44 protein-coding genes, 3 tRNA genes and 3 pseudogenes are annotated in these 54548 nt (G+C 58.2%); 23 read left to right on the top strand and 27 right to left on the bottom strand.

Features of this window, described 5'->3' with window-relative positions:
- The 10 genes from GOQ25_RS08445 to GOQ25_RS08400 all read right to left on the bottom strand — a co-directional run.
- The coding region (locus GOQ25_RS08445; protein WP_033456734.1) for a GTP-binding protein at positions 1-103 on the bottom strand (103 nt) is incomplete at its 3' end.
- Between the two features lie 55 nt (positions 104-158).
- Positions 159-233: transfer RNA gene (locus GOQ25_RS08440), tRNA-Thr, on the bottom strand.
- 5 nt (positions 234-238) lie between these two features.
- Positions 239-312, bottom strand: a tRNA-Gly gene (locus GOQ25_RS08435).
- A gap of 119 nt (positions 313-431) precedes the next feature.
- Positions 432-518, bottom strand: a tRNA-Tyr gene (locus tag GOQ25_RS08430).
- A gap of 138 nt (positions 519-656) precedes the next feature.
- Complete coding sequence (locus tag GOQ25_RS08425; protein WP_160350022.1) at positions 657-1658, bottom strand: asparaginase; 1002 nt, start codon at positions 1656-1658, stop codon at positions 657-659.
- Positions 1651-2574 (bottom strand): ParB/RepB/Spo0J family partition protein, encoded by a 924-nt coding sequence (locus GOQ25_RS08420; protein WP_160350021.1) that lies wholly within the window; start codon positions 2572-2574, stop codon positions 1651-1653. Before GOQ25_RS08420 ends, GOQ25_RS08425 begins: the two co-directional genes overlap by 8 nt.
- Positions 2575-2737: 163 nt before the next feature.
- Positions 2738-3538, bottom strand: a complete 801-nt coding sequence (locus GOQ25_RS08415; RefSeq protein ID WP_160350020.1) for a ParA family protein — start codon at positions 3536-3538, stop codon at positions 2738-2740.
- The gene (gene rsmG, locus GOQ25_RS08410; RefSeq protein WP_160350019.1) at positions 3535-4212 is read right to left on the bottom strand and encodes a 16S rRNA (guanine(527)-N(7))-methyltransferase RsmG; all 678 of its coding nucleotides are present in this window, start codon (positions 4210-4212) and stop codon (positions 3535-3537) included. Before rsmG ends, GOQ25_RS08415 begins: the two co-directional genes overlap by 4 nt.
- The gene (mnmG, locus tag GOQ25_RS08405) at positions 4209-6128 is read right to left on the bottom strand and encodes a tRNA uridine-5-carboxymethylaminomethyl(34) synthesis enzyme MnmG (protein WP_160350018.1); all 1920 of its coding nucleotides are present in this window, start codon (positions 6126-6128) and stop codon (positions 4209-4211) included. Before mnmG ends, rsmG begins: the two co-directional genes overlap by 4 nt.
- Before the next feature lie 2788 nt (positions 6129-8916).
- On the bottom strand, positions 8917-9123 hold the full coding sequence (locus tag GOQ25_RS08400; RefSeq protein ID WP_160350017.1) for a cold-shock protein: 207 nt from the start codon (positions 9121-9123) through the stop codon (positions 8917-8919).
- Between the two features lie 272 nt (positions 9124-9395).
- Here GOQ25_RS08400 and GOQ25_RS08395 point away from each other — a divergent pair, with 272 nt between their 5' ends.
- Positions 9396-10562 (top strand): pyridoxal phosphate-dependent aminotransferase, encoded by a 1167-nt coding sequence (locus tag GOQ25_RS08395; RefSeq protein ID WP_160350016.1) that lies wholly within the window; start codon positions 9396-9398, stop codon positions 10560-10562.
- A 136-nt stretch (positions 10563-10698) separates the two neighbouring features.
- Here the strand turns inward: GOQ25_RS08395 and GOQ25_RS08390 are convergent, their stop codons facing one another.
- From GOQ25_RS08390 to GOQ25_RS08370, 5 genes are all read right to left on the bottom strand, one after another.
- Positions 10699-12225 (bottom strand): tripartite tricarboxylate transporter permease, encoded by a 1527-nt coding sequence (locus GOQ25_RS08390; protein ID WP_160350015.1) that lies wholly within the window; start codon positions 12223-12225, stop codon positions 10699-10701.
- Positions 12222-12659: a tripartite tricarboxylate transporter TctB family protein gene (locus GOQ25_RS08385; RefSeq protein ID WP_160350014.1), complete on the bottom strand. Its 438-nt coding sequence runs from the start codon at positions 12657-12659 to the stop codon at positions 12222-12224. The genes GOQ25_RS08390 and GOQ25_RS08385 overlap by 4 nt, the downstream gene beginning before the upstream one ends.
- 119 nt (positions 12660-12778) lie before the next feature.
- Positions 12779-13780 (bottom strand): tripartite tricarboxylate transporter substrate binding protein, encoded by a 1002-nt coding sequence (locus tag GOQ25_RS08380; RefSeq protein ID WP_160350013.1) that lies wholly within the window; start codon positions 13778-13780, stop codon positions 12779-12781.
- A gap of 116 nt (positions 13781-13896) precedes the next feature.
- Positions 13897-15345: a sensor histidine kinase gene (locus GOQ25_RS08375; RefSeq protein ID WP_160350012.1), complete on the bottom strand. Its 1449-nt coding sequence runs from the start codon at positions 15343-15345 to the stop codon at positions 13897-13899.
- A complete protein-coding gene (locus tag GOQ25_RS08370; protein ID WP_160350011.1) occupies positions 15338-16015 on the bottom strand; it encodes a response regulator in 678 nt (225 codons plus the stop codon). Before GOQ25_RS08370 ends, GOQ25_RS08375 begins: the two co-directional genes overlap by 8 nt.
- Before the next feature lie 438 nt (positions 16016-16453).
- On the opposite strand from GOQ25_RS08370, the gene ada reads away from it, so the two are divergent.
- The 3 genes and pseudogenes from ada to GOQ25_RS08355 all read left to right on the top strand — a co-directional run.
- Positions 16454-17563 (top strand): bifunctional DNA-binding transcriptional regulator/O6-methylguanine-DNA methyltransferase Ada, encoded by a 1110-nt coding sequence (ada, locus tag GOQ25_RS08365; RefSeq protein ID WP_160350010.1) that lies wholly within the window; start codon positions 16454-16456, stop codon positions 17561-17563.
- A 73-nt stretch (positions 17564-17636) separates the two neighbouring features.
- Positions 17637-19508: an ATP-binding protein gene (locus tag GOQ25_RS08360; protein ID WP_160350009.1), complete on the top strand. Its 1872-nt coding sequence runs from the start codon at positions 17637-17639 to the stop codon at positions 19506-19508.
- Positions 19509-19526: 18 nt separating this feature from the next.
- Positions 19527-19886 (top strand): annotated as a pseudogene (locus GOQ25_RS08355) (response regulator transcription factor); the annotation flags it as partial.
- Positions 19887-19972: 86 nt separating this feature from the next.
- Here GOQ25_RS08355 and mnmE read toward each other — a convergent pair.
- Positions 19973-21331, bottom strand: coding sequence for a tRNA uridine-5-carboxymethylaminomethyl(34) synthesis GTPase MnmE (mnmE, locus tag GOQ25_RS08350; protein WP_160350008.1), 1359 nt, complete (start codon positions 21329-21331; stop codon positions 19973-19975).
- Between the two features lie 111 nt (positions 21332-21442).
- Here mnmE and GOQ25_RS08345 point away from each other — a divergent pair, with 111 nt between their 5' ends.
- From GOQ25_RS08345 to GOQ25_RS08305, 9 genes are all read left to right on the top strand, one after another.
- Complete coding sequence (locus tag GOQ25_RS08345) at positions 21443-23029, top strand: ABC transporter substrate-binding protein (protein ID WP_160350007.1); 1587 nt, start codon at positions 21443-21445, stop codon at positions 23027-23029.
- A gap of 18 nt (positions 23030-23047) precedes the next feature.
- Positions 23048-24022 carry an ABC transporter permease gene (locus tag GOQ25_RS08340; protein WP_160350006.1) on the top strand — a complete coding sequence of 325 codons (975 nt, stop codon included), beginning with the start codon at positions 23048-23050 and terminating at the stop codon, positions 24020-24022.
- Positions 24019-24942, top strand: coding sequence for an ABC transporter permease (locus GOQ25_RS08335; protein WP_160350005.1), 924 nt, complete (start codon positions 24019-24021; stop codon positions 24940-24942). The genes GOQ25_RS08340 and GOQ25_RS08335 overlap by 4 nt, the downstream gene beginning before the upstream one ends.
- Before the next feature lie 10 nt (positions 24943-24952).
- The gene (locus tag GOQ25_RS08330) at positions 24953-26056 is read left to right on the top strand and encodes an ABC transporter ATP-binding protein (protein ID WP_160350004.1); all 1104 of its coding nucleotides are present in this window, start codon (positions 24953-24955) and stop codon (positions 26054-26056) included.
- Positions 26043-27146, top strand: coding sequence for an ABC transporter ATP-binding protein (locus tag GOQ25_RS08325; RefSeq protein ID WP_160350003.1), 1104 nt, complete (start codon positions 26043-26045; stop codon positions 27144-27146). Before GOQ25_RS08330 ends, GOQ25_RS08325 begins: the two co-directional genes overlap by 14 nt.
- A 63-nt stretch (positions 27147-27209) precedes the next feature.
- Positions 27210-28409, top strand: coding sequence for a M20 aminoacylase family protein (locus GOQ25_RS08320; protein WP_160350002.1), 1200 nt, complete (start codon positions 27210-27212; stop codon positions 28407-28409).
- Positions 28410-28538: 129 nt separating this feature from the next.
- Positions 28539-28712 carry a hypothetical protein gene (locus GOQ25_RS08315; protein WP_160350001.1) on the top strand — a complete coding sequence of 58 codons (174 nt, stop codon included), beginning with the start codon at positions 28539-28541 and terminating at the stop codon, positions 28710-28712.
- Between the two features lie 245 nt (positions 28713-28957).
- On the top strand, positions 28958-30040 hold the full coding sequence (locus tag GOQ25_RS08310; RefSeq protein WP_160350000.1) for a calcium:proton antiporter: 1083 nt from the start codon (positions 28958-28960) through the stop codon (positions 30038-30040).
- Between the two features lie 43 nt (positions 30041-30083).
- Complete coding sequence (locus GOQ25_RS08305; RefSeq protein WP_236844527.1) at positions 30084-30677, top strand: low affinity iron permease family protein; 594 nt, start codon at positions 30084-30086, stop codon at positions 30675-30677.
- Positions 30678-30707: 30 nt separating this feature from the next.
- Here the strand turns inward: GOQ25_RS08305 and GOQ25_RS08300 are convergent, their stop codons facing one another.
- The 5 genes from GOQ25_RS08300 to rpmH form a co-directional block, all read right to left on the bottom strand.
- On the bottom strand, positions 30708-32165 hold the full coding sequence (locus tag GOQ25_RS08300; RefSeq protein ID WP_160349999.1) for a catalase: 1458 nt from the start codon (positions 32163-32165) through the stop codon (positions 30708-30710).
- 186 nt (positions 32166-32351) lie between these two features.
- Positions 32352-34034 carry a membrane protein insertase YidC gene (gene yidC / locus GOQ25_RS08295; protein ID WP_160349998.1) on the bottom strand — a complete coding sequence of 561 codons (1683 nt, stop codon included), beginning with the start codon at positions 34032-34034 and terminating at the stop codon, positions 32352-32354.
- Positions 34035-34095: 61 nt separating this feature from the next.
- On the bottom strand, positions 34096-34368 hold the full coding sequence (yidD, locus tag GOQ25_RS08290) for a membrane protein insertion efficiency factor YidD (RefSeq protein WP_160349997.1): 273 nt from the start codon (positions 34366-34368) through the stop codon (positions 34096-34098).
- The gene (locus GOQ25_RS08285; protein ID WP_160349996.1) at positions 34365-34754 is read right to left on the bottom strand and encodes a ribonuclease P protein component; all 390 of its coding nucleotides are present in this window, start codon (positions 34752-34754) and stop codon (positions 34365-34367) included. Before GOQ25_RS08285 ends, yidD begins: the two co-directional genes overlap by 4 nt.
- Positions 34755-34802: 48 nt before the next feature.
- A complete protein-coding gene (rpmH, locus tag GOQ25_RS08280) occupies positions 34803-34937 on the bottom strand; it encodes a 50S ribosomal protein L34 (RefSeq protein WP_003800771.1) in 135 nt (44 codons plus the stop codon).
- 273 nt (positions 34938-35210) lie between these two features.
- On the opposite strand from rpmH, the gene dnaA reads away from it, so the two are divergent.
- The 4 genes and pseudogenes from dnaA to GOQ25_RS19530 form a co-directional block, all read left to right on the top strand.
- Positions 35211-36677, top strand: coding sequence for a chromosomal replication initiator protein DnaA (dnaA, locus tag GOQ25_RS08275; protein ID WP_160349995.1), 1467 nt, complete (start codon positions 35211-35213; stop codon positions 36675-36677).
- 2 nt (positions 36678-36679) lie between these two features.
- Positions 36680-37789 carry a DNA polymerase III subunit beta gene (gene dnaN, locus GOQ25_RS08270; protein WP_160349994.1) on the top strand — a complete coding sequence of 370 codons (1110 nt, stop codon included), beginning with the start codon at positions 36680-36682 and terminating at the stop codon, positions 37787-37789.
- A gap of 98 nt (positions 37790-37887) precedes the next feature.
- A complete protein-coding gene (gene gyrB, locus GOQ25_RS08265) occupies positions 37888-40341 on the top strand; it encodes a DNA topoisomerase (ATP-hydrolyzing) subunit B (protein WP_160349993.1) in 2454 nt (817 codons plus the stop codon).
- 137 nt (positions 40342-40478) lie between these two features.
- Positions 40479-40808 (top strand): annotated as a pseudogene (locus GOQ25_RS19530) (transposase); the annotation flags it as partial.
- A gap of 549 nt (positions 40809-41357) precedes the next feature.
- Here GOQ25_RS19530 and GOQ25_RS08260 read toward each other — a convergent pair.
- The 4 genes from GOQ25_RS08260 to GOQ25_RS08245 all read right to left on the bottom strand — a co-directional run bounded on the left by GOQ25_RS08260 (position 41358) and on the right by GOQ25_RS08245 (position 45097).
- Positions 41358-41969 carry a hypothetical protein gene (locus GOQ25_RS08260; RefSeq protein ID WP_202109375.1) on the bottom strand — a complete coding sequence of 204 codons (612 nt, stop codon included), beginning with the start codon at positions 41967-41969 and terminating at the stop codon, positions 41358-41360.
- A 554-nt stretch (positions 41970-42523) separates the two neighbouring features.
- Complete coding sequence (locus GOQ25_RS08255; protein WP_160349992.1) at positions 42524-43393, bottom strand: alpha/beta fold hydrolase; 870 nt, start codon at positions 43391-43393, stop codon at positions 42524-42526.
- A gap of 24 nt (positions 43394-43417) precedes the next feature.
- Positions 43418-44020, bottom strand: a complete 603-nt coding sequence (locus GOQ25_RS08250; RefSeq protein WP_160349991.1) for an amino acid synthesis family protein — start codon at positions 44018-44020, stop codon at positions 43418-43420.
- A gap of 42 nt (positions 44021-44062) precedes the next feature.
- Positions 44063-45097, bottom strand: coding sequence for a glycosyl hydrolase (locus tag GOQ25_RS08245; protein ID WP_160349990.1), 1035 nt, complete (start codon positions 45095-45097; stop codon positions 44063-44065).
- Between the two features lie 195 nt (positions 45098-45292).
- On the opposite strand from GOQ25_RS08245, the gene gstA reads away from it, so the two are divergent.
- Positions 45293-45925 carry a glutathione transferase GstA gene (gstA, locus tag GOQ25_RS08240; protein WP_160349989.1) on the top strand — a complete coding sequence of 211 codons (633 nt, stop codon included), beginning with the start codon at positions 45293-45295 and terminating at the stop codon, positions 45923-45925.
- Between the two features lie 57 nt (positions 45926-45982).
- Positions 45983-46951: a tripartite tricarboxylate transporter substrate binding protein gene (locus GOQ25_RS08235; protein WP_160349988.1), complete on the top strand. Its 969-nt coding sequence runs from the start codon at positions 45983-45985 to the stop codon at positions 46949-46951.
- A 55-nt stretch (positions 46952-47006) separates the two neighbouring features.
- Here GOQ25_RS08235 and GOQ25_RS08230 read toward each other — a convergent pair whose 3' ends face one another.
- Together GOQ25_RS08230 and GOQ25_RS08225 are read right to left on the bottom strand one after the other, a co-directional pair.
- Entirely contained in the window at positions 47007-47993 is a 987-nt protein-coding gene (locus GOQ25_RS08230; protein WP_160349987.1) for a tripartite tricarboxylate transporter substrate binding protein, read from the bottom strand.
- Between the two features lie 118 nt (positions 47994-48111).
- A complete protein-coding gene (locus tag GOQ25_RS08225) occupies positions 48112-48810 on the bottom strand; it encodes a GntR family transcriptional regulator (RefSeq protein WP_160349986.1) in 699 nt (232 codons plus the stop codon).
- A gap of 61 nt (positions 48811-48871) precedes the next feature.
- Here GOQ25_RS08225 and GOQ25_RS19525 point away from each other — a divergent pair.
- The 4 genes and pseudogenes from GOQ25_RS19525 to GOQ25_RS08210 form a co-directional block, all read left to right on the top strand.
- Positions 48872-49101, top strand: a pseudogene (locus tag GOQ25_RS19525) (thiolase domain-containing protein); the annotation flags it as partial.
- A gap of 678 nt (positions 49102-49779) precedes the next feature.
- Positions 49780-50445 (top strand): HAD-IA family hydrolase, encoded by a 666-nt coding sequence (locus tag GOQ25_RS08220; RefSeq protein ID WP_202109374.1) that lies wholly within the window; start codon positions 49780-49782, stop codon positions 50443-50445.
- Between the two features lie 1766 nt (positions 50446-52211).
- Positions 52212-52991 (top strand): hypothetical protein, encoded by a 780-nt coding sequence (locus GOQ25_RS08215; RefSeq protein ID WP_160349985.1) that lies wholly within the window; start codon positions 52212-52214, stop codon positions 52989-52991.
- The gene (locus GOQ25_RS08210; RefSeq protein WP_160349984.1) at positions 52988-54481 is read left to right on the top strand and encodes a DDE-type integrase/transposase/recombinase; all 1494 of its coding nucleotides are present in this window, start codon (positions 52988-52990) and stop codon (positions 54479-54481) included. Before GOQ25_RS08215 ends, GOQ25_RS08210 begins: the two co-directional genes overlap by 4 nt.
- Positions 54482-54548 lie beyond the last annotated feature (67 nt).

Genomic DNA, 54548 nt, shown 5'->3' with positions numbered 1-54548 from the left:
CCGTCGTGATGGCTGCCGTCAACGTGGTTTTGCCGTGGTCAACGTGACCAATCGTACCCACGTTCACGTGCGGCTTGGTACGTTCAAACTTGCCTTTTGCCATGGCTGACTCCTGACCTGGATTGAAGCTTCTGACTTAGAAGAGAACAAAAATTCTGTGGTGCCCATGACGCGGATCGAACGCGTGACCTCTCCCTTACCAAGGGAGTGCTCTACCACTGAGCCACATGGGCAACTTTGGAGCGGGTGAAGGGAATCGAACCCTCGTCGTAAGCTTGGAAGGCTTCTGCTCTACCATTGAGCTACACCCGCGAGTTTCCTTTCACCACTGGTCCCACATCTGCTACACCAGGTCTGCGACAGCTTGCGCTGACAACCGGGCCTAACATCAAGAATCCAGGCACGAGGCCTGGATCCAAAATATGGGTCTCTGGTGGAGAGGGTTGGATTCGAACCAACGTAGGCGCAAGGCCAACAGATTTACAGTCTGCCCCCTTTAACCACTCGGGCACCCCTCCAGCGGAGAACTTGAGATTATGAACACTTCGAAATCGAAAGTCAAACGTATGTGGGGGTTTTTCGCAAAAATATTTGAAAAATCGACATGACGGCCGCGCGCGGCGTCTGTTTCACGCCAATTTCCCCCCCGACACGACCTAATATTCGTCAAATAGGGTCTGCAATTCGACAGGGTCGGAAGTTTTCATCAGCCCTAGCATCAACAAAATGCGCGCTTTCTGGGGCGAAAGGTCGCCGACCGCGATGAACCCCATGGCTTCGTCGTCGACTTCGACGTTACGGGCCACGTGGCCGCTGCCGCAGCGGCTGGCACGGGCCACGATTACGCCACGTTGCACAGCTCGATGGAGAGCCTGTAGCACCGCCTGACTACCATTGCCGTCGCCCACGCCCGACAACACGATGGCGCGCGCCCGCGCCGACAGGTAATCCACAACGTCATGATTCAGATCGACGGTGGCAAACAGGATATCCACACGCGGCCATGCCCGGTCCAGCAAATCTACGGAAAATGCGCTATTGACGGTATGACGCGGTTCGTTGCGTGAATAAAACACGGCGCGCTCGCCGCGCATCACCCCTGCCCTGCCCCGGTTCGGCGACGCAAAGGCATCGATGCCATTGCAGGCCACTTTTTGGACTTCCCGGGCATAGTGGATGTCTTCGTTCATCACGACCAGGGGCCCGCGTGCGCGCGCCGAGTCGCTGGCTGCCAGCGCCACGGCATACAACACATTGGCCGGACCGTCCGCGCCCAGCGCCGTCGCGGGACGCATGGCGCCTGTCAGGACGACAGGCTTGTCGTGCCGGATGACCAAACTGAGAAAGTACGCCGTCTCTTCGACGGTATCGGTGCCATGCGTAATGACGATGCCATCAATGTCAGGATCCTGACACAGCGCGTCTACGCGCCGGGCCAGCGCGGCCCAGATGGCGAAACTCATATCCTGGCTACCCACATTGGCCAGTTGTTCTGCCTGGATATGCGCAAGCCGGTCCAGGCCGGGCACGGCGGCAAGCAGATGCTCGACGGATAACGCACCCGCACGGTATGCGTGCGCGTCGTCCTGCACCCGCACGCCTGCAATCGTGCCGCCGGTCGCCAAGACCGCGATGGACGGCCGCTTGCCCTCAGGCATCGAGCACTCCGGATAAGCCTTGCCGCTCGAGCAAGGCGTTCAGATGTTCCCAGCCATGGAAATCGATGACGATTTGCCCTTTCTCGCGCGCGCCGAGCTTGAGCGCCACGCGCGTGCCTAATTGGTCGGACAAGGCCTCCTCAAGACGGGCAACGTCTCGCGAGGGACCGCTGCTGGCTTTACGCGCTGGGGCATCGGCCTCTTTGGCGGCCTTGCTGACCAGTTTCTCTGCTTCGCGCACCGACAGGCGTTTGGCAATGATGAGGTTGGCGAGCTGAATCTGCATCGCCGCATCGACCGCCAGCAGCGCGCGCGCGTGGCCCATATCGATGTCTCCGGCGAGCAACATGGTTTGCACCGGAGCGGCAAGATTCAATAAGCGCAGCAGATTGCTGGTGGCCGAACGCGAACGGCCAATCGCCGTGGCCGCCTGTTCGTGCGTCAAACCGAATTCTTCCAGCAGACGACGCACGCCATGCGCTTCTTCGAGCGGGTTCAGGTCTTCGCGCTGAATGTTTTCGATCAGCGCCATAACGGCGGCATTTTCGTCGGCCACCTCGCGCACCAGAACGGGCACCTCTTTCAGACCCGCCAGCTGGGCGGCACGGAAACGGCGTTCGCCCGCGATGATTTCGTATTCGCCCGGACGATCATTAAGCGCACGCACCAGAATCGGCTGCATGATGCCCTGGGCACGGATCGACTCCGCCAGCTCGTTCAGCGCGCCTTCATCCATGCGAGTGCGGGGCTGATATTTGCCAGCGCGCATCTTGCTCACCGGCAACGTCGAGGGCAGGCGCTCGCCAGCGGGCGCCTGCTCGGCCGGCTTCGGGATGAGGGTATCGATCGCGGGGCCGTCCGCTCCTAGCAGAGCGTCGAGTCCGCGACCGAGACCTTTAGGTTTTTTGGTGGCCATGTCGAAAAATCCTTAGTTACTACTCGCTTAGCTTGCTGGGGAGTTCTCGTTCGCCGAACAATGGGCATCCATCGAACCGTCGTGGACGCCAGACGGCAACAATACCGTTACTCGGGGAAGCGATACAGGGTGGATAACCCCAGCGGCATGAGTCGCGAGTTCATCATTCCATGGTTTCGACGCGCTTGACCATCTCGGCGCCGAAAGAGAGATAAGCTTGGGCGCCGCGCGAGGCCTTGTCATACACCACGCCGGGCAACCCATAGCTGGGGGCCTCGGCCAAGCGAACATTGCGCGGGATCACCGTGGTGAACACCTTATCGCCAAAGTGCGATTCCAGCTGTGCGGACACCTGCTGCTGCAGCGTCATCCGCGGATCGAACATGACGCGCAACAGGCCGATGAATCGGAGCTCGTCGTTGATATTGCGATGCACGCGCTTGATGGTGTTGACCAAATCCGACAGACCTTCGAGCGCGAAGTACTCGCATTGCATGGGGATAACCACGCCATGCGCCGAGGCCAATCCGTTCAACGTCAGCAGAGACAGCGTGGGCGGACAATCGATCAGCACGAACTCGTATTGCGTCGCCACCTCGCTGATCGCCGTCTTGAGCTGGCGTTCGCGCGCCTCCATATTGATCAGGTCGATCTCGGCGCCGGCCAGTTCGCGGTTGGCCGGCAAGACGTCATAGCCGCCCGCCTCGGAACGCACACGGGCCGTTTCGATGGTGGCATCGCCAATCAGTACGTCATACAGCGTCGATTGCAGCGAGCCTTTGTCGATGCCGCTGCCCATCGTGGCGTTGCCCTGCGGGTCCAGATCGATCAACAGCACGCGCTTACCATGCGAAGCCAGGCTAGCCGCGAGGTTAATGGCGGTAGTGGTCTTGCCCACGCCTCCTTTCTGGTTCGCAATGCAAAACACACGCGCTCGGCGCGTGCTGGACGAATTGGTGTTCATAGATTTCCTTGACTGCGGCGCATCCAGATCAGGCAACGCTGTGCTTCAAGTTGCGGGACTTTCAGCATCTGGATGTCTTCAACGTGCCATTCGCCTTGCTGATGCAGGGCGTGTATTTCTTCTTCGGGGACCTTCCCTTTCATCGCGACGAGGGTACCACTGTCGCCCACATGGCGGCCAGCCAGCGTCGCAAAATCGATCAAGGAAGCGAAGGCTCGCGACGTGACGATATCGCACTGCGCCGGTGTGATGGCCTCCACTCGCGCGTGCAGCGCCGCGAGGTTCGGCAAAGCAAGGACGCCGGACATCTGGCGCACGAACGCCATTTTCTTCTCGACGGCATCCACACACGTCACCTGCCATGCAGGCCGCGTGACGGCGATCACAACACCCGGTAACCCCGCGCCCGAGCCGATGTCATACACCTTGGCGTTGTCTGCGGGATTAGCGGTGCGAGACAAGGGGTTCACCACGCTCAGGCTGTCAAACAGATGCTGGATCAGCATCTGCTCGGGATTGCGGATCGCGGTGAGGTTGTAGGTGCGATTCCAGCGCTGCATTTGCGCCAGATACTGCAATAGCTGTTCGGTTTGGGCGGGCGTAAGCGGCAGCTCCAGCATGTCGCAGGCATGCTGGAGCTGTTGCGCGAGCCGGACCTCGGTCGCGGCGCTCATGCGGCTTGCTTGCGCGAGCCGTAATGCAGGCGCTTCAGGTGAATGAGGAGTAACGATATTGCCGCGGGCGTCACGCCGGAAATGCGGGCCGCCTGGCCGATGGTTTCGGGCCGATGTGCCTTGAGTTTCTGGCGGACTTCGAACGACAGACTGCTGACGGCGTCGTAGTCCAGATCAGCTGGAATCCGTTGCTGCTCGTGCGCAAGATGTTTTTGCACCTCGTCTTGCTGGCGCGCGATATAGCCGGCGTACTTAACCTGAATCTCGACTTGCTCGGCCAACACGTCGTCCTCGCTCACGCCGGGACCCGCCAGCAGGCTGCCATCGACAAGCGTCGCACTCATCAGCGTCTCGTAAGTCACCGACGGCCGCTTCAACAGATCCGCTAGTGAGTACTCACGTTCAATTGCCTTGCCCAATAGCTTTTCCGCATCTTCCGCAGGGAAGCTGCGGGGATTAACCCAAGTCGACTTCAAGCGTTCGATTTCGGCCGCGACAGCGTCGCGTTTACGGCTAAAGGCATCCCAGCGCGCATCATCCACCAGACCCAACTTGCGACCGATCTCCGTCAGACGCAAATCGGCATTGTCCTCGCGCAGGCTGAGGCGATACTCGGCACGCGAAGTGAACATCCGGTATGGCTCGGTCACGCCGCGAGTGACCAAATCATCGACTAGCACGCCCAGATACGCTTCATCCCGACGTGGCGTCCATTGCTCTCGATCCAATGCTTGCAACGCCGCGTTGGCGCCCGCGAGCAGACCCTGCGCGGCCGCCTCTTCATAGCCGGTCGTACCGTTGATCTGGCCAGCGAAATACAGGCCGGATATCGCCTTGGTCTCGAGTGTCGACTTCATTCCACGTGGATCGAAGTAGTCGTACTCAATGGCGTAACCCGGGCGCAGGATGTGTGCGTTTTCCAGCCCCGGGAGTGAATGGATCAAGTCCCACTGCACGTCGAAAGGCAAGCTGGTCGACACGCCGTTCGGATACACCTCGTGGGTGTCCAAGCCCTCCGGCTCCAGAAATACCTGATGCGATTCTTTATCGGCGAAGCGATGAATCTTGTCCTCGATAGAAGGACAATACCGCGGACCTACCCCTTCGATAACGCCGCTATACATCGGCGAACGGTCTAGCCCCCCGCGAATGATGTCATGCGCGCGCGCATTAGTATGCGTGATCCAGCAAGGCAACTGGCGCGGGTGCATAGACGCATTGCCCAGGAACGAAAAGACGGGCACCGGATCCAGATCACCGGGCTGCTCCTCAAGCACGCTGTAATTAATCGTGCGTCCATCAATGCGAGGAGGTGTGCCGGTCTTCAGACGGCCTTGCGGGAGCTTCAGCTCTTTCAGACGTTGACCCAGCGAGATCGCGGGTGGATCCCCTGCCCTACCGCCCGAGTAATTTTGCAGCCCAACGTGAATCAGGCCATTCAAGAACGTACCGGCGGTAAGTACCACCGTTCGCGCGCGAAACTGCAGACCTATCTGAACCACAGCGCCAACCACGCGATCACCTTCCACCATGAGGTCTTCCACCGCTTGTTGGAAGATCCACAAATTGGGCTGGTTCTCCAGGCGCGAGCGGATCGCTTTGCGATATAGCACACGGTCCGCTTGAGCACGCGTCGCTCGCACCGCCGGCCCTTTCGAACCGTTAAGGATGCGGAACTGAATACCGGATTCGTCGGTGGCCAGAGCCATTGCGCCACCCAGGGCGTCCACCTCTTTAACCAGATGCCCCTTGCCGATCCCGCCAATCGACGGGTTGCAGGACATCTGACCGAGAGTTTCGATGTTGTGGGTAAGGAGCAGGGTATTGGCGCCAATGCGCGCCGCCGCCAATGCCGCTTCGGTACCGGCATGGCCGCCGCCGACGACTATAACGTCAAATTCGCGCGGGTAATTCATGATGAGGGCTGATGAAAGAGCTTGATAAACCACATTATAGTGGCGGGAGCGAAGTTGTTTCACGTGGAACAGTGAACGAAGTTGTATCTGGGCAGCTACTGCAGCTTCGGGTCCGTATTACTGCGGCGGCGGGCCGTCCGCTTTACCTAAAACTCCGCACCGGACGGCTAATGCCGCCTGGACCCCACGTGCCCGTACACGGTAAGGCGATTAACGCCAGGACGGCAGAGTCTGCCGATGTTTCACGTGGAACATCGGCCATCTTGCATTGGGCTAATCCGCAGCCAAGCGCGCGCCAACAACCATTCGATCGCCTGCTCTTTCATCAGCGAAGGCGCGAGCCCCAAACCCGAGGCCAGGGCGAGTCCACTAACCATGTCAATTCTCAGGCCACGGATTCAGCCTTATGTGGCGCATACATCCCGCGCCCAGAACAAGATCGCCGCGTCGCTACGTTATAAAACACATTAGACGGAACGGCGACACACGTGCCTAGGCGTTACACAGGAAGGATGGCCTTTGCGAGAGGGACATGCCCACCTCCCATGGCTCGTTGCCGGCCCTTCGATACAGCACAGCGGTAAACCTAGCTCATCAAAAACAGGGATGGGGCGTTTCGGCACGTATCACCAGCCGGGTGCCAACTGACGTAGATCCACCGATCGATAGCCAGCGCGCGAGTGGTCTTAAATAAAGTATGAGGCCAGCAGAGCTAGCCATACGGCGACACGATGCTGCGCACCACCACCAATAACCAGTTCTGTGTGCATGCCAAGCGTTGGATTCACTAAAGGTGGTATACACCTCAGTGAGACAATCGGCGCCGCAGAAGCTCTGCATGTTAGGCATAGTCATTCAGAGGGCGCTTCCAGAAACACTCCTCGAGCCGCGCCCATGGTCGAAGCCCGGAATTCGGAGAGTGTCCCGCGCCGCATAAGTCGTCAATGCCTGACCGCTCATGCTTTCCATGCAGTGTTCCACGTGGAACATACGCCGCGAACAATGCGCTCACGAGGCCAAATTTCCTCCCATGAGCGTCACCACAGGCATATAGACTCGCGAGTTGGCCTGTGTCCTCCCGCGGCTGCTTCGGTGGGCCGCAAAATTACAGAGTCATCGCCGCTGTAAGCACTGCGCTTTAGGAGGACTCATGGCCTCCAGCGGTGCGCAGAATAGAAGTCCGACACACCCTTCCCCAGCACGTCTGACAGCCGTCGCCAGCCGCCAACGCAGTCCCGGTCGTTGGCCTGAGGGGTGCGCCGGCCCGTTGAGCGGCGGGGAGTCGCCGAAGGCGACCGAGGCCCTTGCTCATGGGCCGAGCCGCTGCGATAGGGCCGGCGCACCCCTCAGGCCAACGGCCGGGACGTCAATAGCACAATGTCCCAGGCATGTTGAGGCTCTACCCCGCCCCGACGTGTCAGGGCACATTGAAAAGAATGAAGCCATAACCCCCGCCGGCAGCACACGCAGGCCACACCTCCTCTGCTTTGCCGCAGGGTCTGCATAAACTTGTCCACTATAGAGGTGAACACGTATCTTCCCGCCCGATGGATTCTGCACAACAGGCCCGCTCTGCGAAAAGTCTGGGAGCAAGGTGCGACTCAAATCGGTACGTCGCTAAATGGTGCGAGGCCCAACGGCGATCACACGAGGTACCTACGCTCTACCCGCACCAATCGCTGCCAGCGGGCGCTCTCCTCATGTGTTTCACGTGAAACAAGAACAGACTGCCGTCGCCGTCCCGACCTGATTCAAAGAATTCCGTCGACTCCCCATCGAAAGGACTCGCAATCCTAAAACGCTTCTGTCGCGATGTACCAGCATTGCGACCCGCTCATATAGAAAACCCGACAACGCGGACTTTCAACAGGATGATGACCCCCACAGCCGACACAGCAGTTCAGAACACTAGTATGCAGAATGCCTAAGTTGCTGCGCCATGTGCGTCCGTTTACGGCCTCTACCTATCCGAAAGAGATATCCACACGTCCGGAGAGGATAGGAACCGCCTTCGTAAATTGTCAGAGCGAGCCGACGAATAAGGACCATGCTCTACACCGGGAATAAGATCAAAGCCCTATCTACAACTACCAAACCTAGCCCCTGCCCCATCCAACGTTGCACCGTTTCACGTGAAAAGGACCCTCATCAATTATTCACAGCCACCGGCGGATAAACATCGAGCCACACACTTATCCCCAGCATCCGAACCACCGAGCGCATAGCCCCGTCCACCAAAACCCTGTCGATTTAGCACAAGTACATGAAGGCATAAAAAAACCGCTTCGAAGCGGCCGATATCCACAAAATTCGAAGAGCCGTTTTAGCTTCAACCACCCCCCAACAATCATAGAAAAGCGATGGGGATAATTTTGTGAACAAGTGAGCCGCCCGGACTCAAATATCCGCCTTGCGCATGCACCACTGTGCCGCATCTAGCGATCCTGATTCAGCAGACCATGCCGCCAAACCTTCGCTTAAGCCTTGAAATTCAAAGGAAAAACGGCCACACCTGCGAAAGAACGCGCCAATGACCCCAAATGCCGCGTCTTCATACCGCTCACAATCGACGTACCCATATTTTTGTGCAGAACTCCGCAATTCAAACCGAAAACGCTGCCAGCGGCGAAACCGTTCGGACGTTAAAAGGGGTGCCCAAACCGAAAGTTATACCCAAAGTTATCCACAGGCTGAATGACCGCCCACAAATGAAAACGCCCCAAGGCGTAAGCCTAGGGGCGTCGTAGCCAGGTCGAACCCGGCCTGCGGGGAAAGCGGGATTCCCCGATTAGAGCGGACGGATCTCCGCCGCTTGAGGTCCTTTCGGACCATCCTTAACTTCAAATTCCACTTCTTGGCCTTCGTTCAGGCTGCGATAGCCGCGGCCTTGGATGGCGGAGAAGTGTGCGAATACGTCGGTGCCACCAGCGTCCGGAGTGATGAAGCCAAAGCCCTTATCGGCGTTGAACCACTTAACCTTGCCCTTCTGAATCATTATTCAAGCGTCCCTGAAAGAAAAAATTGAATTGCTAGTGAATCAAGGACGCCGACTAGTCAGGTCAGAGGCCTGTGCAACGCTTGAATCAACCGCGGGAATCAGCATACTCACGCATCTTTGACTTAACAAATAGTTGTTTTCCCCTATGTCGTATTTTTAAAAAATGGGCCATGTGAAATATCGACGTCACCTCATGCCAGTAGGCCACTCGGCACGCGTTAGTGGGATACTTGCGTCACACAATTTCCTCATCAGTCGCGTACCCAACCATGATCCGCTCCAAGCTGCCCGACGTAGGGACCACCATCTTTACCGTGATGAGCCGATTGGCCATCGAGCATCAAGCCATCAACCTGGGGCAAGGCTTCCCCGACTTCGACCCCGACCCGCGCCTGTGCGAATTAGTTACTAAAGCCATGGCCGCTGGCCACAACCAGTATCCCTACATGCCCGGCGTCGCCGCCCTGCGCGAAGCCATTGCCGAGAAGATCCGCGGACTTTACGGCCACGCCTACGATCCCGAAACAGAGATCACCGTGACCAGTGGCGCGACCGAGGCGCTGATGGCCACGGTGCTCGCGGCCGTCAATAGCGGCGACGAAGTGGTGGTCATCGAGCCGTGCTACGACTCTTACCTGCCGGCCATCCGGTTGGCCGGCGGCACCGCGGTGCCTGTGCCTTTGCGCGCCCCGACCGCGCAAGACCCCTACTACCGCATCGACTGGCAGCGTGTTCGTGACGCGATCACCTCGCGCACGCGCCTGCTCATGCTGAATTTCCCCCATAACCCCACCGGCGCGGTGCTGGAAGAAAGCGATCTGGACGCGCTGGAAAGCATTGTGCGCGACACCGGCGTGCTGCTCTTGTCGGACGAGGTGTATGAACACATCGTATTCGACGGTAAACCGCACGCCAGCCTGTCACGGCGTCCTTTGTTGGCCGAGCACGCCTTCGTCATTTCTTCCTTCGGAAAGACCTATCACGCGACCGGATGGAAAATGGGCTACTGCTGCGCGCCCCGCCAGCTGAGCGCCGAATTGCGCAAGGTGCATCAGTTCATGGTGTTCACCGTATCCACGCCGATGCAGGTGGCCCTGGCTGAATACATGCGCGATCCCAAGCCGTACATGGAATTGCCCGCGTTTTACCAGGCCAAACGCGAACGGCTGGCCGAAGGCCTGCGGCAAACGCGGTTCAAGCCTTTGCCCAGCCCAGGAACCTTCTTCATGCTGGCGGACTACAGCGCGATTTCAAGCCAATCCGAGGCCGAGTTCGCGAAGTGGCTCACCATGGAACACGGGGTGACCGTCATTCCGGTGTCGGCGTTCTATCAACGGCCCGACGAGGAGGCCTCTAATCACGGCCTGGTGCGTTTTTGCTTCGCGAAGAAGGATGGCACACTGGATCAGGCAATCGAGCGCCTGAGGGGCGTTTAAAGCGGTCTGCGGGGGCGGCTTATGTCGTCGCCGGCATGTAAGCCGCCACCCGACGACGCGGCCTTCACCCGCCCCAACGACAAAAGGACGGAAAACCTGAAGTTTTCCGTCCTTTTCTTTATTGCCTTTTTACCGTTCAGGCAGCCGGATTCGCGGCTTTGCGACGCTGACGCAGCTTACGCAACGATTGCGGCACGATCACCACCGCCAGGGCGGCAATCCACAGACCGATCGACACATTGCTCTGGAACAGCACGGACACGTTGCCATCGGTGATCGACAGCGCGCGGCGCAAGTTCTGCTCCATCATGTCTCCCAGTACCACGCCAAGCACCAGCGGCGCCATGGGTACACCGAACTTGCGCAGGAAGTAGCCGATCGTACCGATGCCCACGACCAACAACAGGTCGAATGTCCCCGCGTTGATCGCATACACGCCGATGAAGCTGATGCTGAGAATGCCAGGGACCATCAGCCAACCCGGCACCGACAACACTTTCGAGAACACGCGCACCATCGGCACGTTCATGATGAACAACAGCACGTTGGCGATAAAGAGCGAGGCAATCAGACCCCACACCAGTTCCGGCTTGGTGTCGAACAGCACAGGACCCGGCGTGATGTTGTAGAGCGTCAGCGCGCCCATCATCACCGCGGTCGTGCCCGATCCCGGTACACCCAGCGTCAGCATCGGCACGAACGAACCGATGGCCGAGGCGGTGGCGGCCGATTCCGGCGCAACCAGACCACGCATATCGCCCTTGCCGAACTTGGCGTCGGGGTCTTTGTTTTCGATGATGCGCTTTTCTTGCGAATAAGCGACGGCGGCCGCCACACTGGCGCCGGCACCCGGTAAAACACCCACGCCGAAACCGACCAGCGAGCTGCGCACGATGCTCCACCAGGTGAAGGCCAGCTCTTTCAGATTGAAAATCTTACGACCGCTGGATTGCACTTCGACGCTTTGACCGCCCGTGACTTTTTCCAGCATCTCCAGCATTTCGGCGACCGCGAACAGCGCAATCACCACGACCACGAAGTCGATACCGTCGGACAGGTGAACCGAATCGAAGGTATAGCGATACACGCCAGAGTTGGAGTCCACGCCAATGGTTGCGATGCCCAAACCGATCATTGCAGCGAGCACGCCCTTGATCGGCTGCTTGCCAAGCAAGCTGGTCAGGCAGCAGAACGCAAACACCATCAGGACGAAGTATTCCGCCGGACCGAAAGCCAGCGCCCATTTCGCCAGCATGGGGGCGAGCAGAATAATGCCGGTAACCGAGACAATCGCACCGACGAAGGCCGACGCCGCCGACAGCGACAGCGCCACGTTAGCCATGCCTTGACGCGCCAACGGATAGCCGTCCAGCGTGGTCATGATGGCGCTGGCCTCGCCCGGCACGTTCAGCAGAATCGAGGTGATACGACCGCCATATTCGGCACCCACATACACGGCGGCCAGCAGGATCAGTGCCGTTTCCGGCGGCAGGTTCATCGCGAACGCGATGGGGATCAGCATCGCCACGCCATTGATCGGCCCCAGACCGGGCAACACCCCGACCATCGTACCGATGAACGAACCGATCGCCGCCACCAGCAGGTTGGTCAGCGAAAAGGCAACGCCAAAGCCTATGGACAAATGATCGACAATGCCGCTCATAGCAGATCTCCCAACAAGCCGGCGGGTAGCACCACGTCCAACGCTTTATCAAACAACAAGAAGAAGAAAACACCCATGATCACGCCGCCCAGGGCACTCTTGCCCCAGCCACCGCCGAACAAGCGTCCGACGTATACGGTCATCAAGGCCGTTGCGATGACAAAGCCCAGCCACTGAAACAGAAACGCATAGGCCGCGGCACCCAGCACCATCAGGGCGATGCGCGGGTTCGCGCCGGGAGGATTGCCTTCGACGGGGTTACCACCCTTGATCGCCAGACGCAGGCCGCAAAGCCCGATAATCAGCGCGATCAATAGCGGAAATGCGCGCGGCCCAACGGGTTCGTAGGCGAAAGGCGCCTCGATATCCCAGCCTGCCCAGGTCATCAGGGCGGCCAGAACCAGGGCACAAATGCCCAGTGTCCGATCAGTCATGATCTTTTCTTCCTGAAATTCGGCGCGCCGTGGGTTGATAGTGCGAGCGGATGCTCATGACGGCACGCGGGACGGGTGCGCCGGATAACGGCGCACCCCAGACGGCAATGCGCCTTCTGTTACTTCTTGATCAGGCCAAAGCTATCGGCCAGTGCATGGTATCTCTTGACTTGCTCTTTGACGTAGGCGTCCAGCTCGGGACCCGTCTTGGCAAACGGGAAGAGACCTTGCTGATCACGCAGCTTGGCGTATTCCGGGGCAGCCATGGTTTTGTTGAAAGCATCGACCCAGAACTGATAGGCCTCGTCCGACACTTTCGGGCCAACGTAGAAACCACGGATGATGGGCCAGTTGATGTCGTAACCCTGATCTTTCGCCGTCGGGATGCTGTTCAGCTTGCCCGGCAGACGTTCGTCGTTGAAGACAGCCAGCACACGAATGGGGGCGCCACCTTCGAGCATGGTGAACGCTTCCGCCGCATCACCCATGTAGGCCTGAATATGGCCACCACGCAAAGCGGTCACCGCCTCGCCGCCGCCTTCAAAGGCCACGAAACGCATCTTGCGATAGTCCACACCTGCCGCCTTGGCGGTCAGAGCGGCTTTCATCCAGTCCTGGCTACCCACGGTGCCACCAGCGCCCAACACGATCTTGGAAGGATCTTGCTTGAAGGCTTCCATCAGGCTCTTGAGGTCCTTGTACGGGGAGTCGTCGCGCACGACAGCCACACCGTAGTCGGTACCGATACCCGCCAGCCAGCGCACGTCATCGACGTTGTATTTGCCGAACTTGCCTTGGGCCAGGTTCAGCAAGGAACCACCCGAGAACGCCACGATGGTGCCAGGCTCATCGGGATGCTGAGCCACGATGTTGTTGTAGGCAACCGCACCAATGCCACCAGGCATGTAGACGATGCGCATAGGCTTTTGCAGCGCGCCGCTCTGCTTGAGGCCTTCGACAGCCAGACGACAGGTCAGGTCAAAGCCACCGCCAGGCTGGGCGGGCGCAATACATTCCGGCCGACGCGGTTCGTCGGCGGCTTGAGCGCCGGCAGTCATGCCGAGAGTCATGGCGCAAGCGCCCATTACCGCGGCGAGGCGGGCTTTCGAGAAGAGTTGCATTGTGCGGTCTCCGTGAATCGCTTTTTAGATGTCATCGTGAGCGGATCAAGTCTGCAAAAACACAGACAGTGATCGACGGAACCGAACCGTACCTAATCCAGCCTTTCCGGAACCTTTCAATTTTCAAGAATTTCGTGCGGCGTCGCAGCAATCCGGCTAGAAATAAGGGTAAACCCTAGTGCCACGCGCAATCCGGGCAATGGTTTCCGGTTCTCTAAAACCATCCATCCGCCATGTAGTTTTACGATGGTGCCAACGATTGCAAGGCCCAGGCCGGCGCCGGGTCGGTTCTTCCCGGCCGCGCCTCGGCGAAAGCGCACGCTAGCCTGCGCGATGTCCTCGGGCGACATTCCCGGGCCGCTATCCTCCACGGTGACACGAGCGAATTTTTCGTCCGCATAGACGCGTACCGTGACCTGCGAGCCGAATGGGGCATAGCGGATCGCGTTGTCCACCAGATTGCTCAAGGCCTCGCGCAGCAGCCAATCTATGCCGGGAATACAAACGGGGAATTGCCCGCCTTCCAGGCCCAGATCAATGCGCCGGGCCCGCGCGGCGGGCAGCAGCGTCCGAATGACGCTGTGGGCGATCTCGCCCAGATCGACGTTATCGGGCACCAGACCCGCTTCGCCCAGCGAGGCGTTCTTGGCCCGGGCCAGGGCCAGCATCTGATTCGTGGTGCGTACCGCGCGGTCCAGTCCTTCCTGCATGGCCACCAGGGCTGTGCGTATCTCCTCGGGATCGGTTTCACGCAGTGCATAAGCGATCTGGGTACGCAAAACCGACAAAGGTGTGCGCAATTGATGCGAGGCGTCGTCCAAGAACTGCCTTTGTAGCCTCGCCTGGGCCGCAAAACGGCTCATGTGGAGGTTTACAGCATCAACCAAGGGGGCGACCTCACCTGGAATGTCTGGCGCCTCTACGGGGCTTAAATCGTCTGCCGAACGCTTTTCCACATCTTGCCGCAATCGCTCTAACGGACGAACCGCGCGAAAAACGCTCCAGACGACCACCAGCACCACGATGAGGATCACCACGAAATCGCGTTCGAGCGCGCGTAGCAGTGACTGATTCAAGAAGTTTTGGCGCGAATCCAGCGTTTCAGCGACTTGAACCACCACTCTGCCGCCCTGGTTGTTGTAGAGCGGGGGGTCCATCGGCCGCGCGAGCGCGGCCACGCGTAGCGAAAGGCCCTGATATTCGGCGTCGTAGAACTGTGGTTGGCCCGAAATCAGCGGTTTGTTCGGCAGTGGCAGGAATTGGTTGCCGATTTCGGCAAGGCCGTCTTCAGTAGCAATGCGGAAATACACATTGCCATCGGCCGTCAGCTCAAAAAACTCCAGCATCAGATATGGCTGCTCGAAGCTTAATCCCCCGCTGGCTGTGGATATGTTGTGATCGATAGATCTGAGCGCGCCCGCCAGGGCGCGATCGTAGGCCTGATCCACCTGCGATCGCAGTTGATAATTCGACAGCCACAAAGCTATCAACATGATCAGCACCAAGGCGGGAATCAGCCACCAAAGCAACAACGATTTCAGCGTCTGAGGACGCGGGTTAAGCATCGGGTACGGTCTCCAGGGAGTAGCCCATCCCTCGTAATGTCACGATTTGCACACCGGTATCCGCCAATTTTTTGCGTAGTCGGTGAACCAATACCTCGATCGCCTCGAGATTGATGTCCGAATCGTCGGTTTGTATGCGATCGAGGATTTGTTGTTTGTTGATAGGTTCTCCACTGCGTTGAATCAGTACACGCAGTACAGCATGTTCGCGTGGGGATAACCCCAAAGGTTGACCTTTTACCGTAAAGCGCTGTGCAGAAGTATCCAGCGTCAAATCGCCCAGAGATAGCCGCGGATGTTCACGTCCGCGGCTGCGCCGAATCAGCGCAATCAGTCGCGCCTCGAGTTCTTCGAGCACAAACGGTTTTGGCAAGAAATCGTCGGCGCCCTCATGGAGGGTGCCGACTCGTTCAGCAAGTGAATCGCGCGCAGTAAGAACAAGTACCGGTGTTCGGTCATCACGAGCGCGAATTTTTGCCAACAGGGTATGACCGTCCATGCCAGGCAGACCTAAGTCCAAAACGACGGCATCGAACTCTTCCACAGCCAGACGCCTTTCGGCGACCAGGCCGTCGTCAGCCCATTCCACGACAAAGCCAGCATGGCGGGCCAGGCTGCGGGATAACCAGCGAGCTAGTTCTGATTCGTCTTCGATGAGGAGGATACGCATAGTTGAATTGTGCACTGGCGGCTGGTGGGAACGAATATATGTTTTTCCCTTTTCTTTTTCTTTATATAAAGACTAATGATTAATAGAGCCTGTGGATAACTGCATCAACTCGAAAAATCCATTTTATTTCAAACGCTTGTGGACAATTTTGCTTGTGCAGCAGTTCTGTTTGAAGCTGAGGACCCACTTGAACAACTTTCGGCCGATGGAAAGAAACCCATCCTTGTCCAACTTAGGTCCACACGCTGTGCACAGCGGGCGTTCTTAGAGGTTATCCACAGACCACTTATGCCCAACCTGAACTGAATATGCATGAGTGTGAATACTTACTCACAGGTGGTTGTGGGCAACTGATTTGGGCGCAAGAACCAGATTGCTGGCCCCGCCACCGGGGACTATCGTGAGGGCGTCAAGAGGGATAGAATCAAGGAGCGCACCATGCTGACTGCGTATGACGACGCGAACGCCACGCAAACTGGCGCGTATGCCACGGACGATGAGCGCTGGCAGGCGGTACAGCGGCGCGATGCGGCCGCGGATGCGTACTTCGTGTATGCAGTGCGCACGACGGGCGTTTACTGCCGACCCAGTAGCGCGAACCGCCTGCCTCGGCGGGAAAACGTGCTGTTTTTTAAATCGGCGCAGGCGGCGCAAGAGGCTGGATTTCGTCCTAGTCGACGGCGTAGCGCCGATAAGACCAGCGCTGCTACCCGGCGAGCGGAGCTGGTGGCGCAGGCGTGCCGCTGGATAGAACGTGCAGATCCCGCGCCAACGCTCGCGACGTTGGCTGAACGGTTCGGGGTGAGCCTCTACCACTTTCAACGTGTGTTTAAAGCAGAAACCGGGCTTAGTCCGAAAGCCTACGCGCAGGCATTCCGCGCAAATCGTCTACGTGACCAATTGCCGGGCTCCCCTACCGTGTTTAGCGCGATGTATGAGGCGGGCTTTAATTCGGCAAGCCGGTTCTACGCGGAGTCCGAGCGGATTCTTGGCATGCGTCCGCGTGACTATCGAACCGGGGGCGCGAATGTGGATATCCGCTTTGCGGTTGGGGAATGCTCGCTGGGGGCGATTCTGGTGGCCCGTAGTCAGCGAGGTCTTTGCGCGATTTGGCTGGGCGACGATCCCGAGCGGCTGGTGAAAGACCTGCAAGACCGGTTTCCTCAGGCCACCCTATGTGGCGACGATGAAGAATTCGCGTCTTGGGTTGCCCAGGTCATAGGCTGCGTGGAGTCGCCTGGGTTGGGGATAAATTTGCCCTTGGATGTGCGTGGGACCGTATTTCAGCAACGAGTATGGCGTGCGCTGCAGGAATTGCCGCCGGGGACGACGGCTACCTATGCCGATATCGCGGCGCGCATCGGGGAGCCCAAGGCCGTGCGCGCGGTGGCGCAAGCGTGCGGGGCGAATCAGCTGGCGGTGGCGATTCCCTGCCACCGCGTGGTCCGCCGGGATGGCGATATCTCGGGGTACCGCTGGGGCGTGGAAAGAAAGCGCGAACTATTGCATCGAGAAAGCGCAGTGAAATCAATTGTTTCTTGCGATTGACACTAAAAATTTCAGTTGTTGTCAGCTGTGGGAAAACCTATACACTGCCCCACTTACACGCTGCCAGCACGCCATGACGCCTTCAGAATTCTTCGTGGGTTTAGACGGGTTGCCCACATTACGAGATCGCCTACCCACCCGCGTGATCGGGGGGTTGGTGTGCACGTTGATCGTGGTGCTGATGTTGTTGGCATGGACCCTGTCGCTTTCGCGTGGGTTGGAACGCGCGGTGGGGACGACGAAAGAACTCAGCAGCGTGCGCTTGATGGCGAATCAGATCGCGATCGAGCTTCTGCGGCCCGACGGTGCCCAGCCGGACGCACTACAACAAGCCTTGCAGGTGCAGGATCAGGCGCTAGCCGTATTGGCGGGGCATAGCCTGACCAAACCCACGCACCTGCCCGCAGTGCCACACATACGGCACCAATTGCGGCTGGTCGAGGAAGTCTGGCTGCACAAACTTAAACCGGCTGCTGTGCAAGCCCAAAAGAGCGGCGAAGCGCAAGGCTATCTGGATGGCGTGCGAGTGTTTCTCTCGGAATCCGACCGGCTTGCTGGGATGATCGATCTGGATATCGACAAGAAACGCACGCTGCTGCGATTCTTGCAGGGGGCGATTGCGGTGATCGGCAGCGTGGGCACGGCACTGACGATTTATCTGCTGTACGTGTGGATTATTCAGCCGATGTTGAATCTACGCGATGGTTTGTATCGGTTGACCGAAGGCGAATTTCACACGCGTCTGCCGGTAAAGACGCGAGACGAGTTTGGAGTGCTTGCACATGGGTTCAACCAGATGGCCGATAAGCTCGAACAGTTGTATCGCGAGCTGGACCTGGGCGTGCGTACCAAGACCGCAGAACTGGAAAAGCAGAATCGCGAGACCGCTTTTCTCTACGCGATAACCGCGTTTTTAACGCTGCCCAACGATAGCGAATCGATATGCCGCCTCTTTCTGCAGCGCGTGATCAGCGAGTTCGGCGCAGCGGGTGGCGCCGTGCGTGTGACGGATACGGATGACGGGCCCGAGCGTGTGATGACCGAAGGCGAGGTTACGGTGCAAGGGTCCGGGGATCGCGATGGCGACATCGGAGCGCAGTTAGCGAGCGCAGATGAAGTAGCGGTCGAGCATGGGGCATACCACGCGAGCTTTGATATCGCGACGCGCGATGAGGCGTTGGGAACGTTCACGCTGCACTTCGCGAGCCAACGGCAGCTGTCGCCAAGTGAGGATCAATTGCTTAAAACCTTGGGCCAGCACTTGGGTATCGCGTTGGATAACCGGCGACTGGAAGCCCAAGCGCGCAAACTCGCGGTCACGCAGGAACGCAGTCTGATGGCGCAAGGCTTGCATGACAGCATCGCACAGGGGCTTAACTTTCTGAAGATGCAGTTGCAGATGCTCGAGGATGCGCTGGCGCGCGGCGATGACAAGGATGTGCGAGACATCGCACAGTTGCTGCGTATGGGTGTCGATGAGAGTTATCAGGATGTGCGCGAGCTGCTCGTGAACTTCCGCACCAAACTCGATCAAGTCGAGCTGCCCGACGCGATCGAGGAAGCAATACGTCGTTTTCGTCGGCAAACGGGTATCAACGTTCATCTGGATATGCAGTACCACACGGGGTTGCCGCTATCTCCCGAGCAACAGCTGCAGGTGCTATTCATCATGCAGGAAGCATTGTCGAATGTGCGCAAGCATGCGCAGGCGGATCACGTGGACGTCATCGTGCGCAATCACGATGATTTCGAAATGCGTATCGTGGATAACGGCCGCGGCTATGCGCAAGACGATGTCGCGAGCCGCGAGGAAAATCATATCGGCCTGCACATCATGCGTGAACGCGCGGCCCGGGTGCATGCGGTGCTGCAATTGCGTTCACAACTTGGTCAGGGGACAACCGTGGAAGTGACCCTGCCCCATACCGAAAAATCCGTTGTTTAATTCCAGCGACCTTTACTCATGGCGATTCGTATTCTTCTCATTGATGATCACAGCCTGTTTCGCTCAGGCGTCAAGCTTATGTTGCAACGTCAGCCAGATATCGAGGTTGTGGCAGAGGCGGGTGATGGCGTGGAAGGCGTCAAGCGCGCACAGGCATGTCATCCCGATGTGATTTTGTTGGATTTGAATATGCCGGGGTTGTCGGGACTAGAGACCTTAAAGCTCTTGGTACAAGACGTGCCCGATGCCGCTGTGATGATTTTGACGGTATCGGAAGAGGCAGACGAGGTCGCGCAAGCCCTGCGTGATGGCGCGCGCGGTTTCTTAAGCAAGAATATCGATGCCGTCGAATTAGTCAGCGCGGTGCGGCGTGCCGCGCAAGAAAGAGTCGCGAGATAGTGTTTTGATTGACCGCGGATGGAAACCCGCGAGCATGGCACCAATCGTGGCACCATGCTGCCGATCTATTTCCCGATACAAAAACTCGAAAAGATCTCGCCCAACAAATCATCGCTGGTGAATTTGCCGGTAATGCTGCTCAAGCTGTCATGCGCAAGCCGCAGTTCTTCTGCGAACAGATCCAACACACGATCATCCTGTGCGGCGTGTTCGCCAGCGTTGGCAAGATGTTCGGCGGCATCTTGCAGTGCTCGCACGTGACGTTCGCGCGCGAGCCAAGGGGATTCCGCCCCCGGGTTCCAGCCAGCGATGGACAATAGCTTTTCACGCAGTGCATCCAGCCCCAAGCCTTCGCGCGCGGAGATGCCGAGCTGCTGTGCGCCGGGCACGAATGGCTTATCGAGCAAATCCACTTTGTTGTAGACGGTCAGTAACGGCGTACGTTCGGGCAAGCGTGCAATGATTTGCGCGTCGAGTTCATCGCCGGGTTGAGTCGCGTCCTGCAGATGCAGGATGACATCGGCGCGTTCGATTTCTTTCCAGGTGCGGTCTATGCCGATACGTTCGACCGTGTCTTCGGTTTCGCGTAATCCGGCCGTATCCACGATATGTAGCGGCACGCCATTGATGTGAATTTCCTGCACGACGCGATCGCGCGTGGTGCCCGCGATGGGCGTGACGATCGCGATGTCGTCACCGGCCAGCGCATTGAGCAGGCTGGACTTACCAACGTTGGGTTTACCGGCAAGCACCACGTGCAAGCCTTCACGCAAGATCACGCCTTGCCGTGCTTGTGCAATCAATCGGTCAAGATCGTGCGCGAGCGCTTCCAGTGTGGGACGCGCCTGGTATTTTTCCAGGAAGTCGATTTCCTCTTCGGGGAAATCGAGTGTGGCTTCGACCAGCATGCGCAGATGCACGATGCGGTCCGACAGAGCATTGACCTGTACTGAAAATTCGCCTGATAAGGACGCCATCGCGCCCCGTGCGGCGGCCACCGACGATGCGTCGATCAAATCGGCAACGGCTTCGGCCTGCGCCAGATCCAACCGGTCATTGAGAAACGCGCGGTGCGTGAATTCACCCGGTTCGGCCAGACGCACACCGATCTCGGCGCCCGCTTCCAGACAACGATCGAGAATGCGCCGCAATACCGCCGGCCCGCCATGGCCCTGCAACTCGAGCACGTCTTCGCCGGTGTACGACTGGGGCGCGCGGAAATACAGGGCGATGCCTTCGTCCAGGCGTTCACCATCTTCGGCGGTAAAGGGCAGATAGTGCGCGTGCCGAGGCGTCAGCTCGCGACCAAGAAGCTTTCGAATGAATGACGACAGATCCGGGCCGGAAACTCGGACGACGCCGATGCCGCCGCGACCGGGAGCCGTGGCGATGGCGACGATAGGAACCTGATGAGAGACGGACATGGGGGCGAAGAATGAATACGGCAATAAGGGAATATAACTGTTGCGCGCGCACCATTTTGCTGGTTATGGTGTCCGGGCAGTCCAATCGATAGGTCGGCTAGGGAGAGCAAGATGGCATCTCGTTGGTTACGTTTGATGGTGGGCGGCACGGTGGCAACGGTCATGGCGCTAGGCGCGGTGACGGCGGCCGCGGCGCGCGACTTGGTTGTGGCGCTGAAAACCGAACCCAGCTCGATGGACCCTCAATATCATGCGTTGACACCGAACACGCAGATATCGCAGACGCTATTCGACCCTCTGGTGCGGGCCGACGCGAAACTGCAGCCAATTCCCGCGTTGGCGGAGTCATGGACGAACGAGGGTAATGTCTGGACCTTTAAACTGCGGCCCAATGTGAAGTTCTCGGATGGGTCGCCGTTCACGGCCGAGGATGTGGTGTTCTCCTATGACCGTATTCCCAAGGTGCCCAACAGCCCCTCCCCGTTTACCTTGTATCTCGGGTCAGTCGCCAAGACCGAAGCCGTTGATCCGCTGACGCTGCGCATCACGACCAAATCGCCCGCCCCCAATCTGCTGATTAATCTGGCGCAGCTGCCGATTTTGTCGAAAACGGCGGCCTCTGGTCCTGCTCCGGAGGGCAAGACCACGACGGAACTCAATAGCGGCAATGGCCTGGCTGGCACCGGCCCGTATAAGTTTTCTTCGTGGAAACGCGGCGCGGAGCTGGTGTTCGAGCGCAATGAGCACTATTGGGGCGAGCCGCCGGCCTGGGACAAAGTGATCTATCGGCCCATGTCCAATGCGGCCGGACGGGTCGCCGCCCTGTTGGCGGGCGATGTGGACATGATCGAAGATCCCCCCACCGATGATCTGGCCAATCTCAAAAAGAACAACAAGCTCTACATCGAAGAAACGCCCTCCGTGCGCGTGATGTACGTGGCGATGGATCAGCATGCCGAGCCGACACCGGGTATTCCGGGGCTGCAGAAAAACCCGTTAAAAGATAAACGCGTCAGAGAAGCTTTGTCCCTGGCGATCAATCGCGAAGCCATTGTGGATCGAGTGATGGGGGGCGTGGCCAAGCCCGCAGGCAATATGCTGCCCTACCCCATGTTTGGCGCATCGAAAGAACATGCCGAAGCACCCAAGGCCGACATTGAAAAGGCCAAGGCTTTGTTAAAAGAAGCGGGCTATCCCGATGGGTTTTCCATCACGCTGGGAGCACCCTCGGGCCGTTATGTGAACGACTCCAAGGTGGCGCAAGCGGTTGCCTCCATGTGGTCGCGCATCGGCGTCAAAACCAGTGTCGAAGCGTTGGCGCCCTCGGTGTTTTTCAAAAAACGCGATGGGTATGAGTTCAGCGCCTATCTGGCGGGCTGGTCGGTGACCAGTGGCGAGATGCTCAATCCGCTGGCTTCGCTCTTGATGACGCGCAATCCCGAAGCCGGCGAAGGCACCACCAACCGTGGGCGATATTCAAATCCGGAGATGGACAAGCTTGCCCGTGAGGCGGCGGGCACCATGGACAATGACAAGCGCGCCGCGCTCTTGCAACAGGCCAGCAATATGGCGATGGATGACTTCGCGCTGTTGCCCCTGCATTTCGAGCTCTCGGTGTGGGCCATGAAGGACGATATCCGCTACGAAGGCCGGCCGGATCAAACCACGCTGGTGCAATACGCCACGCTAAAGAAATAGCCGGGAGCGATAAGCAACGTGCTGGCAACCATCATCCGCCGCCTGTTGCAGACGCTGATCGTATTGCTGGTCATGTCGGCGCTGGTGTTTGCCGGGATTTATCTCGTCGGCGACCCGGTGTCGATGTTGGCCAGCCCGGAGGCGACCGATGCGCAGCGCGAGGCGATCCGTACATCGCTGGGCTTGGATAAACCGTTATGGATGCAGTATGCGGTGTTCCTGGGCCATGCGGTGCAGGGTAATTTCGGCAATAGCTTTCTGACGGGCGAACCCGCCATGCGCTTGATTCTGGAGCGCATGCCGGCCACGCTGGAACTTGCCACGGTAGCGATGTTGCTATCGGTGCTGATCGGTGTGCCGCTAGGCATTATCGCGGGCTTGCGGCCGCGGGCGGCCGGATCGCGCGCCATCATGACAGGTTCGGTGTTGGGTTTTTCGCTGCCGAATTTCTGGGTCGGTCTGATGCTGATCATGGTGTTCGCGGTCGCGCTGGGATGGCTGCCCGCCAGCGGCCGTGGCGCGACGGTACCGGTTTTTGGTGTGCCGTTAAGTGTATTGACGCTCAGCGGCTGGGCTTGTCTGATCCTGCCTGCCGCGACGATTGCGCTGGCCAAATGCGCGATGATCATTCGCGTCACGCGCGCGGCCACGCGCGAGGTCCTGCCGATGGACTACATCAAATTCGCGCGCGCCAAGGGGCTGGGCGAAATCCGCGTGCTGGGCGTGCACCTGTTGAAAAACATTTTGATCCCGGTCGTGACCATCGCCGGTCTTGAATTCGGGCAAGTCGTGGCCTTTGCGGTGGTGACAGAGACCGTATTTTCCTGGCCCGGCATGGGCAAGCTGTTGATCGACTCCATCATCAATCTGGACCGTCCCGTGGTGGTCGCCTATCTGATGCTGATCGTGTTTTTCCTGGTGGTGCTGAATTTGCTTGTGGATATCTTTTATACCGTGCTGGACCCGCGCGTCCGGCTGGAGCGCCGGGCATGACGACACCCGTGATTCCCGCAGCCGCGGACATTAAACCCGCCCCCGTGGAAACGCCGTTGCGCCGCTTCATGACGGATTTCTGTGCGAGCAAACTGGCGATGGTGGGCCTGGTGCTGTTGATCGTCACCGTGGGCGCGGCCGTGTTTGCGCCATGGATCGCGCCGCAGGATCCGTTCGATATCGGCAACCTGGATATCCTGGATTCGAAACTGCCTCCCGGCAGCGAAAGCAGCGACGGCAGCATGACGTACTGGCTAGGTACGGACGGACAAGCGCGCGACGTGTTCTCGGCGATCCTGTATGGCCTGCGCACCAGTCTGACGGTGGGCGCGATATCGGTGCTGGCGGCCTTTGCGATTGGCGCGACGGTGGGTCTGATCGCCGCTTACTTTGGCGGTCGGGTGGATGCGGTGCTGATGCGGGCTGTGGATATCCAGTTATCGTTCCCGGCCATCCTGGTGGCGTTGATCTTGCTGGCGATTCTCGGCAAGGGTGTGGATAAGGTGATCATCGCGCTGGTGGTCGTGCAATGGGCCTATTTCGCCCGGGCGGCGCGCGGCGCAGCCCTGGTCGAGCGGGGCAAGGAATACGTGGAGGCCGCCCGCTGTCTGTCGCTGCGTTGGGGGCGCGTGCTGTTTCGTCATGTCCTGCCCAACTGCATGCCGCCGCTAATCGTGATTGCGACCATCGACCTGGCGCATGCGATCGCGCTGGAGGCGACGTTGTCGTTTCTGGGCGTGGGCGTGCCGGTGACCGAGCCTTCGCTGGGGATGTTGATTTCCAATGGATTCGAGTATCTGTTGTCGGGTCTGTATTGGATTTCTTTCTTTCCCGGCATTGCGCTGGCGATCGCCATCATCGGCATCAATCTGGTGGGGGATCATCTGCGCGATGTGTTGAATCCTCATAACGTGGCATGAGGCGCGGGCGATGAGCGAAAGCGATCCCGTCGTGCAACACGACTACCACGAGCCAAATGCGGCTGACGCTGCTAGCGGGCGGGTCAGTCATCACCCGGAGGACCTGGACCCTCATCCTGTGGATAACCTGCCGGCCGGGACAGCGGTATTGCGCGTGCAAGGGCTCAAGACCCACTTCTTCACGCGTGGCGGCGTGGTCAAGGCCGTCGATGGTGTGGACCTGTCCGTGGGGCCCGGCGAGATCGTCGGGCTGGTCGGCGAATCCGGCTCGGGCAAGAGCATCACCGGGTTCTCATTGCTGGGTTTGGTTGACGCGCCGGGCCGCGTGGTGGACGGGGAAATCCTGTTCAAGGGCGAGGACCTGCGCCGCGCCTCGCCGCAGCGCTGGCGCGCAATTCGGGGCAGCGAGATCGCGATGATCTTTCAGGACCCGATGATGACGCTCAACCCGGTGCTGCGCGTGGATACGCAGATGATCGAAACCGTGTTGGCGCATCGCCGCGTCAGCCGCGCCCAGGCCAGGGGCCGCGCGTTGGAGGTGTTAACGCAGGTGGGCATCCCCTCGCCCGAAGAGCGGCTGCGCGCTTATCCACATCAGCTGTCGGGCGGGATGCGTCAGCGCGTGGCGATCGCGATTGCGTTGTTGAACTCCCCTCGCCTCATCATCGCGGACGAGCCGACGACCGCGCTGGATGTCACGATACAAGGGCAGATTCTGTACGAGATGCAAAAGCTCTGCCGCGAGACGGGGACGGGGTTGATCTGGATTACCCATGATCTGGCCGTGGTGGCTGGATTGGCCGATCGCGTTGCGGTGATGTACGCGGGGCGTGTGGTCGAAACCGGAGCGACGGCTGACGTGATCGGGCAGCCTCTGCATCCCTATACCCAGGGTTTGATCGCCTCGATTCCCACGCCGCAAACGCGGGGTCAGCCGCTATCTCCCATCGCGGGGATGACGCCATCGCTCTTGAATCTGCCCGAGGGATGCGCGTTTCGCTCCCGCTGTCCGCGCGCCACACCGACTTGTAGCCAGTCGCCCCCGGCGCAGGAGCATCGCCCGGGGCATTGGGCGCGTTGCTGGCATGTGGAGAACTCGAATGCATACGTCTAACGGCCCCCGCGCAGATTCCGAACGGGCAGCCGTCGCGGCGACACCGCTGTTAACGCTGCGTGGCGTTGAACAGCACTTCGTCCAGCCCGTCGATCTGGCCGGACGCATCGCCAATCTGTTCGGCGCGGGGCTGAAAACCTTGGTGGTGCAGGCAGTCGGCGGCGTGGATCTGGAGGTGTATCCCGGCGAAGTCATAGGCATCGTCGGCGAGTCCGGCTGCGGCAAATCGACGCTGGGCCGGATGGTGTGCGGGATATTGCCACCCACCGGGGGGGAAATCGTCTACCGTGGCGTGCCCCTGGCGCGAATGTCGGCCGCCCAGCGGCGCGAATACGAGCTGGGCGTGCAGATGATCTTCCAGGACCCGTACGCGTCGCTCAATCCGCGTATGCGAGTGCTGGACATTATTGGCGAGGCACCCGTCGCTCACGGCCTGATACGGGCGCGCGACCAGGCCGATTACGTCGCCGAACTCATGCGGCAGGTCGGCCTGGACCCAAGTTATGCACAACGTTATCCACACCAATTTTCCGGGGGACAACGGCAGCGGATCGGCATCGCGCGGGCCTTGGCGTTAAAGCCCAAGGTCATCGTTTGCGATGAGGCCGTGGCGGCACTGGATGTCTCGATCCAGGCACAGGTGCTGAATCTGTTCGCGCGCTTGCGCGAAGAGCTGGACCTGACCTATCTTTTTATCAGCCACAACCTGAGCGTGGTCAGTCACATCTCGGATCGCGTGGCGATCATGTATTTGGGGCGTATAGTGGAGATCGCGGCGACGGATGATGTGTTCTCGCGCGCGAATCATCCCTATACGCAGGCATTACTGAAGGAATTGCCGAACCTGCGGCCCGGACGGCGCAATTACCAGCCTATTAAAGGTGAATTGCCCTCGCCGCTGGCGCCCCCGCCGGGATGTGCGTTTCATCCGCGTTGCCCCCATGCGATGCCGCGCTGCGCCGAGGAACGTCCGTTACTGCGCGCCGTGGGCCCCGGCCATGCCAGTGCCTGTCACCTCAATGACATGCCAGGTTGGGACGGCGTGGAGCGCGCCCCCGATGCGCGTATAGCAGGTGTGCTACAAGTCTGAGATTACCGGGCGGATCCGTATGGGAACCCCCTATTTTGCTTTTACCTTGCGTGACCGAATGCCATGAAAACTTTAGACGAAATCGAACGTGCCCATGCCGACCTGACCGCCTTGCGACGCGACATCCATGCGCACCCGGAGCTGGCGTTTAACGAGACACGCACCTCCGCGCTGGTAGCCGAACGGCTGCGCGCCATGGGGATGGAGGTTCATACCGGGCTGGGCAAGACCGGCGTGGTCGGCGTGCTGAAATCCGGCACCAGCGAGCGCAAGATCGGCCTGCGCGCCGATATGGATGCGCTGCCGATGCCGGAACACAACCGCTTCGAGCACAAGTCCACCATCGAAGGCCGCATGCACGGCTGTGGCCACGATGGGCACACGACGATTTTGCTGGGTGCGGCAGAGTACTTGAGCAAGCACCGTAACTTCGACGGCACCGTGCACTTTATTTTTCAGCCCGCCGAGGAAGGCGGTAACGCCGGTGCGCGCGCCATGATGCAAGACGGGCTGTTCGAGAAATTCCCGTGCGATGCGATCTTTGGATTGCACAATATGCCGGGCATGCCGGTGAACCAGTTTGGTTTCCGCCCTGGCCCTGCCATGGCGTCGAGCAACCGCTGGGACATCACCATCCGTGGCGTGGGCGGTCATGCCGCGCAGCCGCATAATGCGGTGGACCCTATCGTCATCGCGGCAGACATGGTGCACGCGCTACAGACCTTGATTTCGCGCCATAAGGACCCCTTGGAATCGGCGGTGCTGAGCATTACGCAGATCCATGCCGGCGACGCCTACAACGTGATCCCCGGCGAGGCCGTCTTGCGCGGCACGGTGCGCACCTATACGGTCGATGTGCTCGACCGTATCGAGGAAGGCATGCGCCGCATCGCCACGACCCTCCCACAGGTCTATGGCGCGACGGGCGAGCTCGATTTCGTGCGCGCCTATCCGCCCCTGGTGAACTGGGAAAAGGAAACCGCTTTCGCCGCCGAGGTGGCTCGCGAAGTCTTTGGTGATGAACAGGTGGACTGTAATATCCCGGCCTTCATGGGGGCGGAGGATTTTTCGTTCTATCTGGAAAAAGTCCCTGGCTGTTATTTGTTCCTAGGCAATGGCGACGGCGATCATCGCATCGCCAGCTATCACGGCATGGGGCCGTGCCAGCTACACAATCCCAACTATGACTTCAACGACGCCCTGCTGCCGGTAGGCGCGACGTACTGGGTCAAGCTTGTGGAAAAGTATTTGGCTCGTAATTAAGGTGCCTGAAGGCCGCGCGCTTTGCGGCGCGGCCTATATGACGAAAGGCTCTGATCAAACTGCTATTACGTAGTTTGGTTATGTGGCGTGCTTTCGCATAATGGATCGCTCTAGCATTCGGAGCGATCCATGTCTCGTCAATCTGCGCCGTCCTCGGCCGCCCAGCGCGTCGTAAGCGCCACGCTGCTCGCCCTGGCTATCGCGGTGATGGCCTTGGTATCGCCTACTCCGGCCTTGGCCGATGGTGTCGCCATCGGCGCGCCGGCTTGCTCGTTTACTGCGCACCCATCGACCCTCCCGTGATCGCATCAGGGTTGCATCAAACTCCACCTGTTTAAAAAAGCCCCCGTTATCCCAGGCATGACAGTTGCTCGGAAGTTCGGCGTTGCCGACTTTTCCACGTTTTATGGGTTTGCTTTGTCATGCGGCGCTCAGTTGCCGGGATGCCCGCCGCGAGGAGGCTGGCCTGCCGCAGCGCCAGCCCCTCACCACTATTGGACCTGATCGTATCCCCGCTGTAAGCTGCTTGACGACTACGGGGGATCATCATGCAGGCATTGCTCTCGCACGAGCGGCTTCTGGTTGTTGCAGGCGTGGCCACGGCGGTGGCGTATGTGGCGGGCGACAGGCTCATCACCAATGGCTCAACCGTGGCTATCGCGTCGACGGTAGTGCTGGTGCTGGCGATCATCTGTGCATCGCAACGGGTCGCGTATCACGCCGAGCAACTGGCGCATCGATTGGGCGATCCGTACGGCACGATGGTGTTGACGTTGGCGGCCGTGTTGGTCGAAGTCGTGGTGTTGGCGATCGTGATGTCGCACGAGACCTCGCCTACGCTGGTGCGCGATACGATTTATGCCGCCGTGATGCTCGACATCAACGGCATTCTCGGTCTGGCCGCGCTGATGGGCGGCATCAAACATGGCGAGCAGGCCTACAACGACGACTCGGGCCGCGTCTATACCGTGATGATTCTCACGGCCATGGCGATATCGATGATCATGCCGGAGTTCGTGCCGGCGGATCGCTGGCGCCTTTATTCCGGGTTCACGATCTTTATCATGATCATGCTGTATGCCGTCTTTCTGCGCATGCAGACCGGGCCGCACAGCTATTTCTTCAGTTATGCCTATCCGGAAAAACGGCGCCCCGTGGTCAAGACCGTGCCTGGCCCGGACACCGTGTGGTCGGTAGGGCTGTTGATAACCGGTGTGGTGTTGATTGGGGCGTTGTCGGAAGTCATGGCGCAATCGTTAAACGTCTCGCTCGCGAACGTCAATGTGCCGCCTGCCCTGCCCGCGTTGGTTGTGGCGTTGATCTCGGCCAGTCCGGAAATTCTCACAGCGCTGCGCGCCGCTTTGGCCAATCGTATGCAATCCGTTGTGAATATCGCGTTGGGGGCGTCTTTATCCACAGTCATCTTGACGGTGCCCTTGATGGAGGCGCTGGCGCTGTTCACCGGTCAGCCTTTCGAAATGGCCATGACACCCATTCAGACCATGATGGTGCTAATCACGCTGGTGATTACCGCGATCAATCTGAACGATGGACAGACCAACGCGATCGAGGGCATGACGCACTTCGCGCTGTTCGCCACCTTTCTTATGTTGACGGCGCTAGGGCTGTAGGCGACTCACGCAGCCGCCGCAGCTGTCGCCGTAGGAGCTTGCCTTGAACCAGAATATCAATGACACAGGGCAGGACAAGGCCACGGATCCTTGCCCGCCACAGTCCATTCCTATGCTGGAAGCCTGCCGTTCGCGCATCGCGCGGATGTTCGACCATTTCGCCAGTGGCGTGGCGCGCGCGACCGGTTCGCCAGTGGCGTTTGCTTGCGCGATGTTGGCGATATTCGTATGGGCGCTAGCCGGGCCCAGCGCCGGATTTTCGGAAGTGTGGCAGCTGGTGGTCAATACGGGTACGACCATCGTTACCTTCCTGATGGTGTTCTTGATCCAGCAAAACCAGAACAAGGACAGTCGCGCGGTGCATGTGAAGCTCGACGAGCTTTTGATCGCGCTAAAGGGTGCCAACGAGAAGCTGGTCGATATCGAGGATATGGAAGAAGACGAGATCAATCGCGTCGCCGCCCGATATCGGCGCTTGGCCGTGGCGGCGCGCGATGGTCGTACGTTGAACCGCGCGGTGGACGGGACGGTCCAGGTGGCCGATGGTGAATCCTCGTCTGCCTCGCGTAGAAAGCGTCAGGGGCGGCGACCCGCTCGCGGACCACGCGGCTTTAAAGCCGCGCGACGCGAGGGATAGAAGGGGCTGGGCCGCCCTGCCCCGGTCTGCTTATTTCTCGCCGGACCATTCCAACCCTAAAGCGGCAGCGACGCCCGCGCCGTACGCCGGATCGGCGAGCTCGAAGTGACGGATTTGGCGACGTTGGATTTCCTCGGGCACGCCGGCCATCGCGCGCGCGATATTGCCAAAGAGCCGTTGTTTCTGATCGTCGCTCATCAAACGGAACAACGCGCCGGGCTGCGAGTAGTAGTCATCATCCACACGATGATTCCAACGATCCGCCGGTTGTCCATCGAGACCCAATGGAGGCTCGGCCACGTCAGGCCTTTCTTTCCACTGACCGAAGCTGTTGGGCTCATAGTTCAGCGTACGACCGCCATTACCATCTACACGCCCCGCACCGTCGCGATGGAAGCTATGGAACGGGCAGCGTGGCGCGTTGACGGGTATTTGATGGTGATTGACCCCTACGCGATACCGCTGTGCGTCACCGTACGAGAACAAGCGGCCTTGCAGCATCTTGTCCGGCGAGAAGCCAATCCCCGGCACGACATTAGCGGGCGTAAACGCCGCCTGTTCGACATCGGCGAAGTAATTCTCCGGGTTGCGATTCAGTTCGATCGTGCCCACGTCGATCAACGGGTAGTCGGCATGTGGCCAGACCTTGGTCAGATCGAACGGATTGATATGGTAGGCGGCGGCCTCGGCTTCCGGCATGACCTGGATCTTCATCGCCCAGCGCGGGTAGTCGCCACGGTCGATATGGTCGAACAGGTCGCGTTGCGCGCTTTCACGATCCTGGCCCACGGTGTCTGTGGCCTCGGCATCGGTGTAGTAGGTGATGCCCTGCAGCGACTTGAAGTGGAACTTCACGTAAAAGCGCTCGCCATCGGCGTTGATCATGCTGAACGTATGCGAGCCGAATCCATGCTGTTCGCGATAGTTTTTCGGCAAGCCCCGGTCGCTCATCAGGATGGTGACCTGATGCAATGATTCAGGATTCAAGGACCAGAAATCCCAGGCCGCGGTGGCGCTGCGCAGGTTGGTGTAGGGATCGCGTTTCTGGGTGTGGATAAAGTCCGGGAACTTGATGGGATCACGGACAAAGAACACCGGCGTGTTGTTGCCCACCAAATCCCAATTGCCCTCTTCCGTATAGAACTTGATGGCAAAGCCACGCACATCGCGCTCGGCATCGGCAGCACCTCGTTCGCCCGCCACCGTGGAAAAGCGGATAAAGATCGGGGTTTGCTTACCCACTTCCGAGAACAGTTTGGCCCGGGTATAGCGAGTGATGTCGTGGGTGACGGTGAGCGTACCGAAAGCGCCTGAGCCCTTGGCGTGTACGACGCGTTCGGGGATGCGTTCGCGGGCAAAGTGAGCGAGCTTGTCGATCAGCCAAACGTCCTGCAGCAATACCGGACCACGGGGGCCGGCGGTCATCGAATGGTTGTTGTTGGAGACGGGGGCGCCAGCGGCGGTGGTGAGGGTTTTCTTGTCGGTCATTACGGCTTCCAATCTGTGGGACACAAGTCTGTGTCGAACACTTCAGATCATAGAAGTAGTCAATGCATTTACGGAAATTGATTTATTTATTAAATCTGATAGCGACAGGCTAAACCGGTACCTACAAACGACGACAGCCCCGGCGCGTCTACACGCCGGGGCTGTCGTTCAACCGCTAAGCCCTAATCAGCGACTGGCTGGAGCTGCCGATTGCTTCGTGATGCTGCGGGTGATGACCCACTGCTGAGCGATGGACAGAATGTTGTTCACGCACCAGTACAGCACCAGACCGGCCGGGAAGAAGAACATCATTCCACCAAACACCAGCGGCATGACCATCATGACCTTGGCCTGGATGGGATCCGGCGGCGTCGGGTTCAGCTTGATCTGCAGGAACATGGTGGCCATCATGATCGCGGGCAGAATGAAGTACGGGTCACGCACCGACAGATCGGGCACCCACAGAATCCACGGTGCGCCGCGCATTTCCACGCTGGCCAGCAGCACCCAGTAGAGCGCGATGAACACCGGGATCTGCACCAGCATTGGCAAGCAGCCGCCCAACGGGTTGATTTTCTCGGTGCGGTAGAGCTCCATCATGGCCTGATTGAGCTTTTGACGGTCGTCGCCGTACTTCTCTTTCAGGGCTTGCAGACGGGGCGCCACTTGCTTCATGCGGGCCATCGAACGATAGCTGGCCGAGGCGAGCGGGAAGAACACGGCCTTGATGATGACCGTCAACGCCACAATAGACCAACCCCAGTTGCCCAGGAGGCTATGCAGCCAGGTCAGCAGTGCGAAGAGCGGCTTGGCGATGATGGTCAGCCAACCATAGTCGACCACCAGCTCCAGCCCGGGGGCCAGCGCCGAGAGCGCCTTTTGATCCTGTGGACCCACCCAAAGGTGCGCGTCCACCTGGGCGCTCGCGCCAGGTTGCAGCGTGCCGGCGGACTCGATCGTACGGGCAGCGAACAGATTGGGGCGAACTTGCAGCAGCTCGTTCACGCGCTCTTTGCCCTCGGGCGGCACCCACGCCGTCACGAAGTAGTGTTGCACGACCGCGATCCAGCCGTTGTCGGCCTTCTTGATGTAGTCGGACTTGTTCTTGGCGATGTCCGAGAAGGAAACCTTCTGGAATTTCTCCTGCTCCGAGTACACGGCCACACCAGTGAACGTGTGATAGAAGCTGGACGTATCGGCCGGGTCGTTGCCATCGCGCTCGAGCTGCAGATACACCGAGGGCGAGAGCGGCTGATCAGACACGTTGGTCAGGCCATGCTGGACATCGATGTCATAACGGCCACGGTGCAGGCTAAAGGTCTTGGTGACCTTCATGCCACCCGATTCAGCCTCGAACACCACATCAAGCGTGTCACCGGACAGGGCACGCTCGGTAGAGACCAGACGGAACGGCGTTTGGTGATGGGGGAAGCTCTGACCGCCCGGCGCACCGACCACACCCGATTGCGCGACATAAATCAGTCCGGCGGACTGGTCGAGCAGCACCGTGGGCTGATCAGGCTGACCCGGAGCCGGGAATTTCAACAATTCGGCGCGAATCAGCTGGGCGCCAACCGTGTCGAACGTCAGGCGCAGCACGTCGGTCGTGATGACCACCTGTTCGGCCTTGGGCGGCATGGCCGCCGCTGGCGTATCGGGGACCGTATTGTTGGCCGCGGTCGCGGGCACATTCGGCACCGACGGTGTGGCGGCTTGTCCATTAGCGTTGTCGCCCGAAGCTGCGGTTTCGGTTGCAGCAGGCGGCGTGCCGAACAGCGACTGCTTGCCGTTCTGCACCTGCCAGTTGTTCCACAGGAGCAACAGCGAGAAGGAGAAAATCATCCAGAGGATGGTTCGTCGGATATCCATAGTGCCTACGGTAGGGATGCGGGCCGGCCCGAAACGGAGCGGCAAACCCACAAGTTTAGCGTCAATTGGGATCCGTGCGGCGGCCATGCCGGCAGCATGAGGCCCCATCGGAATGATGTGCGGGCGGTACCGGGTCGAGCCCGCCCACCGTCCAGGGATGGCAACGTCCGATACGGCAAACCGCCAGCCAGAAGCCGCGCAACGCGCCGTGAGTTTCTATCGCCTCGATGGCGTATGCCGAACAGGTCGGTGTAAACCGGCACTGCCGGCCCAGCCAGGGGCTCAAGAAAAATCGGTAGAACCGGATTGGCGCAATTAACAGGGCTTTGATCACGATTTGGGCCCTCGCGGCTTGGCCCGCGCGAACAGCGCGTCCGCATCGGCACGCGCCGCGCGTTTTAACGCCGTCAGTGACGCAGGGGCAACCTTGCTGTGCAGACGCACAACATAGTCTTGGGGGGGCAGCTGCAAGCGGCAGTGACGGAATGCCTCGCGTATGACCCGCTTTAAAGCGTTACGCGTGGTGGCATGCGCGGCGAACCGCTTGGCGATCACCATGCCCAGGCGCGCCTGCGGCATTTGTTCCGTGGGCGCATCGCCAGGTGCGGCGGCGCTGAGCACGAAGAAAGCCCCTCGGGCTAACCGACGCGCTTTTAACGCGGCGGTGAACTCAGAGGGGCGATGCAGCCGCGCCTCTGGGGGAAGCGTGGCGCGCGGCATGGACAACCGGGGATCGGTGCGTAAAACGCGGATAACCCGGTGCTGGCCTTAGACGGCCAGGCGCTTGCGGCCCTTGGCGCGGCGAGCGTTCAGCACGGCACGGCCGCCGCGGGTTTTCATGCGCACGCGAAAGCCATGGGTACGCTTGCGGCGGGTAACGGAAGGTTGGTAGGTGCGTTTCATGGACGATCCACAAAAAGAACAAAAGTCAGAAGGGACCTGCCCGACGGGTTCTTGGCCACCACACCATACATCGTGTTAGCCCACATAACGGAGGGGTCGCCCCCACGTAGTAAAAGAACCTTCTGACAGACAGAATTCGGAAAAGCCCATCATTTCAGCAAGTTTCCTCTGCTTTGTCAAACAGTTACGCAGGTTGGTAACGGAACGACGTTAGTAAGCCTGTGGATAACCTACCCCCAACCAAGGTAGAATCGAGGTTTGCACAAGAGCGACATGAAAGAATTTTGGCAGACCTGCGTCAGTCGTCTAGAGCAGGAACTCCCCCCCCAACAGATCAGCGCCTGGATCAGGCCGCTGGTTCCGCTTGCGTACGACGAAACGCAGGCCGTGTTGCGCATAGCCGCTCCGAACCGCTTCAAGCTGGACTGGGTGCGCAAGAATTTTTCGACTCAGATCGAGGCCCTGGCCACCGAGTGGTATCAACGCCCCGTGCAGGTGGTGTTCGAGCTGCCTTCGAGCAGCGCGGCCGCCCGGATTCCCGTGACGCCGCGCGCGCCCACACCGGCGCCTACCCCAGCAGCCGCCCCACCAGGGATGGCTGCCATGGGCGCCGCACCCGCCGCGGCGGCGCCGGCTATGCCAGCGGCCCCTGCCCCGGCTGCCGCAGTCAATGTGGCCGCCGCGTTGCAGGCCGATGCCGCGGGCGCCGTATACGAGCGTTCGCGTTTGAACACCGATCTGACGTTCGAGAACTTCGTCACCGGTAAAGCGAACCAGCTCGCGCGCGCCGCCGCATTGCAAGTGGCCGAGAACCCTGGCATTTCCTATAACCCGCTGTTTTTGTATGGCGGCGTGGGCCTGGGCAAAACCCACTTGATCCATGCGATCGGTAACGCCATGGTCGCGGCTGGCACCGGCGTGCGCGTGCGGTACGTGCATGCGGACCAGTACGTGTCCGATGTGGTGAAGGCCTACCAGCGCAAGGCGTTCGATGACTTCAAGCGCTATTACCATTCGCTCGATCTGTTGCTGATCGACGATATTCAGTTCTTCTCGGGAAAAAGCCGCACGCAGGAAGAATTCTTCTACGCGTTCGAAGCGATGGTGGCGCAGCGCAAGCAGATCATCATCACCAGCGATACCTACCCCAAGGAACTGGCCGGTATCGATAGCCGTTTGATCTCGCGCTTTGACTCGGGTCTGACCGTGGCGATCGAGCCGCCCGAACTCGAAATGCGCGTGGCGATTCTGCTGCGCAAGGCCGAATCCGAGGGCGTGCCCATGCCCGAGGAAGTCGCCTTCTTTATCGCCAAGCATCTGCGCAGCAACGTGCGCGAGCTCGAAGGCGCATTGCGCAAGGTGCTGGCGTATGCGCGGTTCCATGGCCGCGATGTAGTGTCTGTCGACGTGTGCAAGGATGCACTGAAGGATCTGCTGTCCGTCTCCAACGGCCAGATCACGGTGGAAAACATCCAAAAGACCGTGGCCGATTTCTACAAGATCAAGGTCGCCGACATGTATTCGAAACGGCGCCCTGCCAATATTGCTTTGCCGCGCCAGGTGGCGATGTACCTGGCCAAGGAGCTCACACAAAAAAGCCTGCCCGAAATCGGTGATTTGTTCGGCGGCCGCGATCACACGACCGTGCTGCACGCGGTACGAAAGATCTCTGACGCACGCGCGAAACAGGCAGAGCTGAACCATACCCTGCACGTGTTGGAACAAACTCTAAAAGGATGACCATGCAACTCGTACAAACCACGCGCGATGCATTGCTAAAGCCGCTGTCGACTGTGGCGGGAATCGTCGAAAGACGTCACACCCTGCCCATCCTGGCGAACATCCTGATGCGCAAAGAGGGCAACCGGGTGGCATTCATCGCAACCGACCTCGAAGTGCAAATCACGACACATGCGGATTTCGGCGTGGGTCAGGATAACGAGTCCACCACGGTCGCGGCGCGCAAGCTGCTGGACATCCTGAAAGCCCTGCCCGACACCGGCGAAGTCAAGCTTGCATTGGCAAGCAACAAGCTCTCGGTGCAATCGGCCAAGAGCCGCTTTGCCTTGCAAACGCTCGCCGCCAGCGAGTTCCCCACCGTCGCGCAACCGGAAAAATGGGATGTGTCGCTGACGCTGCCGCAACGCACGCTGCGTCACTTGTTGAACATGGTGCACTTCGCCATGGCGCAGCAAGACATCCGTTACTATCTCAACGGTATGCTGTTGGTGTTCGAAGCCGGCCGCGTGCGCGCGGTGGCGACTGACGGTCACCGTCTGGCGCATTGCGCGACCGAGGCCGATGGCATCGAACAGCGTCATGAAGTCATCGTGCCGCGCAAGACCGTGCTGGAAATGCAGCGTCTGCTTGAGGATTCCGACGAGCCGGTATCCATCGATGTGGCGCCGGGTCAGATCCGTTTCCGCTTTGGCGATGTGGAGCTGGTGTCCAAGCTGGTCGAAGGCAAGTTCCCCGATTTCACGCGCGTGATTCCGTCGAACTACACGCGTCAGTTCCTCGTGAACCGCGAAGCCCTGCAAGGCAGCCTGCTGCGCGCCGCGATTCTGACCACCGACAAGTTCAAAGGGGTGCGCCTGCAGCTCGCGCAGAACCTGATGAAGATTTCTTCTTCCAATGCCGAACAGGAAGAAGCGCAGGAAGAGCTCGACATTGATTACGGCCACGAGCCGTTGGATGTGGGCTTTAACGTCAGCTACCTGTTGGACGTGCTGTCCAACGTCAAGGCTGAAAACATTCAATGGTCGGTGATGCCCGATGCCAATGCGTCGGCGTTGCTCACCTTGCCTGATGACGACCAGTTCAAGTATGTCGTCATGCCCATGCGGATCTGATCGATTCGCGAGTTGGGCAGCTGTCGCGGGGGCGTGTGTTTGACCGCCCGCCGCGCTCCGGTCGCAAGACCGTTTTTTGAAGTGTTAGCGATATAGACATGGCAGATCAGCAGAACAGCAATCCCGAGAACGCCGGCTACGGCGCCGATTCGATCAAGATGCTCAAAGGGCTGGAGGCCGTGCGCAAGCGCCCGGGCATGTACATCGGCGATACGTCCGACGGCACCGGCTTGCATCACATGGTGTTCGAGGTGGTGGATAACGCCATTGACGAAGCGCTCGCAGGTTATTGCGATGACATCGTCGTGACGATCCATACGGATAACTCGATCTCCGTGACCGACAACGGGCGCGGTATTCCCACTGACGTGCATAAAGACGACGAGTTCCACCGCAGCGCGGCCGAAATCGTCATGACCGAATTGCACGCGGGCGGTAAGTTCGATCAGAACTCGTACAAAGTGTCCGGCGGTTTGCACGGCGTAGGTGTGTCGTGCGTGAACGCGTTGTCGGAGTGGCTGCGTCTGACCATCCGCCGCGATGGCAAAGTCCATCAAATGGAATTCCGTCAGGGCGAGCGCGTCGCGCCCCTGGCCGTGACCGGCACCACGGACAAGCGTGGCACCGAAGTTCGGTTCCTGGCCGACCCGATCATCTTCAACAACATCGAGTACCACTACGACATTCTGTCCAAGCGGCTGCGCGAGCTGTCGTTCTTGAACAATGGCGTGAAGATCCGTTTGATCGATCAGCGTCAGGGCAAGGAAGAGAACTTCGCGTTTTCGGGCGGTGTGCGCGGGTTTGTGGAATACATCAATCGTTCCAAGACCGTGCTGCATCCGAACATCTTCGCAGTGTCGGCCGAGTCCAGCGCGGGCGGTGTGCCCGTGGGCGTGGAAGTCGCCATGCAGTGGAACGACTCGTATAGCGAGCAGGTGCTCTGCTTTACCAACAACATTCCGCAGCGTGACGGCGGCACCCATATGACGGGTCTGCGCGCGGCCATGACGCGGATCATCAACAAGTACATCGCCGACAACGAACTGGCCAAGAAAGCCAAGGTCGAGACGTCTGGCGACGATATGCGCGAAGGCCTGGCCTGCGTGCTGTCGGTGAAAGTCCCCGAGCCGAAATTCAGCAGCCAGACTAAGGACAAACTGGTTTCCAGTGAAGTCCGCCCCGCCGTGGAAGACGCCGTGGCGCGCACGCTAGAGAGCTGGCTGCTCGAAAACCCCAACGATGCGAAAGCCCTGTGCGGCAAGATCATCGAGGCCGCCCGTGCGCGCGAAGCCGCACGTAAAGCGCGCGAAATGACGCGCCGCAAGAGCGTGCTGGAAGGCGCCGGCCTGCCCGGCAAGCTCGCGGATTGCCAGGAGAAAGATCCCGCGCTGTGCGAGCTGTACATCGTTGAGGGTGACTCCGCAGGCGGCTCGGCCAAGCAAGGCCGCGACCGTAAATTCCAGGCTATTTTGCCGCTGCGCGGTAAGGTGCTCAACGTTGAAAAGGCGCGCTTTGATCGTTTGATCGCCAGCGAGCAGATCGCTACGTTGATTACCGCTCTGGGTACCAGCATCGGGCCGGATTTCAATCTGGAGAAGCTGCGTTATCACCGTCTGATCATCATGACTGACGCGGACGTGGACGGCGCGCACATTCGTACGCTGCTGCTGACGCTGTTGTACCGTCAGATGCCTGCGTTGATCGAGGGTGGCCACGTTTATATCGCGCAGCCGCCGCTGTACAAGGTCAAGGTTGGACGCGAAGAGCGTTATCTGAAGGACGATCAGGAAGAAGCGCAATTCATGCTGCAGCTGGCGTTAAAGGACGCGAGCCTGATTCCGTCGCAAGGCGCCACGCCGATTACGGGCGAGGCGTTGGCGGAGCTGGCGCGTCAGTATGTGTTGGCTGATGCAGTCATCGCGCGTTTGACGCGTTTGTTCGATGTGGATGCGCTGTCGGCGATGGCCGAAGGCGTGGAGATCGATCTGTCGTCGGCCGAGGCCGCCGAGGATTCCGCGCAGCGTTTGACGGCGGCATTGCGCGATGCCGCCGTGGGGAATGCGGTGACGGTGTCGGCCGAGTACGACGAAGCCAATGAACAGCATCGCTTGATGGTGCGTCGTTTGCATCACGGCAATACTCGCGTGAGCGTGATCGATGCGGACTTCATCAATGGCTCGGATTATGCGGTGCTGGCGAAGTCGGCGAAGACTTTCCTTGGCTTGATTGGCGCGGGTGCGGTGATCGCGCGTGGCGAAGGCGACAAGCGCAAAGAGCAGTTCGTGTCGGATTTCCGCGAAGTCATGCAATGGCTGCGCAACGAGGCCGAGCGTGGGATTTCGAAGCAGCGGTATAAGGGTTTGGGTGAGATGAATCCTGAGCAGCTGTGGGAAACCACGATGGATCCGAAGGTTCGTCGTTTGTTGCGTGTGAAGATTGAGGATGCGATTGCGGCGGATGAGATCTTTACGACGTTGATGGGGGATGATGTTGAACCCCGGCGTGCGTTTATTGAGACGCATGCGTTGTCGGCGTCGAATATTGATGCCTGATGGTTATGTAGAGACACCCATAAGGTGAGAATCCGAGGGCCATAAGTTGAGACACTTATGGCCCTTTGTCATTTGATAGCTTGGGTTAATGGCTGACCTCACCCCAAGAAACTGGACAACCCAGAGTCGCAGAACTATTGCCCAAGGCGGGCGTTCGCCATGAAGAAGCCCATGTTCAAGAAAAGCTGATTGCGTTTGCACTGCCTCGGTCCGATACAGGTGTTTCGGTCGAAGAGGTTTGCCGCAAGGTCGGTGTCTCACAGGCGACCTTCTAGGTCTGGAAGAAGAGGTACGCCGGTGTCCGGGTCAGAGGGTTGCGACGTTTACGATAGTTTGGGGACGACGAGAACAAAAAACTCGAGCAGGTTGTCGTCGATCTGTCTCTGGACAAGGTCATGCTGCAGCATGTACTGGAAAACGCTCTGAGGCCGACGCAGCGCAAGCAACTCGTCAGCCACGTGATTGAATGCAACTACTAAGTGGACGATTATGTTCAGCGGATATGTAGCAATCCAAATTAATCCGGGCAAATCAGGGGATTAGTTACAGCTAGCGCCGCAACCATATGCCCTAATTCTGAAAGAAGGTTGAGCCCTTTCCAAGATACAAGGCGAGGGAAATGGCGAGTCACTGTACAGCAGGGATCACTGTCGCCGACCGGCGCTCATGCGTGAGATCTCGCACGCGATGCCCGCAAGAGTCAGCGGAGTAATGCGGCCCAACACCTCAGGTGCCCAGGTCCCTAGACCGCTCGTCCAGAAACGCCGCCACTCGAACATGTTGTCAATAACACTTAGCTAACGCGTCGTGTAGGCCGAAGGCGGTGTATGCACGGAGGTGGCTTGGGACGACCCGGCCCAATGACCCAGGTGCCAAATAGGTGTGATGATGCCCACAGCGTACCGTCTACCTCGGAAGGCAGCCGAGCCCACAAGCCAAGGCACGGAGTAGTCATCTTCACGGCTGGACGTGTCGTCGACAACGGCAGCCATGACCAAGGCGCAGCGCAAGCAGTATTAGTGGGCGGCCAAGGGAGGCGGCGGAGCGATTAAAGGTGGCGGCAGTGTATGGCCGTGGAGACCCGGGGTCCAAGTCTTTGTACCGAGGCTCCACAGGTTGTCGATGTTACGCAGGTACGTGACCACCTTGTGGCGCTCATCGTTGATCAGGCCTCCAATCTCTGTCTGGTGAGGGTGGGTTGGAGGAGACGATGGCGAGCGGTCGAAGTGCAGAAGTTCGATTGGCCAGACGTCCCCGTTCGGCAATTTCTTCGCAAGGACGTTCAACTCTGCTAAATACTGATTTCGGCGTGGTTCTGAATTCAAGTAGAACTTGGCCGCTACCACCACATGGAGTGTGCCTTTACGCTCGCCGATGAACTGGACAGGAGAGAGCAGGCCGGCCATGTAGATAGCTTCCACGGCTTCTATAACGCGCGTGTCATGGTCTTCGTCCCAGATGATCGCAAAGTCATGGATCTGCGGAACGGGAAGTGGATCGCGCACGACATCAAGCCATTCGGCGGTACGGAATACCGAATAGTGCGTGCCTCGACCTAAGCGTCCGATTGGTTCGGATTGGTCGTAAAGGCAAGCGAAAAGATCGGAATAGACAGGTTGCATCTTCATTGGTTTCCCCGATTTCGTCGGTTGGAGTGAGGTCAGTCACTACTGCTGGACTTTCGGCCCAACAGCGGTTCGATTGCATATTCTAGCCCTTTTGCACGGAGGGGTCCATATGGGTGCGCGCTGTGTATCCTGCCGCCGTGAACTAAATCGCTGTGCACTGCGCTTGTTTCGAATACAAGACATGATGGTCACCACATTCCCGCGCGCGTCCCTTGGCCCATCTTTTAGGTTGCCGTTGCAAAGCGCCAGCCGGCGCAAGATAACCGCAGCCTAACCCAGGTAGTGGATCGCCACAGCGTAGGTTCCGGCGCGCTCGAGTCCATTTCGACGGTGGTCGGCAGTATCCATAAACGGGGGGTGGGCCTTTGTCAGACCCGATTAATCCCACCGTTCCAACTGCATTGAGTCGAAACTCTCATGCGGCAATTCGTAAAGTTTCTAAAGCCCAGCCCAGCGCTAGGCTTTAGGTTTTTTTAGCTACCAGACACGCACGCAGATAGTGCTCCGGCACTCACTGAGTGCCCAGAGAATTCCGCCTTGCTACTGCGCCGGCATTAGTCGCATTCTCGAGCCGGGAGCTCGTGATTACACGACAGGAACTTCACGACCTCAGCCGCAAACAGCTGAGGTTGATCATCGTGAACATAATGACCCGCATCAGCAATGACGACAGCGTGAAACCGGGCATTCAAGTTCTGCATCTTTGCAACCATATCAGAGTGCAGATAGTCTGAACGCCCGCCACGGACGACCAGTGTGGGACAGGTGATTAAACTAGCCAATTCCTCCAAGTCGACCGATCTCTTAGGATCAGGATTCAACCGCGTGCGGGCGATACCGGTATGGTCATACTTCCAAGTATGGCCCCCATCGGGTGCACGCTTAAGCATGGCCTTCAAGCGCTGCTGCCGCGCCTGCTCTCCCACGGTGGGGCGCAAGAGGCGCATATACTCGCTAGCCGCCTCCCACGTAGGAAAGTAGGAAGGGGTTGCGAGCAATTCGCGGCAAATGCGGCGTGCTCCTTCACTGTGTTCAAACGCCCCTGGCCCCGCATCCTCAATAATGAGCCGGTCGACCCGTTGAGGATGACGTGCAGCAAAGGCGATGGCATTGATACCGCCCATTGAATGACCGAGCAAGTCAAAGTGCGCCAATGAAAGTTGGTCGGCGATGGCTTCGAGATCAGCAACGTAAACATCTGTAAAATATTGAGCCTCTGGATCCCAATCCGACTGTCCACGACCCCTCTGGTCGTACGCAATCACACGGTATTCCGGCTGTAACGCAGCGGCGATACCCGCGAACGTCTCCGCATAGCCGCGTATCCCATGCAACATCAGGATCGGTCGTCCATTCCGACAGCCCCATTCAGTCACATGAAACTTTAGACCGGCATGCGTTAGAAAATAGTCTCGACGCTCCATCGAATAACCCTATCTCAAAGATTTCTAGACCAATCCATCCAACCCTTTTATCTCGGATGCTGCAAGCCCGCCTAAGCGCGCATTCAGTCGGCCACGTGTCGCAAATGCCCAGATCAACACAACTTCGTCGCGATTGGGGCCATCGTTGAAATGAGCACTCACCGTGTCGTAATGTGAACGCACATAGAGTGCATCCTTATGCGCAAGAGGGATATCAATAATTGTCCCAGGGCCCCCGCGCTTGCCGGTGGACGGCACCCACGATTTAGCTCCTCCGAGCGCGTCGCGTACCGGATTCGCAGCAGGATTAGTGAGAAGCGCATTGCCATGCTCATACTCGCCATCAATGCCTACCAAGCAGGCCTTCCCATAGCTCTCAATAGGCTGCCCATTGGCTACTGTTTGTATGCGTCGGCCGACCTCGGCACCTAATTGAGGCGATGCCTCGATCCAAGCGGACAAATCTTCCACGTACTTGCCCGCATAGGGGTTATGAATACACGCGGCGAGCACAATTTTCCGCAGCGGCTCGCCATCTGCCGGCGCACCGCTCTCTCCGGCCAGGATCTCCTCAATTTGGCAATACCACTTACGAATGTGAAAGATACTAAAGTTCGGCGCTTTCATTAATGATCACTCAAAGGCGAAGGTTGAAACAAATACGGATGGCTATACGGACTTCGGATGGGCTTTAATAGGAGCAACATAGGGTGTCCAAGCGACTGAAGTGATTTCACTGAAGTCTCGCCACTCCTTGTACCAACTGCGACCGCCGTCCACGGAGCGCAGCAAATGGCCATACTTCGTACCTGCAAATATCAAATGCGGATTGCTTGGGTGAACGCCGAAACCCCATACCGTCGAGTTCGGTTCCGTATGTAGAACCGTAGGTGTCCAGCTCTGGCCGCGATCGTCTGAGCGATAAATACGAGTCCGAGTTCCGGGCGTCCCATCGCCCACTGCCAACAGCAAGTTATGTCCCTCGGGATCAATCGGACAAACTGTACGCGTGTAGTACAAGCCACCGAAACGGTCCTTGGATGCCATGCAGTCGAAACTCTGAGCATTGTCTAAACTGTGGCAAATGGAGTTTACCGTCGCGACGATTTGAACTTCGGGCTGGCCACCGCTGCCGGCTAAAAGTGCGACACAGTGGATATCAGAGCTATTGATCCCTCGCCCTTCACAATCAATGCGATCCCAGGTATCGCCCGCGTCAGAGCTGCGCCACGCGCCGCCCTCCTCCACGCCGAACCAGACTTCGTCGACGCGCTGAGGATGGGCGCAAATTGTCAAAATGCGAGGACGATTGACCCCTGCGCAAAACTCTGGAAATTCGGGACTAAGTTTTTCCCAGCTCTTTCCACCATCACGTGAACGGTACATGTGCGCCCGGGCGGGAGCGCCGCTGCCGGCGTATATCAGCTTGGGGTTACACGGGCTGAATGCAAGGGACCAGATGGCTTGGCCATTCGCGGGTGAGTCGACCAGGCTGAAGTGAGCGCCGCCGTCGTGACTCACACAAATACCGACGTCCGCACCAGCAAAAATGCGGGATGGATCTGCTGGATCTACGGCAAGGCTTCGCACCGTGCCGTCAAATTCGATCGCTTCTTTCAAACCAAGGCGATGCCAACTCGCCCCATTGTCACTGCTGCGCAAAATTCCTTGGCCGGCAGTACCTACCAGAATCGTTCCCAACATTACGGTCTCCATGCATACATGGTGGGGATGATTGCGGAAAGTAAATCCCGCTCTCGTTTTCCCTAATAAGACAAACGGTCTATTACGGGGAATAATTGTAGTACTGTTTTAATAGTTTGGCCATTTTTAGTACTACTGTAAATTCACAGACACCGACCTCTGTGCCATACCTTTTCGAGTCATACGGGAGTATTCATGAAGTTCTATCACGAAGTGCGAGGCTGCTCTCTGGCGGTCGACATCGTCGCGCGCGAGCTCGGCTTACAACTGGATTTGCAGTGGGTGGATATGAAGACCAAACGGTTGCCGGACGGCACCGATTATTTGACTATTAATTCCAAGGGCACGGTCCCTACCCTGCAGTTGCCAGACGGCCAATTTTTGAGTGAAGGCGCCGTCATCATGCAGTACCTCGCTGACCAGATGCCAGAAAAGGGATTAATCCCGGCCTTCGGCACCCTGGAGCGCTACCGCGTGCTGGAGTGGATGAGCTTCATCGCCGCTGATTTGCACAAGGGTGGATGCATGCCCTTATTCAAGGCGAATACGCCGCCGGAATACAAGACGATCGCCCGCGAGTACTTGAAAGGCCGGCTCAAATGGCTGAATGACCAATTGGCCAGCCGCCAATTCCTGATGGGTAATCAGTTCACGATCGCCGATGCACATTGCTACACGATTGCAATGTGGAGCCGCGTCTTCAACATTGACACCGAGGCGCACCTCAACGCTTACCTCGAACGAGTGGGCAGCCGGGCCAGCGTATTAGCCGCTGAGCAGGCCGCTCGGGAGGAAGGGGAACGACAGCTTCGCAAGCAATGCGCGTAGCAACGTGGCGCACTGAACCCGCCACTCCCCCACGTCCGTAGCCCTATAAGGAACATCATGATCTGGAAGAATTTCTTTGCTGTTGCTGTCGTCACATTGGTGAGCAGCTCAGCAACGTGGGCCTCCGAGCAACCCTCGGTGCCCTTGAAGTTAGTCGTCGGCTTCCCCCCTGGCGGAGGCACCGACGGAGCCGCGAGAATTGTGGCCGAACATTTGCCGAAGGAACTGGGACGCCCGGTCGTTATAGAGAACCGCGGCGGCGCGGCGGGGACTTTGGGGGCGCAGTCGGTCCTAAGGTCTGCGCCTGATGGAAACACCCTCTTTTTCGGCACCAGTGCCGAGCTATTGATCAATCCCATCACTCGAAAAACGGCGCCGTATGACGTGCTGAAAGACTTCATGCCGATCACCGAAGTCGGCAGCGTTGCCTTCGTGCTCGTGGCACCGTCAGCGTCAAAGATTCAAAATGTGCCTGACCTTATCGCTAAGGCAAAAGACAACCCCGGTAAGCTGAATTTCTCCTCGTTTGGCATGGGGTCCACGAATCACCTCATAGGCGAAATGTTCGTTTCCACCACAGGCATATCAGCGGCTCACATCCCGTATCAGGGTAGTGCACCGGCGACGACGGCCTTGTTGTCCGGCGACGTGGATTTCACGTTCGACACGGTTGCCGTCATGCAACCGCACATCAAAGCGGGCAAGCTTATACCGTTAGCGACACCCTCTCCGCATCGTGTGTCGGAACTACCTGAGGTCGCCACGCTAACGGAACTTGGCTACAAGGACTTGACCGCCGAGGGATGGATGGGAATTTTTGCACCTGTAGGGACGTCTGAAGAAAACATCTCGGCACTCAACAAGGCATTTCAGAAGGTGCTCGAACGGCCAGACGTACAGTCTCAGTTGGCTGCTCGCGGGGTGGGCATCGCTGGAGGCAGCCCCGAAAAATTCAGCAAGAAGTTGGTCGAACAGAGTGAGAAATGGCGCAGAGTGGCTAAAGAGTCCGGAATTTCTTTGGACTAATTAAATTCCTCCGCAACAGGCGGGCCCAACGAGGGGCCCGTTTATCGTAGGCTGTTTAGGAACCAAGCCCGTCTGGCTTGGTGGAGAGCACTTTTTGATAGACCTTTAAGGTGTCCTGCAACGCTTCCTGCAATGCGCTCGGCTGGGAACCGACCCAGTCGTAGCCTTGCCCCGTCATTCGCTTTGTGAACCCCGCATCGCGACCTAAGCCGGCTGCAACGTTGGCCACTGCATTACGGAGCTCGGCAGGCGTTCCAGCCGGGGCGAATAGAGCGAACCAGCCGCTGAAATCAAGTTGTGGCACTTGCTGCTCGGCGAAGGTTTTGGCATCCGGGAAAACTTTCGTGCGAGTCTCACCCGTAACGCCTAGCAACCGGACCTTTCCTTCACGTGCCACACCTTCGAGCGCGCTGCTGGTGAGGAAAGCTGCATTAATGTGCCCACCCATCAGGTCGGTGACAGCCTGGCTTGACCCTTTGTACGGCACATGCTCTAGCTGCGCGCCAGTGGCTTGAGCCAGCAAGACACCATATAAATGTGCAGAAGATCCGGTGCCGAAGGTCCCATAGGTCAATGGCCGCGTGCGGGCGTCCAATATGAAATCCTGCAGTGTTTCCCATTTCGAGTCGTGGGATACCGCCAGAACATTCGCCGTTGTCGCTAAGAGGGATACAGGATCAAATTCCTCCACAAGCTTATGCGGGTCGACCTTTGCGATTAGTGGGCCAAGAGCGTGCGTACTCGACGTACCTAACAAGAACGTTGCACCGTCGGCGGGCTGGCGGGCGACGTGCCGTGCGGCAATTGCTCCGTTTGCGCCTGGCTTATTCTCGACGACAAAAGTGACTCCGGGAGTTTGCGCCTGCGCGGAGTGGGCGAACTCCCGCGCAAGTTGATCCGCTCCCCCGCCTGCCGCAAAGGGAACAACAAAAGTAACGACGGAAGGCAACTTGGCGGCTGACGCTAACAACGGTCCGGCGTAGGCGAGGGCCGCGCCGGCCATTAGGGCCAACAAACCGGTATTGAAAGATCTTCGTTCCATGGCCGCTATCTCCTGGGCATACGGTGACCACCCACAGAGAATAGTGGCCACCAAGATTAATGTTAGCGACCATATCGTACTACTATATACAGTTCACCGGCTAGTTCAGTACTACGATTTAACTGTTTGCTTGGCGGTCTCTGAGGACCTTCAATGCGATCCTCGACGCCTGCCGTACGTGATGCAGCGCAGCCTTGCCGGCGGCGACTTCATCGCGCGCCTTCAAGGCGTCGTATATTTGGGTCAGCTCGTACATCGTTTCTGGCAGCCGGTTGGGGACTGACAATGAAGTGCGACGCAAAAGAACGATCCGGTTATGGAGTTGGCGCAGCATTGTGGCCAGCAACTGATTACCGCACCCCGCCGCAACGACGTCATAAAAAACGTCGCTCAGCGAAACCGCTTTGGGGACATCACCTTTCTGGCCAGCTTCGACCAACTCAGCAAATGTGGAGTCCAACATGCGCATTTGTTCGCTATTGGCTCTCAGAGCAAAACCCGAGCAGCTTTGGGCCTCAAGAACGCCGCGAACCTCGTAAATTTCTTCCGCCTCTTCGTAGCTCAAAACGGCAACAACGGGTCCTCGGTTAGGCACAATCTCGATCAACCCTTCCGCCTCTACCTGACGCAGCGCTTCGCGTGCCAACGTGCGGCTTACATTCAGGAGCTCCATCAACTCGCGCTCCTTGAGTCGATCGCCCGGTGCGTATCGGCCCGTGAGAATAGTCTTGCGTAACGCATCTTCGGCTTTGCGGCGAAGGGAGATGGTTTCTCCTTCTTCCCCGTTGCGTGCTTTGCCGGCATCTGCGAATTTCATAACGTTGTAACGATCAGGAGTTAAGACGATTCCATGATACATAACTCATGGAAGTCATCGGATATCGGGCGTTGGTAAGATGCTGATTGATACGGATGGAGGCGGATTATGCAACAACCGTCCAGCTGATCTTGGTGGAATTTCGCGAGTCTCCGAAGCAGTGCGTCAGCTTCGAGGGGAAGCCAATCCTGCAGTCCCGGATCCCAATGGTCGCTTGCACTGGCTCATGGGCCGAGCGGGCTGTTGGGAACCAGTCATGGTAGCGCGCCCTTCATTCTGGAGGAGGCCTGAACACGCCTGCACTCCTATCGATGCCCAGCTTGGGGCGAGCAATCAAGGTTTCGTGTGCGACGGCTTGCGTCTCCCGCATTATCCACACCATCTGCTCTTCGCGATAGCGGGACCGCTTGATCGCTTCCTTCTCTCCTGTGAGGCTATTTTCCTAAAACGACGATGGTACGAAAACCCGAGAGCAGGTTAAATCAACCTAAGGCTCCACAACCTCTAAGATAGGAAAATGCAGCGTGGCACATCATCGACGAGAAAAAACCGAAATTATCGACGTTCCGATAATTGCCCACTTTTCAATCAGCAATCAGACTCAGCCGGCGCATGCTCTGCCTCAAAGGGTGAAGTGCCTGATCCATGTGGCTCTTGGCTAATCCTAGCCAGCCGGGCATGGATTATCGACGAGGGTTGCATTGAGTGGTGCGGTGGAGACTGTCCGCTCGACGGAGCGGAATGTAAGATGCTCGATTACGTCGCGATCGTCTCATACTGCGCCGCGGCGCCCACTGGACGCAGGGAGCTGGGAATATGATGATAGTCTCCAAGATATCGTGGTATACCACCGGTGGCCAACCGAGCCCGTCATTGGTTCAGCGGATGACACACCGATTCCGGTCTAAATCAAGGGGTTGTTAGCTGTCAGCTCTTCGCACCCCGCGGATTACTTGCACGCCCAAGCAGGTGATAGACCTGTTCTTTGATGACCACCACTCCATCGAACTCGAGATCCATCATCTGTACCATATGCCCACCACGCCCATCAAAGCCATCGCCTTCGACGCCTTCGGCACGCTTGTCCAGATCAGTACGCAGCGGCGCGCGCCTTATCGGTCGCTGATGCGTTGGGCGCTAGCCCAGGGACGTAAGCCTCAGCCAGATGACGCCAAACGACTCATGTCTCAACCGCTGGATCTGCGCGGTGCGGCTGAATTGTTTGCCAAGACGCCACCAGCCGAGCTCTTGGCCCAGTGGGAGGAGGATCTAGCTGCCGAGCTAGCCTCAATCGAGCTCTTCCCTGACTCGCTCGACACAGTCGCCCAGTTGCAAGGTGCTGGCTACAGAGTCGGTCTGTGCTCAAATCTTGCTCTACCTTATGGGAAGCCCGTTTGTGAGTTGCTGCCCACACTCGACGTCTATGCCATGAGTTATGACGTCGGCGTCACCAAACCTAATCCACGCATTTATCAATACTTGATCGACCAGCTTAGTTGCGCACCAGACGAAGTTTTATTCATTGGCGACACACCGGCTGCTGATGTGGATGGACCGAGGACGTTTGGGATGCAGGCCAGCCTGCTAGATCGAAAGGCAGGGCAATCATTGGCTGATGTGATTCGCTTGTTCTGAACTACCCTCTGGAACCTCTCCCGTTGACCCTCGCTCCTACTTCGAGACGCATTCGCAAGCTCACGCTGCGGTAGCGCAAAACACACCACGTCGGTGAGATTCAGGAGCTCTGCTTCGAGGTGCATATTGCTTTTAAACAGCCATTAGATGCAACGGGGCATGGGGCCCGGGTGGCATACTTTCAGCACTATGATCGAAGCACGCCAATTATTCGTCGGTGGTCGGGTGGAAAGCTGCCTATCAGCGAACCGTCGACATCATCGTCGCAGCCGGTCGCGCTTCGCCCATAGAAGACGACGCCCATGCGGTCCTGGCGGGACTCCAAGTTATGCCGGAGGTGGCCAAAGGGGAAGTTGGGCCACTGGTTGATGCCTGGTATGGGTGGGATGAGTAATTAACTCCGGGATGATGGAGGACACACGATTCTCCCTGCATCTTGTTAGCGGACACCGCGAACCGGAATGATCATAACTTGTTCACTTTTGATAGTTTATATCTGTAAGAGGCGAAAACTACCAGTTCACCTCAGCTTGGCGGCTCACCGAGCGCTCGCTCATAGAAAAATCTTCTCGCACGAGTGGTCACTATATGGCCGTAAGTTAGATGATTGGCCAAGTTATGGCTGCACCATCTGTCGTGAATACGGATGGTTTGTCGCGGATCGGGATGTCGGGACGCATTGCATGCGACGTCGATACTAAATGTGTAGATGTTAAGCTAATAGTCCCACTTCAATAAGGCGTCCCCGGAAACTAGCCGATCTCAATGGATGCGCGCCTCCTTTCAAAATATGTGCCCCGTGACAATGCTGCCTCGAGGGCTCGACGCGTTGTGGAGTACTTTCGATGGCCCCCCGACGGGAACCCGGTGTGTCCTACATGTGGTTCGCGGTGGCCTATCTATAAAGAGACTAGAAATGGGCAGGACGGATATTACCGATGTCCATCTCTTCACCCTCGCCCGGCAGGTTCTTCCAAGCCCTTGGTATTCACTGTTCGAACAGGAACGCTGCTCGAACGCTCTCACCTTCCCCTTGATAAATGGCTGTACTGCTTTTGGCTGTATGGTCGGCTACCGTCTCAGCACCGAATACCCTCTGCGATTTCGCTTGCGACGGCTATTGATGTCAATCGAAAAACTGCTACTTCTCTTCTGAATGATCTGTATCAAATCCGATACGGCGAGGTCTCCGATGATCCCGCCAACCGGTTTTTGGTCGAACTGATGGCCAGTCTAGTTCGGCATAGCCCGTTGTCGCGTTGCTAAATCAGGCATAAGATAAATTCCAAGTTAAATGGACGCTTCGCTGGAATCCATGATACCCAGCTCTGTAGTCTGATAGACAAGGAACGAGATAGCGCGCGGCACTACACCAGCCCTGCCCCCGTCTCACGCCGGATGGTCAATTTTTTGCGGAAGGGAGAAACGTCTATGAACGATGCATAGATAAGCGGGAGGGTGCACGCGCCAGCCTCCTGGCAGAGGCTGGGTCGGCTAACAGGCCGGATGTGCAAATATAGGTGTCGGAGCCTATGCACATTCTCGGATGACCAGATAATGCTGTCAAGCATTGTCGAGGTGTCCTATCGCCTGCTGCAGATGCGCTGCATACCACTCCCTAATTCTCGATTTATTCAAAACGATATTTGAAATTAAGGAGCCATCGACATGGCAGGGGTGAGTATTGCCTTCTTAAAAGGAAAGCGGAAGCTGAAATTCAAGCCGCTTCCCGCACACCAATCAACCAGCGGAGAGGAGCGTCAATAATGAGTGCCTCTTACGGCAGGCGAGGGACTTTGCGAGTAATAGACGCGGGAGTGCGTCGAGTCGCTCCCTCGTTTGGCAAACAACTTCATTTGACGTACAGCCAGAAAGCCGAGGGCATTGTGGCGGTGGAGTCTGATGCGGAACGCTATGTTTCACATTTGCTGACGCTCGACCCCGAGGTGTCCTGGTTTGCTACACAACCGTTTACAGTTGATCTGATCGAGCGTCGCATCCATAGAACGGTGGCCGATGTGGAAGCGGCGCGTGCCCGGTACAGAAGGGTTAAAGGACAGAAATTCTACACCCCGGACTTTGGTGTTGAGTGGCAGCGTACAGGGCAATGGGGGCATGCCCTGACCGTAGTCGAGGTGAAGCTAGAGGGCTATGAGGGAGACGGGACGGATCTGCAGCGTATGACGCTCGGACAGCATGTGATTGAGGCGGCAGGCATGGAGTTTCTGCGTGTAGTGTGGCCGAGATCTCAAAGCCATCCCTTGAGGACAAACCTTCCACTGCTCATGAAAGCGAACCAGCGCGTGGATATGTGGCCGGATGCGGCCACAGTCGCGGCTGTCGAGAATGCGTTTGCGCGGGGTGTGACGACAGTGCGTGAGCTCTGTCATGCACTTTCACTGTCTCCAAACCTGATTCCTTATTTCCTCGTCTCAGGACTGCTGAGTGCGAATATTGGCGAGGAGACTATCAGGGGCGCGATGAGAATTGAGCTTGCGCATGGAGACCTTGGATTCCTGTCTTTGTTGAGGGAGTTTGTGTCATGAGTCGATACCTGAGAGCCAATGACGTGTTGCGCACGCCAGGTAAAAACGAACAGCGTTGGCGCGTCCTGAGTGCATTCCCTCTGGGCGGGCAGATCAAATTATGGGATTACCAGAAAAGCGAAGAGGTGTACCGCTCTATCAGGGATATCAGTTTGGATCTGGTAAGCGGGCGGATTGTGCAGGAAAGAAAGTCCATGCCGACGGTCTGCGCAGCATCTCATAACGATCCTGCATTAGATCAACAAATCCGCACGGCGTTGAGCCAGCTCCATAACGTAGAAAATCTCAGCAGAGTCCTCAACCTCTCTTTTGCCGAAGCCTACGAGGTGGCGAAGGCTGATGCGCTGGCAAAGGATACTTCAGCAGTGTTTGCCTCACGCGCCACACTGTATCGCTATCGCAAACGAAAGAGGAGCGATCTTCCGTTACTGCAAGGTTCCTTGAATAAAGGCAATCGCAGACCACGCTATGGGCAGCAAGTGTATGACTTGGTGGTACATGCCGCGACGACTCTGTTCCTACAGGCTGAATCGTCTTGGACAATGCTGGGGCTGACTCAATATATCAATGACCGGGCTCTCAAGATGGGGCTCATCGTACCGGGCCAACGAATTCGGTCAGGCTTCATTCAAAAATGCCTCAAAGAAAATGGTGTGGCTGACACCAGCATCCCTCGAATGGACCCCAGCCAAGTGCCAGCCAGTAAATCCGTGGCCCGGACCAGGATCATGGTGCAAGCACCTTTTGATCGTGTTGAACAGGACGCTGTTCATCTGCCATTTGTTATTGACACACCGGAAGGCCCGTTCAGTAACGTCTATTTGATTCATGCTATCGATTGCTGCACCAGCATGCCCCTTGGCTGGCGCTTGGTCATCGGTTCGCCATCGGAATCAGACGGTCTGCGCTGTATTCAGTCCATCCTTTTCTCCAAGGCGGCGGATTTTGCGAGGCTCAATCTGAAACCAAGTGTCGATGTCTTTGGTACGCCCCATCAACTGGTTTTGGATAACGGACCAGAAACCCGGGGCGAACGTATGCGTAGGCTTCCGGGCTTAGGTATTGACCTCAAACACTGCAGAGCCCGCCATCCGCATGAAAAGCCATTTATCGAACGGTTGAACCGCTCTCTAAAAGTAGCTCTTGAGACTCTCCCTGGGTGCACTCGTATGAATGGGAAGGATGGCCAGCGAGACCCAATCAAACTTGGCGACATCTGTATGACGGCTGAGGAGCTCGAGCGTTGGGTCGTTCGTTGGTACTACGAGAGCTGGATTCATTCTCCGTTAGAGCGGCTTGTGGCGACCAATATCCATAACGGCGAGAACGCCGGTGACACCCCTGCGACGCGGTGGGCGCACATCACTGAGGATCAGCCTATTCCTATGCCGCCTACGTTAAATGCGTGGCGCCTGGCCTTATTTGAGCATCATGAAAGAACGTTGAGCCGAAATGACCTGCTCCCCGTAATTAGTACGAAATTGTTGTAGAGTCCGTTCATAAAGGAACGGCAATGAAGAAGCGATTCACGGAAGAACAGATCATCGGCGTGCTCAA

It is taken from the genome of Bordetella sp. 15P40C-2 (genome assembly GCF_009763235.1).
GTDB lineage: Bacteria > Pseudomonadota > Gammaproteobacteria > Burkholderiales > Burkholderiaceae_B > Bordetella_A.
This window is presented reverse-complemented; position numbering and strand designations above follow the sequence as displayed.

Bases quoted from the DNA above. Each gene is read 5' to 3' on its own strand.
- GOQ25_RS08425 (WP_160350022.1), bottom strand. From the start codon at position 1,658: ATGCCTGAGGGCAAGCGGCCGTCCATCGCGGTCTTGGCGACCGGCGGC.
- GOQ25_RS08420 (WP_160350021.1), bottom strand. From the start codon at position 2,574: ATGGCCACCAAAAAACCTAAAGGTCTCGGTCGCGGACTCGACGCTCTG.
- GOQ25_RS08415 (WP_160350020.1), bottom strand. From the start codon at position 3,538: ATGAACACCAATTCGTCCAGCACGCGCCGAGCGCGTGTGTTTTGCATT.
- rsmG (WP_160350019.1), bottom strand. From the start codon at position 4,212: ATGAGCGCCGCGACCGAGGTCCGGCTCGCGCAACAGCTCCAGCATGCC.
- mnmG (WP_160350018.1), bottom strand. From the start codon at position 6,128: ATGAATTACCCGCGCGAATTTGACGTTATAGTCGTCGGCGGCGGCCAT.
- GOQ25_RS08400 (WP_160350017.1), bottom strand. From the start codon at position 9,123: ATGATTCAGAAGGGCAAGGTTAAGTGGTTCAACGCCGATAAGGGCTTT.
- GOQ25_RS08395 (WP_160350016.1), top strand. From the start codon at position 9,396: ATGATCCGCTCCAAGCTGCCCGACGTAGGGACCACCATCTTTACCGTG.
- GOQ25_RS08390 (WP_160350015.1), bottom strand. From the start codon at position 12,225: ATGAGCGGCATTGTCGATCATTTGTCCATAGGCTTTGGCGTTGCCTTT.
- GOQ25_RS08385 (WP_160350014.1), bottom strand. From the start codon at position 12,659: ATGACTGATCGGACACTGGGCATTTGTGCCCTGGTTCTGGCCGCCCTG.
- GOQ25_RS08380 (WP_160350013.1), bottom strand. From the start codon at position 13,780: ATGCAACTCTTCTCGAAAGCCCGCCTCGCCGCGGTAATGGGCGCTTGC.
- GOQ25_RS08375 (WP_160350012.1), bottom strand. From the start codon at position 15,345: ATGCTTAACCCGCGTCCTCAGACGCTGAAATCGTTGTTGCTTTGGTGG.
- GOQ25_RS08370 (WP_160350011.1), bottom strand. From the start codon at position 16,015: ATGCGTATCCTCCTCATCGAAGACGAATCAGAACTAGCTCGCTGGTTA.
- ada (WP_160350010.1), top strand. From the start codon at position 16,454: ATGCTGACTGCGTATGACGACGCGAACGCCACGCAAACTGGCGCGTAT.
- GOQ25_RS08360 (WP_160350009.1), top strand. From the start codon at position 17,637: ATGACGCCTTCAGAATTCTTCGTGGGTTTAGACGGGTTGCCCACATTA.
- mnmE (WP_160350008.1), bottom strand. From the start codon at position 21,331: ATGTCCGTCTCTCATCAGGTTCCTATCGTCGCCATCGCCACGGCTCCC.
- GOQ25_RS08345 (WP_160350007.1), top strand. From the start codon at position 21,443: ATGGCATCTCGTTGGTTACGTTTGATGGTGGGCGGCACGGTGGCAACG.
- GOQ25_RS08335 (WP_160350005.1), top strand. From the start codon at position 24,019: ATGACGACACCCGTGATTCCCGCAGCCGCGGACATTAAACCCGCCCCC.
- GOQ25_RS08330 (WP_160350004.1), top strand. From the start codon at position 24,953: ATGAGCGAAAGCGATCCCGTCGTGCAACACGACTACCACGAGCCAAAT.
- GOQ25_RS08325 (WP_160350003.1), top strand. From the start codon at position 26,043: ATGCATACGTCTAACGGCCCCCGCGCAGATTCCGAACGGGCAGCCGTC.
- GOQ25_RS08320 (WP_160350002.1), top strand. From the start codon at position 27,210: ATGAAAACTTTAGACGAAATCGAACGTGCCCATGCCGACCTGACCGCC.
- GOQ25_RS08315 (WP_160350001.1), top strand. From the start codon at position 28,539: ATGTCTCGTCAATCTGCGCCGTCCTCGGCCGCCCAGCGCGTCGTAAGC.
- GOQ25_RS08310 (WP_160350000.1), top strand. From the start codon at position 28,958: ATGCAGGCATTGCTCTCGCACGAGCGGCTTCTGGTTGTTGCAGGCGTG.
- GOQ25_RS08300 (WP_160349999.1), bottom strand. From the start codon at position 32,165: ATGACCGACAAGAAAACCCTCACCACCGCCGCTGGCGCCCCCGTCTCC.
- yidC (WP_160349998.1), bottom strand. From the start codon at position 34,034: ATGGATATCCGACGAACCATCCTCTGGATGATTTTCTCCTTCTCGCTG.
- GOQ25_RS08285 (WP_160349996.1), bottom strand. From the start codon at position 34,754: ATGCCGCGCGCCACGCTTCCCCCAGAGGCGCGGCTGCATCGCCCCTCT.
- rpmH (WP_003800771.1), bottom strand. From the start codon at position 34,937: ATGAAACGCACCTACCAACCTTCCGTTACCCGCCGCAAGCGTACCCAT.
- dnaA (WP_160349995.1), top strand. From the start codon at position 35,211: ATGAAAGAATTTTGGCAGACCTGCGTCAGTCGTCTAGAGCAGGAACTC.
- dnaN (WP_160349994.1), top strand. From the start codon at position 36,680: ATGCAACTCGTACAAACCACGCGCGATGCATTGCTAAAGCCGCTGTCG.
- gyrB (WP_160349993.1), top strand. From the start codon at position 37,888: ATGGCAGATCAGCAGAACAGCAATCCCGAGAACGCCGGCTACGGCGCC.
- GOQ25_RS08260 (WP_202109375.1), bottom strand. From the start codon at position 41,969: ATGAAGATGCAACCTGTCTATTCCGATCTTTTCGCTTGCCTTTACGAC.
- GOQ25_RS08255 (WP_160349992.1), bottom strand. From the start codon at position 43,393: ATGGAGCGTCGAGACTATTTTCTAACGCATGCCGGTCTAAAGTTTCAT.
- GOQ25_RS08250 (WP_160349991.1), bottom strand. From the start codon at position 44,020: ATGAAAGCGCCGAACTTTAGTATCTTTCACATTCGTAAGTGGTATTGC.
- GOQ25_RS08245 (WP_160349990.1), bottom strand. From the start codon at position 45,097: ATGTTGGGAACGATTCTGGTAGGTACTGCCGGCCAAGGAATTTTGCGC.
- gstA (WP_160349989.1), top strand. From the start codon at position 45,293: ATGAAGTTCTATCACGAAGTGCGAGGCTGCTCTCTGGCGGTCGACATC.
- GOQ25_RS08235 (WP_160349988.1), top strand. From the start codon at position 45,983: ATGATCTGGAAGAATTTCTTTGCTGTTGCTGTCGTCACATTGGTGAGC.
- GOQ25_RS08230 (WP_160349987.1), bottom strand. From the start codon at position 47,993: ATGGAACGAAGATCTTTCAATACCGGTTTGTTGGCCCTAATGGCCGGC.
- GOQ25_RS08225 (WP_160349986.1), bottom strand. From the start codon at position 48,810: ATGAAATTCGCAGATGCCGGCAAAGCACGCAACGGGGAAGAAGGAGAA.
- GOQ25_RS08215 (WP_160349985.1), top strand. From the start codon at position 52,212: ATGAGTGCCTCTTACGGCAGGCGAGGGACTTTGCGAGTAATAGACGCG.
- GOQ25_RS08210 (WP_160349984.1), top strand. From the start codon at position 52,988: ATGAGTCGATACCTGAGAGCCAATGACGTGTTGCGCACGCCAGGTAAA.